General features: G+C 58.9%; 49 protein-coding genes, 1 tRNA gene and 1 pseudogene (1 of these 51 cut by a window edge). 33 read left to right on the top strand and 18 right to left on the bottom strand.

Translation table 11 applies throughout. From position 1 onward, the window contains the following. The 5 genes from BLR16_RS26150 to BLR16_RS26170 all read right to left on the bottom strand — a co-directional run. On the bottom strand, window positions 1-185 hold the 5' portion of the coding sequence (locus BLR16_RS26150; protein WP_058400059.1) for a DUF4258 domain-containing protein. It extends 133 nt beyond the left edge of the window; the window shows 185 of its 318 coding nt (coding positions 1-185); its start codon is at window positions 183-185; its stop codon lies off the left edge, out of view. 361 nt (window positions 186-546) lie between these two features. Continuing rightward, window positions 547-622: transfer RNA gene (locus tag BLR16_RS26155), tRNA-Phe, on the bottom strand. Between the two features lie 101 nt (window positions 623-723). After that, window positions 724-996: an oxidative damage protection protein gene (locus tag BLR16_RS26160; RefSeq protein ID WP_002555777.1), complete on the bottom strand. Its 273-nt coding sequence runs from the start codon at window positions 994-996 to the stop codon at window positions 724-726. After that, window positions 993-2,060 carry an A/G-specific adenine glycosylase gene (gene mutY, locus BLR16_RS26165; RefSeq protein WP_074807112.1) on the bottom strand — a complete coding sequence of 356 codons (1,068 nt, stop codon included), beginning with the start codon at window positions 2,058-2,060 and terminating at the stop codon, window positions 993-995. The genes BLR16_RS26160 and mutY overlap by 4 nt, the downstream gene beginning before the upstream one ends. Before the next feature lie 93 nt (window positions 2,061-2,153). Further along, window positions 2,154-4,379 (bottom strand): AsmA family protein, encoded by a 2,226-nt coding sequence (locus BLR16_RS26170; protein ID WP_092194610.1) that lies wholly within the window; start codon window positions 4,377-4,379, stop codon window positions 2,154-2,156. Between the two features lie 495 nt (window positions 4,380-4,874). On the opposite strand from BLR16_RS26170, the gene BLR16_RS26180 reads away from it, so the two are divergent. From BLR16_RS26180 to BLR16_RS26215, 8 genes are all read left to right on the top strand, one after another. Further along, a complete protein-coding gene (locus tag BLR16_RS26180) occupies window positions 4,875-6,536 on the top strand; it encodes an OFA family MFS transporter (protein WP_074807118.1) in 1,662 nt (553 codons plus the stop codon). 216 nt (window positions 6,537-6,752) lie between these two features. Beyond that, window positions 6,753-7,952 (top strand): amino acid aminotransferase, encoded by a 1,200-nt coding sequence (locus tag BLR16_RS26185; RefSeq protein WP_003434710.1) that lies wholly within the window; start codon window positions 6,753-6,755, stop codon window positions 7,950-7,952. Window positions 7,953-8,045: 93 nt separating this feature from the next. Further along, entirely contained in the window at window positions 8,046-8,639 is a 594-nt protein-coding gene (hisB, locus tag BLR16_RS26190) for an imidazoleglycerol-phosphate dehydratase HisB (RefSeq protein WP_002551454.1), read from the top strand. Continuing rightward, entirely contained in the window at window positions 8,639-9,277 is a 639-nt protein-coding gene (gene hisH, locus BLR16_RS26195; protein WP_003434704.1) for an imidazole glycerol phosphate synthase subunit HisH, read from the top strand. The genes hisB and hisH overlap by 1 nt, the downstream gene beginning before the upstream one ends. Window positions 9,278-9,281: 4 nt before the next feature. Continuing rightward, the gene (locus BLR16_RS26200) at window positions 9,282-9,542 is read left to right on the top strand and encodes a DUF2164 domain-containing protein (RefSeq protein WP_003342219.1); all 261 of its coding nucleotides are present in this window, start codon (window positions 9,282-9,284) and stop codon (window positions 9,540-9,542) included. Between the two features lie 87 nt (window positions 9,543-9,629). Continuing rightward, the gene (hisA, locus tag BLR16_RS26205) at window positions 9,630-10,367 is read left to right on the top strand and encodes a 1-(5-phosphoribosyl)-5-[(5-phosphoribosylamino)methylideneamino]imidazole-4-carboxamide isomerase (RefSeq protein ID WP_003372206.1); all 738 of its coding nucleotides are present in this window, start codon (window positions 9,630-9,632) and stop codon (window positions 10,365-10,367) included. Between the two features lie 19 nt (window positions 10,368-10,386). After that, window positions 10,387-11,157, top strand: a complete 771-nt coding sequence (gene hisF / locus BLR16_RS26210; RefSeq protein WP_002551458.1) for an imidazole glycerol phosphate synthase subunit HisF — start codon at window positions 10,387-10,389, stop codon at window positions 11,155-11,157. Window positions 11,158-11,342: 185 nt separating this feature from the next. Continuing rightward, complete coding sequence (locus BLR16_RS26215; RefSeq protein WP_003372204.1) at window positions 11,343-12,098, top strand: substrate-binding periplasmic protein; 756 nt, start codon at window positions 11,343-11,345, stop codon at window positions 12,096-12,098. 13 nt (window positions 12,099-12,111) lie between these two features. Here BLR16_RS26215 and BLR16_RS26220 read toward each other — a convergent pair. From BLR16_RS26220 to gpmI, 5 genes and pseudogenes are all read right to left on the bottom strand, one after another. After that, window positions 12,112-12,282 (bottom strand): annotated as a pseudogene (locus tag BLR16_RS26220) (serine protease); the annotation flags it as partial. A 173-nt stretch (window positions 12,283-12,455) separates the two neighbouring features. Further along, window positions 12,456-13,238, bottom strand: coding sequence for a divergent polysaccharide deacetylase family protein (locus tag BLR16_RS26225; protein ID WP_003434694.1), 783 nt, complete (start codon window positions 13,236-13,238; stop codon window positions 12,456-12,458). Window positions 13,239-13,241: 3 nt separating this feature from the next. Then, window positions 13,242-14,579 carry a S41 family peptidase gene (locus BLR16_RS26230; protein WP_003372196.1) on the bottom strand — a complete coding sequence of 446 codons (1,338 nt, stop codon included), beginning with the start codon at window positions 14,577-14,579 and terminating at the stop codon, window positions 13,242-13,244. 33 nt (window positions 14,580-14,612) lie between these two features. After that, on the bottom strand, window positions 14,613-15,938 hold the full coding sequence (locus BLR16_RS26235) for a murein hydrolase activator EnvC family protein (protein WP_044310203.1): 1,326 nt from the start codon (window positions 15,936-15,938) through the stop codon (window positions 14,613-14,615). A gap of 153 nt (window positions 15,939-16,091) precedes the next feature. Continuing rightward, window positions 16,092-17,624 (bottom strand): 2,3-bisphosphoglycerate-independent phosphoglycerate mutase, encoded by a 1,533-nt coding sequence (gene gpmI / locus BLR16_RS26240; RefSeq protein ID WP_060708403.1) that lies wholly within the window; start codon window positions 17,622-17,624, stop codon window positions 16,092-16,094. 156 nt (window positions 17,625-17,780) lie between these two features. Here gpmI and BLR16_RS26245 point away from each other — a divergent pair, with 156 nt between their 5' ends. The 3 genes from BLR16_RS26245 to secB are packed head-to-tail and all read left to right on the top strand — an operon-like array spanning window position 17,781 to window position 18,977. Next, window positions 17,781-18,194, top strand: coding sequence for a rhodanese-like domain-containing protein (locus tag BLR16_RS26245; RefSeq protein WP_003318290.1), 414 nt, complete (start codon window positions 17,781-17,783; stop codon window positions 18,192-18,194). 2 nt (window positions 18,195-18,196) lie between these two features. After that, window positions 18,197-18,448: a glutaredoxin 3 gene (grxC, locus tag BLR16_RS26250; RefSeq protein WP_002551467.1), complete on the top strand. Its 252-nt coding sequence runs from the start codon at window positions 18,197-18,199 to the stop codon at window positions 18,446-18,448. A gap of 40 nt (window positions 18,449-18,488) precedes the next feature. Then, window positions 18,489-18,977, top strand: coding sequence for a protein-export chaperone SecB (secB, locus tag BLR16_RS26255; RefSeq protein WP_003372189.1), 489 nt, complete (start codon window positions 18,489-18,491; stop codon window positions 18,975-18,977). Between the two features lie 190 nt (window positions 18,978-19,167). Here secB and BLR16_RS26260 read toward each other — a convergent pair whose 3' ends face one another. Continuing rightward, window positions 19,168-19,623, bottom strand: coding sequence for a tRNA (cytidine(34)-2'-O)-methyltransferase (locus BLR16_RS26260; protein WP_074807126.1), 456 nt, complete (start codon window positions 19,621-19,623; stop codon window positions 19,168-19,170). Between BLR16_RS26260 and BLR16_RS26265 the strand changes: the two genes are divergently transcribed. The 7 genes from BLR16_RS26265 to BLR16_RS26300 all read left to right on the top strand — a co-directional run bounded on the left by BLR16_RS26265 (window position 19,622) and on the right by BLR16_RS26300 (window position 26,447). After that, entirely contained in the window at window positions 19,622-20,062 is a 441-nt protein-coding gene (locus BLR16_RS26265; RefSeq protein ID WP_003372188.1) for a hypothetical protein, read from the top strand. The genes BLR16_RS26260 and BLR16_RS26265 overlap by 2 nt on opposite strands. A 1,022-nt stretch (window positions 20,063-21,084) precedes the next feature. Then, on the top strand, window positions 21,085-22,446 hold the full coding sequence (locus BLR16_RS26275; RefSeq protein ID WP_074807128.1) for an OprD family porin: 1,362 nt from the start codon (window positions 21,085-21,087) through the stop codon (window positions 22,444-22,446). A 169-nt stretch (window positions 22,447-22,615) separates the two neighbouring features. Next, window positions 22,616-23,254 carry a peroxiredoxin gene (locus BLR16_RS26280; protein WP_003318285.1) on the top strand — a complete coding sequence of 213 codons (639 nt, stop codon included), beginning with the start codon at window positions 22,616-22,618 and terminating at the stop codon, window positions 23,252-23,254. Window positions 23,255-23,604: 350 nt separating this feature from the next. After that, a complete protein-coding gene (locus BLR16_RS26285) occupies window positions 23,605-24,570 on the top strand; it encodes a sulfonate ABC transporter substrate-binding protein (protein WP_058416230.1) in 966 nt (321 codons plus the stop codon). A 28-nt stretch (window positions 24,571-24,598) separates the two neighbouring features. Then, window positions 24,599-25,396, top strand: coding sequence for an aliphatic sulfonate ABC transporter permease SsuC (ssuC, locus tag BLR16_RS26290; RefSeq protein WP_003413534.1), 798 nt, complete (start codon window positions 24,599-24,601; stop codon window positions 25,394-25,396). Beyond that, window positions 25,393-26,205, top strand: coding sequence for an aliphatic sulfonates ABC transporter ATP-binding protein (ssuB, locus tag BLR16_RS26295; protein WP_003427335.1), 813 nt, complete (start codon window positions 25,393-25,395; stop codon window positions 26,203-26,205). The genes ssuC and ssuB overlap by 4 nt, the downstream gene beginning before the upstream one ends. 26 nt (window positions 26,206-26,231) lie before the next feature. Further along, window positions 26,232-26,447: a TOBE domain-containing protein gene (locus BLR16_RS26300; protein ID WP_002555770.1), complete on the top strand. Its 216-nt coding sequence runs from the start codon at window positions 26,232-26,234 to the stop codon at window positions 26,445-26,447. 513 nt (window positions 26,448-26,960) lie between these two features. On the opposite strand, the gene BLR16_RS26305 is transcribed toward BLR16_RS26300, so the two are convergent. Both BLR16_RS26305 and BLR16_RS26310 read right to left on the bottom strand, forming a co-directional pair. Further along, complete coding sequence (locus BLR16_RS26305; protein WP_044310199.1) at window positions 26,961-27,593, bottom strand: TetR/AcrR family transcriptional regulator; 633 nt, start codon at window positions 27,591-27,593, stop codon at window positions 26,961-26,963. 162 nt (window positions 27,594-27,755) lie between these two features. Continuing rightward, a complete protein-coding gene (locus tag BLR16_RS26310; RefSeq protein WP_003413528.1) occupies window positions 27,756-29,132 on the bottom strand; it encodes a glutamine synthetase family protein in 1,377 nt (458 codons plus the stop codon). Between the two features lie 594 nt (window positions 29,133-29,726). Between BLR16_RS26310 and BLR16_RS26315 the strand changes: the two genes are divergently transcribed. From BLR16_RS26315 to BLR16_RS26345, 7 genes are all read left to right on the top strand, one after another. Further along, window positions 29,727-31,085 (top strand): glutamine synthetase family protein, encoded by a 1,359-nt coding sequence (locus BLR16_RS26315; protein WP_002555767.1) that lies wholly within the window; start codon window positions 29,727-29,729, stop codon window positions 31,083-31,085. Window positions 31,086-31,153: 68 nt separating this feature from the next. After that, complete coding sequence (locus BLR16_RS26320) at window positions 31,154-32,518, top strand: aspartate aminotransferase family protein (protein ID WP_074807131.1); 1,365 nt, start codon at window positions 31,154-31,156, stop codon at window positions 32,516-32,518. Between the two features lie 141 nt (window positions 32,519-32,659). Further along, the gene (locus BLR16_RS26325) at window positions 32,660-33,757 is read left to right on the top strand and encodes a polyamine ABC transporter substrate-binding protein (RefSeq protein WP_074807134.1); all 1,098 of its coding nucleotides are present in this window, start codon (window positions 32,660-32,662) and stop codon (window positions 33,755-33,757) included. A 171-nt stretch (window positions 33,758-33,928) separates the two neighbouring features. After that, window positions 33,929-35,023, top strand: coding sequence for a polyamine ABC transporter substrate-binding protein (locus tag BLR16_RS26330; RefSeq protein ID WP_003372164.1), 1,095 nt, complete (start codon window positions 33,929-33,931; stop codon window positions 35,021-35,023). A 55-nt stretch (window positions 35,024-35,078) separates the two neighbouring features. After that, complete coding sequence (potA, locus tag BLR16_RS26335) at window positions 35,079-36,221, top strand: polyamine ABC transporter ATP-binding protein (RefSeq protein ID WP_003372162.1); 1,143 nt, start codon at window positions 35,079-35,081, stop codon at window positions 36,219-36,221. Next, on the top strand, window positions 36,218-37,138 hold the full coding sequence (locus BLR16_RS26340) for an ABC transporter permease subunit (protein ID WP_003372160.1): 921 nt from the start codon (window positions 36,218-36,220) through the stop codon (window positions 37,136-37,138). The genes potA and BLR16_RS26340 overlap by 4 nt, the downstream gene beginning before the upstream one ends. Further along, window positions 37,135-38,016 carry an ABC transporter permease subunit gene (locus BLR16_RS26345; protein WP_003318275.1) on the top strand — a complete coding sequence of 294 codons (882 nt, stop codon included), beginning with the start codon at window positions 37,135-37,137 and terminating at the stop codon, window positions 38,014-38,016. Before BLR16_RS26340 ends, BLR16_RS26345 begins: the two co-directional genes overlap by 4 nt. A gap of 343 nt (window positions 38,017-38,359) precedes the next feature. Here BLR16_RS26345 and BLR16_RS26355 read toward each other — a convergent pair whose 3' ends face one another. Beyond that, complete coding sequence (locus tag BLR16_RS26355) at window positions 38,360-40,747, bottom strand: penicillin acylase family protein (protein WP_074807137.1); 2,388 nt, start codon at window positions 40,745-40,747, stop codon at window positions 38,360-38,362. A 270-nt stretch (window positions 40,748-41,017) separates the two neighbouring features. Here BLR16_RS26355 and BLR16_RS26360 point away from each other — a divergent pair, with 270 nt between their 5' ends. After that, complete coding sequence (locus tag BLR16_RS26360) at window positions 41,018-41,959, top strand: phospholipase BipL (protein WP_003372156.1); 942 nt, start codon at window positions 41,018-41,020, stop codon at window positions 41,957-41,959. On the opposite strand, the gene BLR16_RS26365 is transcribed toward BLR16_RS26360, so the two are convergent. Beyond that, window positions 41,956-42,147 carry a hypothetical protein gene (locus BLR16_RS26365; protein WP_003372153.1) on the bottom strand — a complete coding sequence of 64 codons (192 nt, stop codon included), beginning with the start codon at window positions 42,145-42,147 and terminating at the stop codon, window positions 41,956-41,958. The two genes, BLR16_RS26360 and BLR16_RS26365, sit on opposite strands and share 4 nt — an antisense overlap. Window positions 42,148-42,198: 51 nt before the next feature. Then, window positions 42,199-42,957 (bottom strand): DUF2059 domain-containing protein, encoded by a 759-nt coding sequence (locus BLR16_RS26370; protein ID WP_003372151.1) that lies wholly within the window; start codon window positions 42,955-42,957, stop codon window positions 42,199-42,201. Between the two features lie 141 nt (window positions 42,958-43,098). Between BLR16_RS26370 and BLR16_RS26375 the strand changes: the two genes are divergently transcribed. Together BLR16_RS26375 and BLR16_RS26380 are read left to right on the top strand one after the other, a co-directional pair. Further along, entirely contained in the window at window positions 43,099-43,734 is a 636-nt protein-coding gene (locus BLR16_RS26375; RefSeq protein WP_003372149.1) for a 2OG-Fe(II) oxygenase, read from the top strand. 137 nt (window positions 43,735-43,871) lie between these two features. After that, entirely contained in the window at window positions 43,872-44,309 is a 438-nt protein-coding gene (locus BLR16_RS26380) for a DUF4399 domain-containing protein (RefSeq protein WP_011269266.1), read from the top strand. Between the two features lie 235 nt (window positions 44,310-44,544). Here the strand turns inward: BLR16_RS26380 and serA are convergent, their stop codons facing one another. Next, window positions 44,545-45,774 (bottom strand): phosphoglycerate dehydrogenase, encoded by a 1,230-nt coding sequence (gene serA, locus BLR16_RS26385; RefSeq protein WP_002555754.1) that lies wholly within the window; start codon window positions 45,772-45,774, stop codon window positions 44,545-44,547. A 160-nt stretch (window positions 45,775-45,934) separates the two neighbouring features. Here serA and BLR16_RS26390 point away from each other — a divergent pair, with 160 nt between their 5' ends. The 4 genes from BLR16_RS26390 to BLR16_RS26405 all read left to right on the top strand — a co-directional run bounded on the left by BLR16_RS26390 (window position 45,935) and on the right by BLR16_RS26405 (window position 50,220). Next, complete coding sequence (locus tag BLR16_RS26390) at window positions 45,935-47,329, top strand: FAD-binding oxidoreductase (protein ID WP_074807141.1); 1,395 nt, start codon at window positions 45,935-45,937, stop codon at window positions 47,327-47,329. Between the two features lie 66 nt (window positions 47,330-47,395). Beyond that, window positions 47,396-48,061, top strand: coding sequence for a fumarylacetoacetate hydrolase family protein (locus BLR16_RS26395; protein ID WP_054081341.1), 666 nt, complete (start codon window positions 47,396-47,398; stop codon window positions 48,059-48,061). 182 nt (window positions 48,062-48,243) lie between these two features. Continuing rightward, window positions 48,244-49,188, top strand: a complete 945-nt coding sequence (locus BLR16_RS26400) for an SdiA-regulated domain-containing protein (RefSeq protein ID WP_003372142.1) — start codon at window positions 48,244-48,246, stop codon at window positions 49,186-49,188. Window positions 49,189-49,314: 126 nt separating this feature from the next. Then, complete coding sequence (locus BLR16_RS26405) at window positions 49,315-50,220, top strand: SdiA-regulated domain-containing protein (protein WP_161437917.1); 906 nt, start codon at window positions 49,315-49,317, stop codon at window positions 50,218-50,220. A 45-nt stretch (window positions 50,221-50,265) separates the two neighbouring features. On the opposite strand, the gene rpiA is transcribed toward BLR16_RS26405, so the two are convergent. Continuing rightward, entirely contained in the window at window positions 50,266-50,937 is a 672-nt protein-coding gene (rpiA, locus tag BLR16_RS26410; protein ID WP_003343875.1) for a ribose-5-phosphate isomerase RpiA, read from the bottom strand. A 109-nt stretch (window positions 50,938-51,046) separates the two neighbouring features. On the opposite strand from rpiA, the gene BLR16_RS29020 reads away from it, so the two are divergent. After that, window positions 51,047-51,213: hypothetical protein (locus BLR16_RS29020; RefSeq protein WP_170846050.1), on the top strand; the 167-nt coding region annotated here is incomplete at its 3' end.

A 51,213-nucleotide genomic window follows, 5' to 3' on the forward strand; every position in this document is an offset into this window, starting at 1 on the left:
TACGTAGGCCCTCGGATGATTGCTCCTCGACGCAGGCATCTCAGGGCCTCCGTGGCGGTTATGCCGCGCTCATAGAGGCGCTCCAGGCAATGCTCGCGAAAAACGACTTTGGAGGAGTCTCTTGCCAGGACATGAACAAGATCCTCAAGTTGCTGCTTGCTCCACAAGGGCTGCCTGTTTTTCATGCTGCCTATAATCCTTATAGGTGACACCATAGTAGGGTGTCGTCCTTGCGTCGTAAATAATGATTATTTTCCGCTTGAGGCGTCGCGCTTGGAGCCTTTGGAATTAGCGGGTTTTGGTTTGCCGAGGCTTGGCTACCTTGTCACGCGCCGCGAAATGCGGGCAAGCGAATAAGCCGGATGGCGGCCGACGTGCGGCGCAGGAAGAGTCGACACGTGCAGTAGTCTGATTCTACTGGTCTCTTCTGCGCGCGCAGGGTGCAGACACGTCTGTCATTCAAAAAAACCAGACAACAAAAAGCCCGCACGAGGCGGGCTTCTTGTGTGCTTTCAGGTGTGCTTGGCATCACCTGAAAACGAAAGGTGGTGCCCAGAGACGGAATCGAACCGCCGACACGGGGATTTTCAATCCCCTGCTCTACCGACTGAGCTATCTGGGCAACGGGGCGCATTAGACGTGTTTTTCAGGAGGTCGTCAAGCGTGTTTTTTAAAAAATTTGAATTATTACCGACGCTTACGACCTTCACTGCGTGAAACGCTTTATTTTTCGGGGGGAACGTAGCCTTCGGCCTGGGCGTATTCTTCGCCGGAGAGAAACTTGTCCATCTCGGTCTGGAGGAATTTACGGTCTTCGGCGTTCATCATGTTCAGGCGACGCTCGTTGATCAGCAGGGTCTGGTGTTTCTGCCAGTCGGCCCAGGCTTTCTGCGAGACGTGGTTGAAGATGTCCTCGCCCTTGGCGCCCGGATACGGGGCGCGTTCCAGGCCGGGCAGTTCTTCTTTGTATTTGCGGCACATTACGGTGCGGGTCATGACGACTCTCCTGCGTTCAATACGTCGGCTGCGCGTTTGAGCAGCTTTTTCACCGGGGCGGCAAGGCCCAGGCGTGGCGGGGTGGCGAGGTTATACCAGAGCCAGTCGGCCTCGGCCACGTGATCGGTGGACTCCTGGACCTTGACCAGCCAGGGTTCGATGCTCAACTGGAAGTGGCTGAAAGTGTGGATCAGCCCCGGCATTTCATGGTGCTCGCCCAGTTGCAGCGCGTGTTGGATGGCCAGGTGCTGAAGGTCATCGAAGTCATCCAGTTCCGGCAGGCTCCACAGGCCGCCCCACAAGCCGCTGGAAGGTCGACGATAAAGCAGGATCGCGCCGTCTTCGTTGGCGAGCATCGGCATGAGCGTGCGTTTCTGCGGCACGGTCTTGCGCGGCTTGGGGATCGGGTAGCGCGTTTCCAGGCCCAGCATGTGCGCCTCACAACTGCGCTCCAGCGGGCAGAGCAGGCAGCTCGGTTTGCTGCGGGTGCAGAGCGTGGCCCCCAGGTCCATCATCGCCTGGGTATAGTTGTTGACCCGGCGGTGCGGCGTGAAGCGTTCAGCGGTGGCCCACAGCTGTTTGGCCACCTTCGGTTCGCCAGGGTAGCCCTCTTGCGCGGTGAAGCGCGCCAGCACGCGTTTGACGTTGCCATCGAGGATCGGCGCGCGAATGCCCATGCTCAGGCTGGCAATCGCGCCTGCGGTGGACAGGCCGATGCCGGGCAGCAGAATGAGTTTTTCGACATCGCGGGGAAACTCGCCGCCATGGTCGGCGACCACGATTTTTGCCGTTTTCTGCAGGTTGCGGGCGCGGGTGTAGTAACCCAGCCCGGTCCACAGGTGCAGCACTTCGTCCTCGGGCGCGTCGGCCAGCGCCTGCACGGTCGGCAGGGCCTCCATGAAGCGGTCGAAGTAATTCAGAACGGTGCTGACCTGGGTCTGCTGCAGCATGATTTCCGACACCCAGACCCGGTACGGCGTGATGTCTTGTTGCCAGGGCAGGTCATGTCGGCCATGACGGTCGTACCAGTCCAGCACGGCGCTGGAGAATTGTTCGGGTTGCATGGCCTGGAGGGCTCTCGTCTGGATATGGGTGGTGATATGAACGGTCGTGCCAGCGGAGCGCCGCGAGGGCGCTCCTGAGCAGTTCACGTTGCCCTAGCGCTTGAACAGTCCCTTGAGGGCGTCCTTGAGCTCGGGGCTGACCTTGTCACCGAGTTTGTCGTTCAGCTTGTCCTCGAGCTTCTCGCTGATCCGGTCGCCCGCCAGTTTCGCAGCGATCTGGCCGACACCTTCCTTGTCCAGACGGCAAGCCTTGGCGCCCAGTTCCAGAGGGCCGCGGCACTGCACCGGCCACTCGATGCCGACAAAGCGCGGATTGATCTCGCAGGCCGGGTCCGGCATATCGCTCTTGTCGCCTTCGACAATGATGCCGACGCGGTAATTCATGCCCAGTACGCGCAGGTCGACGTCGCCGTTACCGTTGACGGCCATTCCCGGCGTACGAACCTTGAGGTCCGGATTGCTGGCCACGCCGTTGCGTATCACCAGATTGCCGTTGAGCTGCTGGAAAGGGGTGTCCTTGGCGCGCGGTTCGCCGCTAAGCGTCTTGCGGTTGAGGATCGAAATACCCTTGCACAGCTGCTGCTCCAGGTTGGCATTGACCAGTACGCCGTTATTGAGCGCAAAACTGGCGGTGCCGTTCAGGCTGTCGATCAGGGCTTTTTCGCTGTTGCCTGTACCGGTCAGGTTGCTGTCGAGGTTCAGCAGGCCACGCACTGGCGGCGTCTGGCCCTGGCTTTCCAGAATGCGTTCGACCGGTACTTTGGCAATGCGCGTCTGCACCGTGGCCACAGGCGTGTCCGGACGCGCATCCAGATTGCCCTTGACCTCGAAGTTGCCGTTGTACAGGTCGCCACTCAACGTATCGACCTTGATAAGGCCACCGTTGGCCTGGGTCTTGAACGCTGCGTTGTCGATGGGCAGTTTGTTCAGGGTCAGTTTGCCGAAGCTCAGGTCAGCCTCGACATCCAGCGTACGCAAGCGCTCCAGCGGCAGCAGCCTGGCAGTGCTCCAGGCGGCCTTGGTCGGTTGTTCGGGCAGCGGTGAATCACCCGCAGCAGCGGCGGCTTCACCGGACTGAACCTCGGATTTGCGCGCGGCCTTGGCACCTTTGCTTTCTTCGCTCTCAGCCGGACGATAGCGGTCGGCGTCGAAGGTATCGCCCTTGAGCTGGACACGCAGCGCCTGTTTGGCGAAGTCGTCCACGGCGATGCGACCCGTGAAGGTGCTGTCGTCGACTTTCAGGTTGAGGTTGTCCAGCGCAAGGCTGGTAGGCGTACCCGCCAGGCGCGTGACCATTTCAACCTTGCTCAGCGCGCCCTCGGACATGGCTGGCAACGGCTGACCGATGTTCTCGAAGAACGCGCGCAGATCGAGCTGGGCAATGGACAGGCCGCCGCTGATCTGTGGCGTTTTGTCCAGATCGCGGGCGCGCAGTTCGCCGAGTGCACGCAACTGGTTGGCCGAGACTTTGAGGCTGTTCCATTCAGCGATATTGGCAGCCAGGTCAACGAGCAACTGGCCCTGCGCCGAGAAGGTCACGGTCTTGCCTTGCAGCGGCTCGCCGGCGACTTCACCGGACAGGCGCATGTCTTCGAATTGATAACGCTTGAGCACGCGGTCCATGCGCAGCTCGCCGACCAGCTCGGTCTTGGCGCGCACGACGGGCTGGTTGGTGCTTAGAAAGGCCGTCAGTTTGATCGGGATATCGGACGCCTCACGAATCGGCCCGGTACTCAGCTGAATGCTCTCGGCCATGAAGGTCCTGCCTTTTCGGGCATCGCTGTAATCCACGCGGGCGTTGTTGACGGTCAGGCTGTCGATATCCAGGCGGATCGGCTGGGAAGGGCGATCCGTTTTGGGCGCGTCCGGAGCCGGGGCAGGTGTTGTCTCGCCAGATGTTTCAGTGCTTGCCACGGCAGGCTTGCCGATGTCTTCCCAGTTGCCATGACCGTTTTCATCGCGATGCAGGGTCAGGTTCAGGCCTTCGACGCGAATGTCGCTCATCTGTACCTGGCGACGAAGCAATGGCAGGACGCGTACGGACAGGCCGAGCATCTGCACATCGGCGAACGGCTGATCGGGAGCGGTCAGGGTGGCGACATGGGCGTCGTGCAATTCCAGGCCGAGCCAGGGAAACAGGCTCCAGCCGATATCGCCGTTGAGCGTCAGCTCGACGTTGGCCTTGTCGCGTGCCAGCTGGCGAATCTCGTCTTTGTAGTCGTTGGGATCAAACAGGTGGGTCAGGGCGAAGCCGAGAGCCACGATGATCAGCAACAACCCGAGAATAAACAGCCCCAGGATTTTGCCGAACGCTTTCATGGGCGAGTCCTTGTGTCGATGTTCAAAAATAGCCCACGAGTATACCGCTCTGACGAGCCTGTCGGGCTGCGGATACCGTTATTGCTGTCCGGCCTCCGGTTCAAGACGCTGGCACCGTGCGCCACTACGCCTGAGAGCAGATGAAAAATGTGCGTCGCCTCGTCTCGATATATCTTCCGAATCTTCGCGCACCGGCCGAATAGCCACACAGGTGCGCCCAACTAAGCCCAAAGCAGCTTTTCGATAATGCTTAATTGGTTGCATCTATGGCTCGATAGAGCACGTGGATTAACGTGTGAAAATAGATATTAAAAAGCATGTAGCGAGATGCTTATTTGCCATCAGACAGTGATAGTCTCCGTTTTTGCTGGCTAGGGTGCGTCTTTTTGTCACGTATCCGGATAACCTGCCGATAAAACAGACATGGCCGCTCGGCACTGAGTCTGTGGCGGACCAGCGGACCATCTGCGAGCTTCACACATTGGGGTAATTATAATGAGCACAAGCACAGCCTTGGGCGGCGCAGCCGTTCAACCTGCGTTCTTGTCCAAAGAGCGCATTATCGCCAAGCCAGGTTTCAACCGTTGGCTTGTTCCACCTGCAGCACTGGCCATCCATCTTTGTATCGGTATGGCTTACGGCTTCTCGGTATTCTGGTTGCCGCTGTCGAAGGCTATCGGTGTTACGGCACCTGTCGCTTGCACACCGGACATGGGTTTTTTCGCGCAGATGTTCGCGTCGACCTGTGACTGGCAGATCTCCATGCTGGGCTGGATCTACACACTGTTTTTCATCTTCCTGGGTTGCTCGGCTGCCATTTGGGGTGGCTGGCTGGAGCACGCAGGTCCACGCAAGGCGGGTGTGGTTTCGGCACTTTGCTGGTGTGGTGGCTTGCTGATTTCCGCACTGGGCATTTATACGCACCAGATCTGGCTGATGTGGCTGGGCTCGGGTGTGATCGGCGGTATCGGTCTGGGGTTGGGCTATATCTCCCCGGTGTCGACCCTGATCAAGTGGTTCCCGGACAAGCGCGGCATGGCGACCGGCATGGCGATCATGGGCTTTGGCGGCGGCGCGATGGTGGGTGCACCGCTGGCTACGGCTCTGATGGGTCACTTCGCTTCGGCTGAAAGCGTGGGCGTATGGCAGAGCTTCGTGGTGATGGCGGTGATTTACTTCATCTTCATGATCGGCGGTGCACTGGGCTACCGCGTTCCGCCAACCGGCTGGAAGCCTGAGGGCTGGACCGCTCCGGCTGCCAAGGCCAAGAACTCGATGATCACCAACCGTCACGTGCACGTCAGCGTGGCCTGGAAGACACCGCAGTTCCGTCTGGTCTGGCTGGTGCTGTGCCTGAACGTATCGGCCGGTATCGGCATCCTGGGCATGGCTTCGCCGCTGCTGCAGGAAGTCTTCGCTGGCAAACTGCTGGGCGTCGACCTGACCTTCAGCCAGCTCAATGCCGACCAGCTGAAAGCCATTGCTGCGATCGCAGCCGGCTTCACGGGGCTGTTGAGTCTGTTCAACATCGGCGGTCGTTTCTTCTGGGCTTCGTGCTCGGACTTCATCGGTCGCAAGGCAACCTACTTCGTATTCTTCGCACTGGGCTTCCTGCTTTATGCGTCGGTTCCGACCCTGAGCCATATGGGTAGCATCGCGCTGTTCGTGGCCGCGTTCTGCATCGTGCTGTCGATGTACGGTGGCGGTTTTGCCACAGTTCCGGCTTATCTGGCTGACCTGTTCGGTACGCAGATGGTCGGTGCGATTCACGGTCGTCTGCTGACTGCCTGGGCTGCGGCCGGTGTGCTCGGCCCGGTATTGGTCAACTACCTGCGTGAGTACCAACTCGCCCACGGTGTTGCACGTGCCGATGCCTATGACATCACCTTGTACATCCTCTCGGGTCTGCTGGTGCTGGGCTTTATCTGCAACCTGCTGATTCGTCCGGTTGCCGACAAGTACTTCATGACCGACGCCGAGCTGGCGGCTGAACAAGCCATCGGTCACGACAAGGGTGCCAACGCCACGACTTCGCTGGAGTGGAAAGCATCCGCAGGTAGCAAGCCGCTGGTCATCGCCGCCTGGCTGGCCGTAGGCATCCCGCTGGCGTGGGGCGTCTGGATTACCCTGCAAAAAACCGCAGTGCTGTTCCACTAAAAGCCTGCCGGTAACAGAAAAGCGCTTGCACCTCGGTGCAGGCGCTTTTTTTTGCCTGGGTTTTTGGTGCACTGCGCTTTTGATCATCGCGTCCGGATTTTATTCGTCGCGATAGTCATATTCAGTTGACCCTATGTACTCGATGCACTGCCCGTTCCGGTGCATACGCTGCTACATTAGTCAGCCCTGATTTTATTGCCCGAAGGAGTTGTTTGCATGCTAGCCCACGTGGAGTCATACGCCGGTGATCCGATCCTTTCGCTGATGGAGACCTTTGGCAAGGACTCGCGTGCGGACAAGGTCAATCTGAGCATCGGTCTGTATTACGACGCACAGGGTCGCATTCCGCAATTGGCCTGTGTAGCAACGGCGCAACAGCAACTGGCCGAAGGCGAGCAGGCAGCGTCCGTGTACCTGCCGATGGAAGGCCTGGCGGCGTATCGGCAGGCGGTGCAAACCCTGTTGTTCGGTGCCGATCACCCGCTGGTTCAGGCAGGCCGTGTGGCCACCATTCAAACCGTGGGCGGCTCGGGGGCACTCAAGATAGGTGCCGATTTCCTCAAGTATGCATTTCCGGACTCGCAGGTGTGGGTCAGCGACCCGACCTGGGAAAACCATAACGCGCTGTTCGGCGGAGCGGGCTTCAAGGTCAACGCGTACCCGTACTTCGATGCCCAGACGGGTGGCGTGAGGTTCGAGGCCATGCTCGACACGGTGCAGGGGCTGCCGGCGCAGAGCATCCTCCTGCTGCACCCGTGCTGCCATAACCCGACCGGTGCCGATCTGACGGTGGCGCAATGGGACCGCCTGATCGAAGTGATCAAGGATCGTCAGCTCATTGCGTTCCTGGATATCGCCTATCAGGGTTTCGGCAAAGGCATGGACGAAGACGCCTATGCCATCCGGGCGATGGCCAACGCAGGTATCACAACGCTGGTCAGTAACTCGTTCTCGAAAATCTTCTCGCTGTATGGCGAGCGGGTAGGCGGGCTGTCGGTGGTCTGTGAAGACGCGGCCTCCGCTGCCAACGTATTCGGCCAGCTCAAGGCGACCGTGCGCCGCAACTACTCCAGCCCGCCTGCACATGGCGCGTTTCTGGTGTCGAAAGTGCTCAACACACCGCACTTGCGCGAGCAGTGGCTGGGCGAAGTCGAGGCCATGCGTCTGCGTATCATCGACATGCGCACGCGTCTGGTCGAGGTGCTGGCGCAGAAGGTCTCCGGCCACGATTTCAGCTTTATCCTCAGGCAGAACGGGATGTTCAGCTACACCGGTCTGACCCCGCAGCAAGTCGATGAACTGAAAGATGTTCACGGCATTTACATGCTGCGCAGTGGTCGGGTATGCATGGCCGGTTTGAATGAAGGGAATATCGACAAGGTATGTAACGCAATCGCGAGCCTCTTCGCCCGTTAAATACCCTGCTGGTCGTCTGTTTGCTTCATGGCGGGCGCTTCTGGGCCTATAATGCTCGCCTTTTTTTCGCCCAATGATTTTGCGGAGCTGGTGATGGCCGAACGTAAGGCGTACGTCGAGCGCAATACTCTGGAAACCCAGATCAAAGCCTCGATCAACCTGGATGGTACCGGAAAGGCCCGATTCGATATCGGCGTGCCTTTTCTTGAGCACATGCTCGACCAGATCGCCCGGCACGGGCTGATCGATCTGGACATCGAATGCAAGGGTGACCTGGCAATCGACGACCACCACACGGTGGAAGACGTCGGCATCACCGTGGGCCAGGCGTTCAGCCAGGCGATCGGCGACAAGAAGGGCATTCGTCGTTACGGCCACGCCTACGTGCCGCTTGACGAAGCGCTGTCGCGCGTGGTCATCGATTTCTCCGGGCGTCCGGGCCTGCAGATGCATGTGCCGTACACCCGCGCCACTGTAGGCGGCTTCGACGTGGACCTCTTTCAGGAGTTCTTCCAGGGCTTCGTTAACCACGCGAACGTGACGCTGCACATCGACAACCTGCGTGGCACCAACACTCACCACCAGATCGAGACCGTGTTCAAGGCTTTCGGTCGTGCGCTGCGCATGGCGGTCGAGCTGGATGAGCGTATGGCCGGACAGATGCCATCGACCAAGGGTGTGCTCTGATGCAGACAGTTGCGGTCATCGATTACGGCATGGGCAACCTGCACTCTGTCGCCAAGGCGCTGGAGCATGTGGGCGCAGGCCGTGTGCTGATTACCAGTGACGCCAAGGTGATTCGCGAAGCCGACCGCATCGTTTTTCCGGGTGTGGGCGCGATTCGCGACTGCATGGCCGAGATTCGCCGTCTGGGCTTTGATTCGCTGGTCAGGGAAGTCAGCCAGGACCGTCCGTTTCTGGGGATCTGCGTCGGTATGCAGGCGTTGCTCGACAGCAGCGAGGAGAACGGCGGTGTGGACTGCATCGGCATGTTTCCTGGCCAGGTAAAGTTTTTCGGCAAGGACCTGCACGAAGAGGGCGAGCACCTGAAAGTGCCGCACATGGGCTGGAACCAGGTCGCTCAGGCGGTGGATCACCCGCTGTGGCATGACATTCCTGATCAGGCGCGTTTCTACTTCGTGCACAGTTTCTATATCGATGCCGCCAATCAGCGTCAGGTGGTCGGACGTGGTCACTACGGCCTCGATTTCGCCGCTGCGCTGGCCGACGGTTCGCGTTTTGCGGTGCAATTCCACCCTGAAAAGAGCCACACCCACGGCCTGCAGTTGCTGCAGAACTTCGCCGCCTGGGATGGTCGCTGGTAAGCGCATGAGCAAAGCCAAGGGCAAGCCACCGATTCTGACCCTCTCGCCCGAGCACGAGCAACAGGCGATCGACAAGCTCAAGCGCCTGTTCGCAGAGCGCTTCGAGCTGGACCTGGGCTCGTTCGAAGTGGCTGAAGTCCTCGAGCTGTTCACGCGCGAGATTGCCCCGCACTACTACAATCGCGCCATTTTCGATGTTCAGCAGCAGCTCAAGGAGCGCTTCGAGAGCATCGAAAGTGACTTGTGGGCACTCGAAAAAAATTAGCTAGAAAGCAGCTGCACGCATCAAGCAGCAAGAATGGGTGAGTGCGCATCGTTGCAGCTTGCCGCTCTTTTTGACCAAGGAAAAAGCATGCTGATTATCCCCGCTATCGATCTCAAGGACGGCGCCTGCGTCCGTCTGCGTCAGGGCCGGATGGAAGATTCCACGGTGTTCTCCGATGACCCGGTGGCCATGGCCGCCAAGTGGGTCGAGGGTGGTTGCCGCCGTCTGCATCTGGTCGATCTGAACGGTGCGTTCGAAGGTCAGCCGGTCAATGGTGATGTGGTCACGGCCATCGCCCGACGCTACCCGAACCTGCCGATCCAGATCGGTGGTGGCATCCGTTCGCTGGAAACCATCGAGCATTACGTCAAGGCGGGCGTGAGCTACGTCATCATCGGCACCAAGGCCGTCAAAGAGCCCGAGTTCGTGGCCGAAGCCTGCCGTGCGTTCCCCGGCAAGGTGATTGTCGGTCTGGATGCCAAGGACGGTTTCGTCGCCACCGACGGCTGGGCTGAAGTCAGCTCGGTGCAGGTCATTGATCTGGCCAAGCGTTTCGAAGCCGATGGCGTGTCGGCCATTGTCTACACCGACATCGCCAAAGACGGCATGATGCAGGGCTGTAACATCCCGTTCACCGCGGCATTGGCGGCTGCCACGCGGATCCCGGTGATCGCTTCGGGTGGTATCCATAACCTGGGCGACATCCAGGCGCTGCTGAATGCGAAGGCTCCGGGCATCATCGGCGCGATCACCGGCCGTGCGATTTACGAAGGCACGCTGGATGTGGCCGAAGCTCAGGCGCTCTGCGACCGCGAACAACGCTGAACAGCTGGAGATTGACCCTGTGGCCCTAGCCAAACGCATCATCCCTTGCCTGGACGTCGACAACGGTCGAGTGGTCAAGGGCGTCAAGTTCGAGAACATCCGGGACGCAGGCGATCCGGTGGAAATCGCTCGTCGTTACGATGAGCAGGGTGCCGACGAAATTACCTTCCTCGACATCACCGCCAGCGTCGATGGCCGCGACACTACGCTGCATACCGTCGAGCGCATGGCCAGTCAGGTGTTCATCCCGCTGACCGTTGGTGGCGGCGTGCGCACCGTGCAGGACATCCGCAACCTGCTCAACGCCGGTGCCGACAAGGTCTCGATCAACACGGCCGCGGTGTTCAACCCCGAGTTCGTCGGTGAGGCCGCCGCGCGTTTCGGGTCGCAGTGCATCGTGGTCGCTATCGACGCCAAGAAGGTCTCCGGTCCGGGCGAAACCCCGCGCTGGGAAATCTTCACCCACGGCGGGCGCAAACCCACCGGGCTGGACGCGGTGCTCTGGGCGAAAAAGATGGAAGACCTGGGCGCTGGCGAGATCCTGCTGACCAGCATGGACCAGGACGGCATGAAAAACGGCTTCGACCTGGGCGTCACGCGCGCCATCAGCGATGCGCTGGGTATTCCGGTGATTGCTTCGGGTGGCGTCGGCAACCTCGAGCACCTGGCTGCCGGTGTCATCGAGGGCCACGCCAGCGCTGTGCTGGCGGCGAGTATCTTCCACTTTGGCGAATACACGGTCCCTGAAGCCAAGGCCTACATGGCCAGCCGCGGGATTGTCGTGCGCTGAGTCACGGCGCATGAAAGCGGGCGCCGCTTGTTTCAGGCCAAGGGTTTGAAACAGCCGGCGCTCGCTTTGTTTCAGCCCTGTGGCATTCGAATATTGCCTGTAAGCGACATCGCCGGACAGCGTGCTAGACAGTGCGCCGGGTTCACGGCACTCTGCATGCGTCGTTCACGATCGAGTGCCGGAACATGTTCAAACGCCTATTGCTTGCACTGATCGGGATCGGTGTCTTGTCGAGTGAAGGTGTCCGGGCCAGCGAGTCGACGCCTTATTCCATGGTGTTGCTGACCGAGAACTTCCCGCCGTTCAACATGGCGGTCGACGGCAAGAATTTCGCCCAGGAAAACAACATTGACGGTATCGCCGCCGAAGTGGTGCGCGAGATGTTCAAGCGCGCCAATATCGGCTACAGCATGACGCTGCGCTTTCCGTGGGACCGAGTCTACAAACTGGCCCTGGAAAAGCCCGGTTACGGCGTGTTTTCCACCACCCGCCTGCCCGAACGTGAAAACCTCTTCAAATGGGTCGGCCCGGTAGGTTCCTACGACTGGATCATGTTGGCGCGCGGCGACAGCCCGATCACCTTGACGTCGCTGGAGCAGGCGAGGGATTACCGCATCGGGGCCTACAAGGGCGATGCCATTGGCGAGCGCCTTAGAACCATGGGCTTGAACCCGATCCTGATGTTGCGTGACCGCGACAACGTGAAAAAACTCGCCAACGGCCAGATCGACCTGTGGGCGGTAGGCGATCCGGTTGGCCGCTATCTGGCGAAGCTGGAAGGCGTCACCGGCTTCAAGACAGCGCTGCGGTTCAACAGCGCCGAACTTTACCTGGCGGTCAACAAGAGCACGCCTGACGAGGTCGTCAGACGCCTGCAAAAGGCCCTCGATCAGATGCGCGCTGAAGGCTGGGTCGATGCCGTCAAGGCGCGCTATCAGTAACCGCTCAGCCCGCTGCGGGCGCGTCAGGCGGGCTGTCGATGCTTCGGCTATTGATCAGCGTTGCCGTGCAGTTTGACCCTGACCTGCTGTTGATACGGCCGACGCCGCTCCAGTGGTCGCGCGAGCCGTCTGCGTTGAGCAGGGCTATCGAAGGTGCGAGAGCCATCAGCCCTTCGCCCCCGTCATCATGGTCGGTTTCATCATCAATCCATGATAAATGTGTCTTGGCCTCCGTCATTGAGGCACCTTCCTTTAAGTCGGAATTGACACGTTCATCAAGGCTAAGACGCTGGTGGACACGGAAAGCAGATTTGCCGGACCTGGCGTATGGAAAGTGCTGACGTGGAAGAGGTGCGATCAGCGATAAATCCCATTCTTGCCATGCGCCGCACTCGCCTGATTGCCGCGTTCGCCGATCATGCTGCGCAGGTCGATCCATTCGACGCCCTGAGCCTTGAGGTTGGGCAGTTCGCGCTCCAGTACATCCAGCGTGACAGGGTAGGGGTGGCCGATAACCACGGCCGAGCCATATTTGCGGGCGATTTTTATCGCAGTCTGCAATTGGCGGGTGATGGCTTCTGCGGTGCGTTCGTCGTCCAGGAATACGTCACGCGAGACGCTGGCCAGCCCGATACGCTGCGCTTCGGCGGCGGCCACGGTTTTCGCGCTGGTGCGGCTGTCGACGAAAAACAGGTGACGACGCTGTAGCTCGGCCATCAGCCAGGTCATGGCGACCGGCTCGGCGGTCATCCGGCTGCCCATGTGGTTGTTGATGCCGGCTGCATACGGCACCTTCAGCAGGGCAGCATTGAGACGGCTTTCCAGCTCAGGCAGTGGCAGTTCGGGGTGCCAGGCGTAAGGGCCGGTCGCGGGGTCCATGGGCATGTGCAGCATGACCGTTTTGCCTGCGCGATGGGCCTGGCGTGCAAACTCGGTGGCGTGCGGGGTGTCGGGCATGATCGCCAGAGTAACCGGGCCGGGAAGCGCCAGTGTGCGGCTGTCGCGCTGCGGATTCTGGCCCAGGTCGTCGATGATCAGGCTCAGGTAGGCCTTGGGCGGTTTGCCGCTGCTCTCTGCCGGCGCTGCATGGGCAGCGCCAGTGATCGAGAGGGTCAGCAGCAACAGAGCGAGAAAGCGCATCCGTCAATTGCCGCGGGTGATACTCAGCCCCTTCAGCAGGCTGAGCGCCTGGCTGAGCTGGAAGTCGTCATCCTGCGGACGCGCCTTGGCGGCTGCGCCACCCTTGACGGTCGGTTTGTCCGCGCCGCCGTTGCCATTGCCGAGGTGACCCAGCAGGTCGGCTTCCTTGTAGTTCTCGCCGTCTGCTTCGCTGGTGACCTTGGCCCGACGTACCACGATGTCCGGGTTGATGCCCTGGGCCTGGATCGAGCGGCCGTTCGGCGTGTAGTACAACGCGGTGGTGATCTTCAGGGCGCGATCGTTGTTCAGCGGCAGAACGGTCTGCACCGAGCCTTTGCCGAAGGTGTCAGTGCCCATCAGGATGCCGCGTTTCTGGTCTTGCAGGGCGCCGGCAACGATTTCCGATGCCGAGGCGCTGCCGCCGTTGATCAGTACTACCAGAGGCACGCCTTCGCTGGCGTCTGCCGGGTCTGCCGAGAAGCGCAATTCGGAGTTGGCGATGCGGCCTTTGGTGTAGACGATCAGGCCCTTGGTGAGGAAGTGATCCGCCACCTGCACCGCCGATTGCAGCACGCCGCCCGGGTTGTTGCGCAGGTCGAGAATCAGGCCGCTCATCTTCTTGCCGTTGTCCTTGCGGAATTTGGCCAGTGCCTTGCCGACTTCGTCACCAGTCTTGACCTGGAACTGGGTGATGCGGATATAGCCGTAGCCATTTTCCAGCATCTGCGCCTTGACGCTCTTGACCTGAATGGTCGCCCGCGCCAGGGTCACGTCAAACGGCGTACCGCCATCGCGGACCAGCGTCAGGGTGATCTTTTCACCGATCTTGCCGCGCATCTTGTCGACCGCTTCCTGCATGTTCTGGCCCTGGGTCGGCGTACCGTTGATCTTCACGATCAGGTCGCCTGCTTCGATGCCAGCCTTGGAAGCCGGTGTGTCGTCGATGGGCGAAACCACCTTGACGAAACCGTCCTCGACGCCGACTTCGATGCCCAGCCCACCGAACTCGCCGCTGGTGCTTTCCTGCAGCTCCTGGAAATCTTCCGGGCCAAGATAGGCGGAGTGCGGATCAAGATTGCTGAGCATGCCCTTGATGGCGTTCTCCAGCAGGGTCTTGTCGTCGACCGGCTCCACGTAGGCCGCCTTGACCCGGTCCATGACCTCGGCAAAGGTGCGCAACTCGTCGAGCGGCAGCGGTGGCTTTGCGGTGGTATTGGTTTTGGCGGGCGAGACTGCTGCAGGCGTGGCTGGCGCGGTCTTTTCGGCAGCTTGCGCCAGCGGCGCGCCGATAACGATGGCAATTGCCAGGGCCAGCGAGGTGAGGCGGGACAAATGCAGCATGTCTAACGAACTCCTACAGATATTGACGCCGACTTATCCTTGAGTGCGGCACCATTGGGCCGGATCGCTGGGGCGACCCTGCTGACGAATAGCAAAGTACAACGCTGCCGTGTCCTGACCGCCACTATTGCCGACCGTGGAAATCGCTTCACCGGCTTTTACAATGTCACCTGCCGACTTGAGCAGGCTCTGGTTGTGCCCGTAAAGGGTCAGATAACCGTTGCCATGGTCGAGAATGACCAGAAGCCCGGCACCGCGCAACCAGTCGGCGAACACCACTCGTCCGCCATGCACGGCACGTACCTGGCTTCCGGCTGCGGCGCTGATCATGACGCCGTCCCATTTGGTCCGTTCGTCATCACCGCGGGCTTCACCGAAACGCGCAAGCAGTCGACCATCGATAGGCCATGGAAGTTTTCCCCTGGCCTCTGCAAAAGGTCCGCCGTAGGAAACTCCGGCACTGGAAACGACTGCGCCGGGGGCTTTGACCGGGCGACGCGGTGCCGGTTCATCATCGCTTTTACTGCTGCTGTTGCTGCTGTTATTGCGGGCGACGGCTTCAGCTTCGCGCTGACGCTTTTCTTCCGCCTCGCGGGCTGCAACCAGCGCCTTCTGGCGAGCTTCTTCGGCTTCACGTGCCTGGCGGGCCAGGGTTTCTTCGATGGTCTTGAGGACTTTGGCCAGGTCGGCCTGATCCTGCTGACGGGCCTGCAGTTTCTGATCGCGGGCCTTGTAGTCCTGATTCAACTTGGCCAGCGCCTGTTGACGTTCCTGGCGAACCTTGGCCAGCTCTTCGCTCTGGCTGTCCAGGTTGCTTTTCTGCACCAGCAGTTGGGCCTGTTGCAGGTCGATGTCTTTTTCGACATTGGCCAGCTGGCGCAGGGTTTCGTTGAAATTGCGTAGCTGCTCCAGGCGCGCCTGGCTCAGGTAATCGTAATACGTGAGGGTTCGGGCGAACTTCTCGGGGTGTTGCTGGTTGAGCAGCAGCTTGAGGTACTCCTGGCGGCCACTCTGGTAGGCGGCGCGGGCCTGGATGGCAATCAGGCGTTGCTGTTCAACACGGGCGCTGTTCAGTTTCTTTTTTTCACTGTCGAGCTTTTGCAGCTCGGTTTCCGTCTTTTTTAGTTCCTTTTGCAGGACCTCGACCTGCTTTTCCAACTTGCCCATTTCGGTTTCAGTGGTGCGCAGGTCCTTCTGGACGCCTGCACGTTCTTCCTGAAGCTTGCCCAGGACTTTTTGCAGCTCCGCCACATCCTGACGCGCAGCATCTATCTGTTTTTGGGTTTGCACACGCTCGTCTTCGGCAAACGCCGGATTGAGCAGGCAGATCAGAGCAAGGGCAATCAAGGCGCGAAGCATGTGGGTGGGCGATACCGAGGAATTGTGAGAAAAAATGTCAGGCCTAGTATGCCCGCCATGCGCTGCAAAAAAAACGCCTCGCAACCACTGCTTTGAGGCCTGAAACATAAAAAACCGGCCTTGCCTGATGGCTAAAGGCCGGTTTTGACCGGGTTACTCGTTCACAAGAATCGAGTGACCGGTCATTTCCTGCGGTTTCTCCATGCCCAGCAGATGCAGCATGGTCGGCGCGACATCGGCCAGAACGCCGCCTTGGCGGACTTTCAGCTGACGTTTGCCCACATAAACGAACGGTACCGGCTCGGAGGTGTGCGCGGTGTGCGCCTGGCCGGTGTGGTCGTCAGTCATTTGCTCGACGTTGCCGTGGTCAGCGGTGATAAGCGCTTCACCACCGACTTTTTCCAGCGCCTCGGTGATGCGCCCGACACACACGTCCAGGCATTCCACAGCCTTGATTGCGGCTTCCATGATCCCGCTGTGGCCAACCATGTCGCCGTTGGCGTAGTTGACGACGATCACGTCATAACGCTGATGTTCGATGGCATCGACAATTTTGTCGGTCACTTCCGGTGCGCTCATCTCAGGCTGCAAGTCGTAGGTGGCGACTTTCGGCGACGGGATCAGAATGCGCTCTTCACCCGGGAACGGTTCTTCACGGCCGCCGGAGAAGAAGAACGTGACGTGGGCGTATTTCTCGGTTTCGGCGATACGCAGCTGGGTCTTGCCGTTGGCCGCCAGGTACTCGCCCAGCACGTTTTTCAGGCTGCCTGCAGCAAAAGCGGACGGCGCAGGAATGCTGGCCGCGTACTGGGTCAGCATCACGTAGTTGACCTTCGGCTGGCGGGCGCGCTCGAAGTCCTTGAAATCGTCTTCGACGAACACACGAGTCAGTTCACGGGCGCGGTCGGCGCGGAAGTTCATGAACACCACCGCATCGCCATCTTCCACGCGGGCGGCTCCGCCAATGCGCGTGGCTTTGACGAACTCGTCGTTCTCGTCGCGTGCGTAGGCGGCTTCGAGCCCGGCAACGGCGCTGTCTGCGTGGAATTCGGCGGCACTGTCGACGATCAGGTTATAGGCAGACGAAACCCGGTCCCAGCGGTTGTCACGGTCCATGGCGAAGTAGCGGCCGACGATCGTGGCGGTACGGCCCTTACCCAGGCGGGCGAAGGTTGCGTCCATTAGCTCGAGGGATTTCTTCGCGCTGCGCGGTGGCGTGTCGCGGCCATCAAGGAAGGCATGCAGGTAGATTTTTTCTGCACCGCGTTTGACCGCCAGTTCAGCCATCGCAACCAGATGATCCTGGTGGCTGTGCACGCCACCATCGGACAGCAGGCCCATGATGTGCACGGCCTTGCCGCCGCTGACGGCTTTATCCACAGCGGCGCAGATGGTCGGGTTTTCGAAGAACTCGCCATCGCGAATCGCTTTGGTCACCCGAGTGAAGTCCTGATACACCACACGCCCGGCCCCCAGGTTCATGTGCCCGACCTCGGAGTTGCCCATCTGCCCGTCCGGCAGACCGACATCCATGCCCGACCCGGAAATCAGGCCATTGGGCATGGTTTGGTAGAGACGATCCATGACCGGCATCTTCGCGGCCAGAATGGCATTGCCCTTGTGGCTTTCGCTGTGTCCGAAGCCATCCAGGATGATAAGAACCAGAGGTTTTGGCGTGGCAGTCATAGAACCCACTCGATGCTGATTGGATAAAGAGATGAACAAAGTACAAGGGAACGGCATTTTAAGGACAAGTTCAAACGGCGTCACTGCCGTACGGACTTTGGCCGACCTTGGCTGCTGTGTATACTGGCCGACATTTTAACGCCCTGGAACCTACTGATGGTTGCTCACCTGCTTGAATTCGCCACTAACCACTATTTGATCACCGGTGCCTTCGTCATTCTGCTGGGACTGCTGATTGCTTACGAAATGAGCAAGGGCGGCGCCAGCCTGAGCACTCGCGAGCTGACCGCACTGGTCAACAGCGATCAGGGCGTGGTCATCGACGTGCGCTCGAAAAAGGATTACACCGCAGGGCATATCGTCGGCTCCCTGAATTTCCCACAGGACAAGGTACTGACCCGTACCGCCGAACTGGAGAAATACAAGGACAAGACGTTGATCATAGTCGATGCAATGGGGCAGCATGCTGGCACCACCGCCCGCGAGCTGCTCAAGTCCGGCTTCAAGGCGGCCAAGCTGTCCGGCGGCATTTCCAGCTGGCGCGGCGATAACCTTCCTCTGGTGAAGTGAACATGGCTCAAGTCATCGTCTATTCCAGCGACTACTGCCCGTATTGCATACGTGCCAAACAGCTTCTGCAGAGCAAGAGCGTGGCCTTCGAGGAAATCCGCGTCGACGGCAAGCCGCAGCTGCGTGCCGAAATGACCAAGAAGGCCGGTCGTACTTCCGTACCGCAAATCTGGATCGGCTCGACCCACGTGGGCGGCTGCGATGACCTGTTTGCTCTGGAGCGTGCCGGCAAGCTCGATGCGCTGCTGGCCTGATATCCCTTAATCTTTCAGCCTAATCTGACAAGGATCCGAGATGACCGATCAACCGAACAACGACGCCGTTGCCAACGAAGAAAACGGCCCACAATTTTCCCTGCAGCGTATCTACGTTCGCGACCTGTCGTTCGAAGCGCCAAAAAGCCCGGCGATCTTCCGCCAGGAGTGGACGCCGACCGTCAGCCTGGACCTCAACACCCGTCAGAAGCAGCTGGAAGGCGATTTCTACGAAGTCGTGCTGACCCTGTCCGTGACCGTCAACAACGGCGACGAAGTTGCCTTCATCGTTGAAGTGCAACAGGCCGGTATCTTCCTGATCAAGGGCCTGGACGACGGCGCAATGAGCCACACCCTCGGCGCATTCTGCCCGAACATCCTGTTCCCTTACGCTCGCGAAGCCATCGACAACCTGGTCGTACGTGGCTCGTTCCCTGCGCTGATGCTGGCTCCGGTGAACTTCGACGCCCTGTACGCGCAAGAACTGCAACGCATGCAGGAAGCTGGCGAAACGCCGACTGTTCAGTAAGCGTTACCGCTGCAAACAAAAAGCGCCTTTCGGGGCGCTTTTTTGTGTCTGTTCAAGAATGGCGGCTGGGCCAAATGGATGCTTTTTATCGCGAAGGAACCCGACGAAGTCGAGCCTGAATCTCACTGAATCGCAGAACCGCTGTGTGATGCGGAGCATCAGTCTGATTAAGCAAATGCCACACTTAGGCCTAAGCAAATCCGTGCTGACGCCATGCCTCATAGACGGCCACGGCCACCGTGTTGGACAGATTCAAGCTACGGCAGCCTTCACGCATGTGCAGTCGCAGGCGATGCTCGCTGCTCAGCGAGTCAAGAATATCGGCGGGCAGGCCACGGCTTTCCGGACCGAACAGAAAGGCATCGCCAGGCTCAAAGCTCGCATCATGAAAAGGCCGCGAGCCTTTGGTGGTGAAGGCAAACAACCTCGGGTTGCCGATCTTCTCCAGGCAGCTTGCCAGGTCAGCATGTGTCTGCAGCGTGGCATACTCGTGATAATCGAGCCCGGCACGGCGCAGGCGCTTGTCGTCCAGCTCGAAACCCAAGGGTTCGATCAAATGCAGGGTGCAGCCACTGTTGGCGCATAGCCTGATGACATTGCCGGTATTCGGCGGAATTTCTGGTTGAAAAAGGATGACGTGAAACATGCACGGCTCCGAACGAAAGGACGGGATGCATTCTACCCTTGAAGAGGACCCGAGACCGAAGCTATGGCCGCGTGTTCTTGGTTCCATGGCGATTGTCGGGTTTACCGTGGGCACGATTATCGGCCGTCTGCAGCAACCTGACCCGGTTGAACTGGAGCAGATCGAAGAATTGCCTGCCGGTCTGGCGCTCTGGTTCAACGAAGAACCGAAGTATCGCGGCGCGACGGTGGATGGTGCCGTGGTACTCAACGTCGATGCGTCAGGACAGCCGTGGACGGGCCAACTGAGGTTCGACAATAGGGTTGCGCGCTGGAAGGTGGAACGGGGAGAGAAGGGGTTGGTGCTGACGCTCCTGGCAGCCCGTCCACTTCATGGCGACTGGCGCACTGAGAAGGTGGACGGGCGCTGGAGACTGGAGGTCAGTCTCCGGGAGGAATAAAAGAGGGGAATCCCCGGCCTGCCTGTACCAAGGTCCCCAAAACTGGTGATGTAATACCTATTGCAGGGGGCGTGCCAGTTTTCAAATCGTTTCAGAAAAAACGCATCCGCGTGTGAGACGGGTCCTCTCTGTGATGCCATGCTTTATTTGTGCGGCGCATAACTCTTTGAATTATAAATATTTATACATGTTCTTCGAGTGCCGAAGGTGATTTGGCTATAGAACAAAGTCGTAGTGCAGCGTCGCTCATCCCTCGTAACGTAGTACATGTTTCAGCCTTCCGGTTTTCAGGAGTGCACTCAATTTGCGCACCACGAGGGTGCAAAAAACCATACTGATGCACTCATTCATTCGAACTCGATGATGAACCGTCCCGGTCTCATGCATAAATGAGCCGTTTGCGCATTGGCCAATCGGCTGGCTGTTACAGCGCCCGACACCAGAATTGCCTTTTTGTTCACGTGGGCTACAGTGAAGGACGGCTCGAAAGGCCGAAAAACGCTTGAAAATGGCCCAAAAAAGCAAAGTGAAAAAAAATTTTTGTGCTTGAACGAGGTGCGCCGTCAAAGTGATGACAACTGTCACATTAACTGACTAATCTCCCCGAAGTTCCCGTAATACAAGGCTTTCGCCAGTTTTGCATCAATACTCTACTGGCGGAGATCGAGACCGGTGAAGATGCATTTTTCCGGTCGGGCGCACGAAGATGATAGATCTGACGAACGGTACCGAAATAAATTTTGGGAATTACGCAATTAGGTCGATACACTCCGTGACGTCCTGGCTGACACGAGTTGTGACATATGCCTGAATGTTCTTAGGATCTGCAAAACGGTTCCTTTGGAGCATGAAGAATTCTCACTAATTCCTGCGGCCACCGACATACGCGGTCTAGTCAAAAGTCGGGGTAGACAGAATCCATTGACCTCCAGGTCGGGACTGTCGCCTATCGCAATATCTCTGGGTCAGGGCAGCGCCCGGCACCAGAGACATAAAAAATTAGATTCACGAGGAGCGTAGTAATGAAGAAGTCCACCCTGGCCTTGGCCGTAACCGTCGGTGTATTGGCCCAGCAGGCCGGTGCAGCTGGTTTCCTTGAAGACAGCAAAGCGTCCGTTAGTTCTCGTACTCTGTATTTTGACAACGACCAGCGTGAGCCTGGCTCGGCCAACAATCGTGAGACTGCCACTGGTTTGAAGTTTGACTACCTGTCGGGCTTTACTCAGGGCACTGTTGGTTTTGGTCTTGACCTGCAAGGTCTGGTGGGCGTTCACCTTGATGGTGGCCGTGGCCATCACGCAGTGAACGGTGCAATCTCGCCTTCTGACACTGACGGTTCTTCAGTTGACGAGTGGAGCCGTCTGGGCGCCAACGGCAAGGTACGCTTCTCGAAAACCGAGCTGAAAGTCGGTAACGCATTGGCACCTAACCTGCCAATTCTGGTCAGCAACGATGGTCGTCTTCTGCCTCAGGCTTTCCAGGGCGGCATCCTGACTTCCAAGGATCTGGACAATGTCACCTTCACTGCCGGTCAGCTGAACAAATCCATCGGCCGCGCTTCGAGCAACTGGACTGACCTGTCCGTTGCTGGCGCTACCGAGACCAGCGACCAGTTCCGTTTCGCTGGTGCAGACTGGAAAGTCACCAAAGACCTGACCCTGCAGTACTACTACGCCAACCTGGAAGATTTCTACAAGCAACACTTCCTGGGTCTGGTTCATGTTTACCCGATCAGCGACAACCAGTCCTTCAAGACTGACCTGCGTTATTTCAACAGCAGCTCTGACGGTAAAAACAGCAGCGGCGCAACTGGCTACAGTTTCAACAACAATAGCGGTTATGCCAAAAAACCTGGTGAAGTAGACAACACCACTTGGTCCGCCATGTTCACCTACTCGTTGGGCGGCCATGCATTGATGGTTGGCCATCAGCAGGTTGGTGATGACGGCGGTATGGTTTATCTGGGTCAGGGTAGTGTCACCAAAAACGGCACCAGCCGCTCCAGTTCCGAAGGCAACGGCGGTTCGAGTTTCTACCTGTTCACTGACTCGATGATCAACGGCTTCAACCGTGCGGGTGAGAACACCACGTTCGGTCAGTATTCGTATGACTTCGCCAAGGTTGGCGTTCCAGGCCTTAAAGCATCCCTTGCTTACCTTTACGGTGATGACATCAAAGGCGCACGTAATACCCCTTCGTTCGGCAACGAGTATTCTGAGTGGGAACGCGATATGCGCGTTGACTACGTGGTACAGAGCGGTCCGTTGAAAGGCTTGGGTACTTCATTGCGTCGCGGGAACTACCGTGCTGATGGTGGCCTCAACAGCGCTGTTGATGCTGATCAAACCCGTCTGATCTTCAACTACACCTACAACTTCATGTAAGTGTATTGATGCTCAAAGAGACCCCGCCCCGTGCGGGGTTTCTTTTGCCTGTTTTTTGATATTCCTGACAGGTCTATAAGGCGCATTATTTATTCTTTTTAACTTTCCTCGACAGGGCGCACAGTAGTGCTATACCAAGGCCTACCTGATAAAGACAAGGAGCAACACCATGACACTGCGACTTGGCGACATCGCCCCTGACTTCGAGCAGGAATCCAGCGAGGGTCGTATCCGATTTCATGAATGGCTCGGCGACAGCTGGGGTGTGTTGTTTTCTCATCCGGCGGACTTCACGCCGGTGTGCACCACAGAACTGGGTTTCACTGCCAAACTGAAAGACGAGTTCGCCAAGCGCGGCGTGAAAGCCATTGCGCTGTCGGTGGACCCGGTCGATTCGCACATCAAGTGGATCGACGACATCAACACCACGCAAAACACCCTGGTCAATTTCCCGATTCTGGCCGATGCCGACCGCAAGGTCTCCGACCTGTACGACCTGATTCATCCCAATGCCAACGACACACTGACTGTGCGCTCGCTGTTCGTGATCGATCCGAACAAGAAGGTGCGTCTGACGATCACCTATCCGGCCAGCACCGGGCGTAACTTCCACGAGATTCTGCGCGTTATCGACTCTCTGCAATTGACCGACAACTACAAGGTCGCCACGCCCGCCAACTGGGTGGACGGTGATGACGTAGTGATCGTGCCGTCGATCAAGGATGAAGCCGAGATCAAGCAACGCTTTCCCAAGGGCTATAAGGCAGTCACGCCCTATCTGCGCCTGACACCACAGCCAAACCGCTGATTTTCGATCTACCAAGCGTGGGGTTATTCGGGCCGATTTATCGGCCCTTTTTTATTGTTCCCTGCCGCTGGCTGCGTCGCTGGATCAACCGCGGACGCAGAGCATGGGCACGATAGTTGAGATTATCGTTCCTCACGCTCCAGCCTGGGAATGCAGGTCGTGACGCTCTGCGTCACAGGTCCGCAACGTGCAGGCAACGGCACTTCCCTTATATTCATTTATGGAATAACTAAATGAATAAATAAGATTTATAGATATAAAAAAGGGCTGTTAATGTCGTGCCTATTCCCACCTTGCTCGTCCCTCACCGGTCGAGCAGGGGATCACCCCAAATAGGTAAAGGAGCGCATATGCGCACTGTCATTTTGCGTCGAAGCCTTGTCGCGCTGTTTGCTGCTGCGGTCGCTCTTGGTGCGGTCACTCAGGCCCAGGCGGAAGATCTGCGCATCGGTTACCAGAAGTACGGCACGCTGGTGCTGCTCAAGGTCAAGGGCTCGCTGGAAAAGCGTCTGGCCGAGCAGGGCGTTAAAGTCCAGTGGACCGAGTTCCCTGGTGGCCCTCAACTGCTTGAAGGCCTGAATGTCGGTTCCATCGACTTCGGCGTCACCGGCGAAACGCCGCCAGTCTTCGCTCAGGCCGCAGGCGCGGACCTGCTGTATGTCGCCTACGAGCCGCCAGCGCCGACCAGCGAAGCCATCCTGGTCCCCAAAGACTCCCCGATCACCTCGGTCAAAGACCTGAAGGGCAAGAAAGTCGTCCTCAATAAAGGCTCGAACGTCCATTATCTGCTGGTCAAGGCACTGGAAGATGCCGGCCTGAAATACACCGATATCCAGACCGTCTTTCTGCCTCCGGCCGATGCGCGTGCCGCTTTCGAGCGCGGCAGTGTGGATGCCTGGGTCATCTGGGACCCTTACCAGGCCGCAGCTGAAAAGCAATTGCAGGCGCGGACCTTGAAAGACGGCACCGGCATTGTCGACAACCATCAGTTCTATCTCGCCACCAAGCCATACGCGCAGAAAAACCCCAAGGTCATTCAGGCCCTGATCGAGGAGGTCCGTGCGGTGGGCGAATGGTCCAAGGCCAATCCCGATGAAGTGACCCAACAGGTCGCACCGTTGCTGGGGCTGCCGGCCGACATCACCCTGACTTCAGTGAAGCGTCAGGGCTACGGCGCGCAGTTCCTGACCCCGCCGGTGGTGGCGGCACAGCAGAAAATCGCTGACACCTTCTACCAGCTCAAGCTGATTCCGAAGCCGCTCAGCATTGCTGATGTGGTCTGGACACCTCCTGCTGCTGTTGCTCAAGCACAGTGATCGTCAGGCCCTTCGAGGAGACAACTCCATGAGCCTCAGTGCTTCGCAACGCATCGTTCATCGACTGGCGCCTTGGGCACTTCCAGTGCTGTTGTTGGCAGTCTGGCAGTTGTCAGTCAGCGCCGGCTGGTTATCCACACGCATTCTGCCCGCACCCAGCGCTGTCATCGAAGCGGGCATAAACCTGGTCGCCAGCGGCGAAATCTGGACGCATCTGGCGATCAGCGGCTGGCGCGCCGGGATCGGATTCGCCATTGGCGGCGGCATCGGTCTGGCGCTGGGCTTCATTACCGGCCTGAGCAAATGGGGCGAGCGTCTGCTGGACAGCTCGGTGCAGATGATCCGTAACGTGCCGCACCTGGCGCTGATTCCGCTGGTCATTCTGTGGTTCGGCATTGATGAGACCGCCAAGATATTCCTTGTCGCGCTGGGCACCCTGTTCCCGATTTATCTGAACACCTACCACGGCATCCGCAACATCGATCCGGCACTGGTAGAAATGTCCCGCAGCTATGGCCTGTCAGGTTTCAGCCTGTTCCGTCATGTGATCCTGCCGGGCGCCATGCCTTCGATTCTGGTCGGCGTGCGCTTTGCGCTGGGCTTCATGTGGCTGACGCTGATCGTGGCGGAAACCATTTCTGCCAGCTCCGGCATCGGCTACCTGGCGATGAATGCGCGGGAGTTTCTGCAAACCGACGTCGTGGTGCTGGCCATCGTGTTGTACGCCGTACTCGGCAAGCTGGCCGATCTGGCGGCGCGAGGCCTGGAACGTGTCTGCCTGCGCTGGCACCCGGCCTATCAAGTGAGCAAAGGCGGTGCCGCATGACCAGTCTGAAACAGCAACCTCCACACTTGCTGCGTGGCATCCCGCTGGCAGTACGCAAGCTGAAAAAAGCGTTCGGTGCCCGTGAAGTGCTCAAGGACATCGACCTGCACATCCCTGCCGGTCAGTTCGTCGCCATCGTCGGCCGCAGCGGTTGTGGCAAAAGCACACTGTTGCGTCTGCTCGCCGGGCTCGACAAACCAACGCAAGGCCAGCTGCTTGCCGGCTCTGCACCATTGGACGATGCCCGCGAAGACACGCGATTGATGTTTCAGGAAGCGCGCTTGCTGCCCTGGAAAAAGATCATCGACAACGTCGGCCTCGGGTTGAGCGGCGACTGGCGGGCGCAGGCCCTTGAAGCGCTTGAGGCCGTCGGCCTCGCCGAGCGCGCCAATGAATGGCCTGCCGCATTGTCCGGCGGTCAGAAGCAGCGCGTTGCCTTGGCTCGTGCACTGATTCACAAGCCGCGTCTGCTGTTGCTCGACGAGCCGTTGGGCGCGCTGGATGCGCTGACCCGGATCGAAATGCAGCAACTGATCGAAAAGCTGTGGGGCCAGTATGGTTTCACGGTGCTGCTGGTAACCCACGACGTCAGCGAGGCCGTGGCCATTGCCGACCGGGTGATCCTGATCGAAGAGGGGCAGATCGGTCTCGATCTGCTGGTCGACCTGCCACGCCCGCGTGTTCGTGGTTCGCATCGCCTTGCGGCGCTGGAGGCTGAAGTGCTCAACCGTGTGCTGGCCCTGCCGGGTTCGCCACCTGACCCGGAACCGTTTTCGCCACTGCCTACGCAATTGCGCTGGGCAAATTAACCCTGATCCCCAAAGGAAGACATGCCATGACTATCAAAGCCATCAACGTTCGCAATCAGTTCAAAGGCACCATCAAGGAAATCGTCCACGGCGACGTACTGTCTGAAATCGACGTACAGACCGCGTCGGGTGTCGTGACCTCGGTCATCACCACCCGCTCGGTCAAGGAGCTGGAGCTGGTCGTCGGCAGCGAAGTCATCGCCTTCGTGAAGTCGACAGAAGTCTCCATCGCCAAGCTGTAAACGATGGGCAAAAAACACCCTGGACGGTCCTGACCCTCCGGGGTTTTTTGCTTTTTACCTAGCAGTTATGTGAGGTAGCGACGTAGCGGTTTTGCCGGATGCTGACAGCTGGCTCTATTTGAAGAAACTGCCATGACCTCTTCAACCCAGTAAAGCAGCTTCATCGAGGCCGAGTAAAAGACGAGGAGGGCATCAAATAGGCTTTGCCAGAAGAGATCCTGTCGTGAGGAGTGCACGCCAAAAATATTATGCTGCACTTAAAGCTGCCGGTATTAAAAAGCCTAAGCCTGACAGTCCTATTTATATTAATGGCACGCTAGAAACTGAAGCTTTCGCTGCAAGAATTAAATATTTTCAAGAGAAGATAAATTATAGGTCCAGGATTGAAGGTACTGATAATTAGAATTCAACCACCTATGCTGATCAGGTCGCGGCATTGAAGCGAGAAAAAAGGGACCAGGCTAAGTATCTACAGAACCCGAGAGAAAAAATAAATCCCCTCGGTCGTAATTCTCAATCTGCCCTCTTCACCAAAAACACCGGCAAATACAACCCCAGATAAGCATCAAATACCCGCATCCCTTCCTCAGCCATGCGCGGTGTGATCTCGTCATGCAACTGCACCGACCGCGCATACACGCGATCCCCCAGTTCCATGGCCAGCGCAAACACGTCTACATCGTCCGGCAGTGCGGGCAACTGGAAGTGGCGGTCAAACACTTCAAGCATCAAGTGCCCCAGCTCAATATCGTGCTGGCGGTCGGCCTGGTTGATTTCGGTCAGGCCGTGCTGGGCAAGGATCAATTGGCGGGCGGCGGCGTCGGCGTTGTAGATGGCCAGCATGCGCAGTTCGACGATGCGTGACAGGTCGCGCCAGGTGGTGAGCTGGTCGTGATCAATGGGGGCCTGCAGCGACGCGCGAAAGGCGGCGTGGATGTCGGCGGTCAGTGCTTCAAGCAGTGCAGGGACGCTGGCGAAGAAGTGGTACACCGACGAGGGCGGAATGCCGGCGCGCTCGGCAACGCTGTAAATCGATAGGCTGGCCACTCCTTGTTCGGCAAGCAGCGTGCGCGCGGCGTCGAGAATCGAATCGATTCTGGCCTGGCTGCGTGCTTGAGGTTTGCGAGGCGTGGCGGCGCGTGTCATGGGCGTGGCTCTTGGTTGGGCTGCGGGCATTGTAAGGGATTCTGACGGGATGAATCGCTGTCGTCGCCAAACGATCATCGCTCCCAGGCTGGAAGGGGAGCGCACCAAACAAAAACGCCGCAAGGCTCAAAGCCTGCGGCGTTTTGTGTTACTCGGCCTCAATCAGACCGTATGCAGATACCAGTTGTACTCGAGGTCGGAGATGGAGTGTTCGAACTCTTCCAGCTCGCTCTCCTTACAGGCCACGAAGATGTCGATGTATTTTGGGTCGATGTACTTGGCCATGACCGGGTTGTCGTCCAGCTCGCGCAGTGCATCACGCAGGTTGTTCGGCAGGCTTTGTTCATGCTGCTCGTAGGAGTTGCCTTCTACCGGGGCGCCAGGCTCGACCTTGTTGACCAGGCCGTGGTGCACGCCCGCCAGGACCGAAGCCATCACCAGATACGGGTTGGCATCGGCACCGGCAACCCGGTGTTCGATACGTACCGCGTCGGCGGTGCCGGTCGGTACGCGAACGGCGACGGTACGGTTGTCCAGACCCCAGGTCGGCGAGTTGGGCACATAGAACTGCGCACCGAACCGGCGATACGAGTTGACGTTCGGGCACAGGAAAGCCATTTGTGCCGGCAGGGTCTCGAGCACACCGCCGATTGCATGACGCAATGCGGCGTTCTGCTCGGGATCCTCGCTGGTGAAGATGTTCTTGCCATCGCGATCCAGGATCGAGATGTGAACGTGCAGACCATTACCCGCCTGACCCGGATAGGGCTTGGCCATGAAGGTCGTGTCCATCTCGTGATCGTAGGCGATGTTCTTGATCAGGCGCTTGAGCAGTACGGCGTAATCGCACGCCTTGATCGCGTCGGCGACGTGGTGCAGGTTGACTTCGAACTGGGCCGGGGCGCTTTCCTTGACAATGGCGTCGGCAGGAATGCCTTGTTCCTTCGCACCTTCGAGGATGTCCTGAAGGCAGTCGACGTATTCGTCGAGGTCGTCGATCAGGTAGACCTGTGTCGAGTGCGGGCGTTTGCCGGAGATCGGCGAGCGGGGCGGTTGTGGGCGACCGTTCACGTTCTCCTGATCGATCAGGTAGAACTCCAGCTCGAACGCTGCGCAGATGGTCAGGCCCATTTCGTCGAATTTGGCGACGACCTGGCGCAATACCTCACGCGGGTCGGCGAAAAACGGGTCGCCTTCGAGTTCGTGCATGGTCATCAGCAACTGCGCGGTAGGGCGCTTTTGCCATGGCTCGTTGCACAGGGTGTCAGGGATGGGATAACAGATTCGGTCAGCATCACCGATGTCCAGGCCCAGGCCGGTGCTTTCCACCGTGGAGCCATTGATATCCAGAGCAAATAAAGAGGCAGGCAGGTTGATGCCCTTCTCGTAAACCTTATGGAGGCTGGTGCGTTCGATGCGTTTGCCACGCACCACACCATTCATATCTGCAATCAGAAGGTCAACGTACAGAACCTCAGGATGTTCCTTAAGGAACGCGTTCGCTTCGTTAAGCTGAACGGCACGCGGGGGTACCGACATGATGCAACACCTTTGTTGTTAAAAATATCAATCATCAATGATTGCGGATCTCAGTCAATCCGAAAGCCATGATGAAGTCAATAGAGCCTTTTTTTGCCCTAAAACTGCGCCATATGGCCTTTTTTGCCGCTATTTAGGGCGTTTTATTCCGTTTCTGACCGCTGTTAAATACGAGCTAGAGCGGCCTGTCTTCTATTTTTAACGGGTTGTTGTATAAAAAAATGAACGAGGCTAAGCTCGATCGCAACCCAGTAGAGCAACAATAGCGGGGGTCCTATGCTTCACCTTTCCCTGGTCGACACGCGACTATCAAGTCCGTACAGCGCTCATCATGCCTGTGATATCGGTGCTCGTGGTGGGTTGCCACACTTTGCGACACCCCTGAACGGCTATCGAAGCCAGTCTGCTCTACTCTCAGCGCTGGACATTACCACTATAACGGCGTCGTCAGTGTGACCGCTGCCGTCTGGAAATCCGGCCCCGCAGCTGTCACCTTACCCCTAATCGGCGTCTGCCGAAACGAGTTGTACATCATGACGCCGATGCGTCTGGAACGCCTGATCACGATCAGGACAATAAAACCCTGAGGTATTTATGAGTACCAACCTCGACCAGCTCACCGATTGGTTGAAAGAACACAAGATTACCGAAGTCGAATGCATGATGTCCGACCTCACCGGGATTACGCGCGGCAAGATCTCACCGACCAACAAGTTCATCGCTGAAAAAGGCATGCGCCTGCCTGAAAGCGTGCTGTTGCAGACGGTGACCGGCGACTACGTAGAAGACGATATCTACTACGAGCTGCTGGACCCGGCTGACATCGACATGATCTGCCGTCCCGACCAGAACGCGGTGTATCTGGTGCCTTGGGCGGTCGAGCCCACTGCGCAGGTGATTCACGACACCTACGACAAGCAGGGCAACCCCATCGAGCTGTCGCCGCGCAACGTGTTGAAGAAGGTCCTCAAGCTTTACGCCGATCAGGGCTGGCAGCCAATCGTGGCGCCGGAGATGGAGTTCTACCTGACCAAGCGTAGCGACGACCCGGACTATCCGCTACAGCCACCGATCGGGCGCTCCGGGCGACCGGAAACCGGGCGTCAGTCGTTCTCGATCGAGGCGGCCAACGAATTCGATCCGCTGTTCGAAGACGTCTATGACTGGTGCGAACTGCAGAACCTGGATCTGGACACGCTGATCCACGAAGACGGCACGGCGCAGATGGAAATCAACTTCCGTCACGGTGATGCCTTGTCGCTGGCCGACCAGATTCTGGTGTTCAAGCGCACCATGCGCGAAGCCGCCCTCAAGCACGACGTCGCGGCGACCTTCATGGCCAAGCCGATGACCGGCGAGCCAGGCAGTGCCATGCACTTGCACCAGAGCATCATCGACATCGAGACCGGCAAGAATATCTTCTCCAACGAAGACGGGACCATGAGCGAGCTGTTTCTGAACCACGTCGGTGGTCTGCAGAAGTTCATCCCCGAGCTGTTGCCGCTGTTCGCACCCAACGTCAACTCGTTCCGGCGCTTTCTGCCCGACACTTCGGCGCCAGTGAACGTCGAGTGGGGCGAAGAGAATCGCACCGTCGGCCTGCGTGTGCCGGACGCCGTACCGCAGAACCGTCGCGTGGAAAACCGTTTGCCGGGTGCCGATGCCAACCCTTATCTGGCCATCGCCGCCAGTCTGCTGTGCGGCTTCATCGGCATGGTCGAAGGCATCAACCCGAGCGCACCGGTGGTCGGGCGGGGTTACGAGCGGCGTAATCTGCGTCTGCCGTTGACCATCGAAGACGCGCTGGAGCGTATGGAAAACAGCAAGACCATCGAAAAATACCTGGGCAAGAAATTCATCATCGGTTACGTCGCGGTCAAGCGCGCCGAGCATGAAAACTTCAAGCGCGTGATCAGTTCGTGGGAGCGGGAATTCCTGCTTTTCGCCGTCTGATCACGCAGAGCGCCGCTGCGATTGATGCGCGGCGCTCTGCCAACTGACCTGATCAAAGGAAGTGCTGCATGAGTGCCAACAACCCGCAAACCCTCGAATGGCAGGCCCTGAGCAGCGAGCATCACCTGGCACCGTTCAGCGACTACAAACAATTGAAAGAGAAAGGCCCGCGCATCATCACCCGTGCCGAAGGCGTTTATCTGTGGGACAGCGAGGGCCACAAGATCCTCGATGGCATGTCCGGCCTATGGTGTGTGGCCATCGGTTATGGCCGCGAAGAACTGGCCGACGCAGCCAGCAAACAAATGCGCGAGCTGCCGTACTACAACCTGTTTTTCCAGACCGCCCACCCGCCCGTGCTGGAGTTGGCCAAGGCCATTTCCGAGATTGCACCGCAGGGCATGAACCATGTGTTCTTCACCGGTTCTGGCTCTGAAGGCAATGACACGATGCTGCGCATGGTTCGTCATTACTGGGCGCTGAAAGGCCAGCCGAACAAGAAAACCATCATCAGCCGCGTCAATGGCTACCACGGCTCCACCGTCGCCGGTGCCAGCCTGGGAGGCATGACGTACATGCACGAGCAGGGCGACCTGCCGATTCCGGGGGTGGTGCACATTCCCCAGCCATACTGGTTCGGCGAAGGCGGCGACATGACGCCGGACGAGTTCGGTATCTGGGCTGCCGAGCAACTGGAAAAGAAAATTCTCGAACTGGGCGTCGAGAACGTCGGTGCGTTCATTGCCGAGCCGATCCAGGGCGCGGGCGGTGTGATCGTCCCGCCCGATTCCTACTGGCCGAAGATCAGGGAAATCCTTTCCCGCTACGACATCCTGTTCGCCGCCGATGAGGTGATTTGTGGTTTCGGGCGTACCAGTGAGTGGTTCGGTAGCGATTTCTACGGCCTCAAGCCGGACATGATGACCATCGCCAAAGGCCTGACCTCCGGTTATGTACCGATGGGCGGCCTGATCGTGCGCGATGAAATCGTCGCGGTGCTCAATGAGGGCGGCGATTTCAATCATGGCTTTACCTACTCCGGGCACCCGGTGGCTGCGGCGGTGGCGCTGGAGAACATCCGTATCCTGCGCGAAGAAAAGATCGTCGAACGGGTCAGGTCGGAAACGGCACCGTATTTGCAAAAGCGTTTGCGTGAGTTGAGCGATCATCCGCTGGTGGGCGAAGTCCGGGGTGTCGGTTTGCTGGGGGCCATCGAGCTGGTGAAGGACAAGACCACCCGCGAGCGCTATACCGACAAGGGCGCGGGAATGATCTGTCGAACCTTCTGCTTCGACAATGGCCTGATCATGCGGGCTGTGGGCGATACCATGATCATTGCGCCACCGCTGGTGATCAGTTTTGCGCAAATCGATGAGCTGGTCGAGAAGGCGCGCAAATGCCTGGATCTGACGCTGGCGGTGTTGCAGGGCTGAAAACGCAAAAAAAGCGTCGATTCAAGCGCAATGTGCATTGTTTGAGGGGCTTCGGCTTGAAAGCCTGCCCAGGAAGTTGCCAGACTAATGGCTACACGCCGCTAACTGACGGTCAGTGATAAAAATACATTGGAGCTACGCATGAAAAAATTTGGCAAGACCCTTCTCGCGCTGTCCCTGATGGGCGTTGTGGCCACTGCTGCGCAGGCCGATGACAAAGTGCTGCACGTCTATAACTGGTCCGATTACATCGCGCCGGACACCGTTGCCAAATTCGAGAAAGAATCGGGCATCAAGGTGGTCTACGACGTTTTCGACAGCAACGAGACGCTTGAAGCCAAATTGCTTGCTGGCAAATCCGGCTATGACATCGTCGTGCCGTCCAACAACTTCCTGGCCAAGCAAATCAAGGCCGGCGTTTATCAGGAGCTGGACAAGTCCAAGCTGCCGAACTGGAAGAACCTCAACGAATCGCTGCTCAAGGCCGTGTCGGTCAGCGACCCGGACAACAAGCACGCATTCCCGTACATGTGGGGTTCGATCGGTATCGGCATCAACCCGGACAAGGTCGAGGCTGCGCTGGGCGCCGATGCGCCGGTCAATTCCTGGGACCTGCTGTTCAAGCCGGAGAACGCTGCCAAGCTGAAGTCGTGCGGCATCAGCTTCCTCGATTCGCCGACCGAAATGCTGCCGATTGCCTTGCATTACCTGGGCTACCCGACCGATTCTCAGGACAAGAAGCAGCTCGCCGAAGCTGAAGCGCTGTTCATGAAGATTCGTCCATCGATTGGCTATTTCCACTCGTCCAAGTACATCTCGGACCTGGCCAATGGCAACATCTGCGTCGCAGTCGGCTATTCGGGTGATATCTACCAGGCCAAATCCCGCGCTGCCGAAGCCGGTGGCAAGGTGAAGGTTGCCTACAACATTCCGAAAGAAGGCGCCGGCAGCTTCTATGACATGGTCGCCATTCCCAAGGATGCCGAAAACGTCGAGGGTGCCTACAAGTTCATGACCTTCCTGATGAAGCCGGAAATCATGGCCGAGATCACCAACGCCGTACGCTTCCCGAACGGTAACGCGGCGGCTACGGCGCTGGTCGACAAGGAAATCACCAGTGACCCTGGCGTTTATCCACCTGCCGACGTACAGGCCAAACTGTATGCAATCGCTGACCTGCCTGCAGCTACGCAGCGGATCATGACCCGCAGCTGGACCAAGATAAAATCAGGTAAATAAGCCTGTCATCAAACCTGTGGATGCTGCGTAGCCTCGGCCGCGCAGCAGCCAGCAGACAGGAATATTGCCTAAACCTTTGCTGGTTGGGCTCATAGACGGTAAGTTGCGCGCCGGTTTGGTTTTCCGGACGCCCTCCGGCGCTCAGGCCCCTCTGTTAAAAGGACTCATTCTTTGTCTATTTCTATTCTTTCCAAAGCCTTGCTGGCGGCTGCCGGGCTGACACTGTCGATCAGTGCCCAGGCTGAGTCCACCGTGCATATTTATAACTGGTCCGATTACATCGGCAAGACCACCCTGGCGGACTTCGAAGCCGCTACCGGCGTCAAGCCGATGTATGACGTGTTCGACTCCAACGAAACCCTGGAAGCCAAGCTGCTCGCCGGACGCACAGGTTATGACGTGGTGGTGCCGTCCAATCACTTCCTCGGCAAGCAGATCAAGGCCGGTGCGTTCCAGAAGCTCGACAAGTCGCTGCTGCCCAATTACAAGAATCTCGACCCGGCGCTGCTCAAGCGCCTGGAGAAGAACGATCCGGGTAACCAGTACGCCGTGCCGTACCTGTGGGGTACCAACGGCATCGGTTACAACGTCGAAAAGGTCAAGGCCGTGTTGGGCGTCGACAAGATCGACTCCTGGGCCGTGCTGTTTGAGCCGGAAAACATCAAGAAGCTCTCCAGCTGTGGCGTAGCGTTTCTCGACTCCGCCGATGAGATGTTGCCAGCGGTGCTCAACTACATGGGGCTGGACCCCAACAGCACCAAGGAAGCTGATTACAAGAAGGCCGAAGCCAAGCTGCTGGCGATTCGTCCTTACGTGACCTATTTCCACTCGTCCAAATACATCACCGACCTGGCTAACGGCGACATCTGCGTCGCCGCAGGTTTTTCGGGGGATGTGTTCCAGGCCAAATCCCGGGCTGAAGAAGCGGGCAAGGGCGTGAAGATCGCCTACAGCATCCCGAAAGAGGGCGGTAACCTGTGGTTCGACATGCTGGCGATCCCGGCGGACTCGAAAAACATCAAGGAAGCCAGTGCCTTCATCAACTACATGCTCGACCCCAAGGTGATCGCCAAGGTCAGCGATGAAGTCGGTTATGCCAACCCCAATCCCGCCTCCGGCGAGTTCATGGACCAGAGCATCCGTACCGATGAAGCGGTTTATCCGCCTCAGGAAGTGCTGGACCGCCTGTTCGTGAACAGCGAGTTGCCACCCAAGGTGCAACGTCTGATGACCCGCAGCTGGACCAAGGTCAAGTCGGGCAAATAAAAATCCAGCACCCGGCCATATGGGCCGGGTTGCCTACCTGTTGGGAGTTTCACCCATGGCAGTTGCCTCCGGCGCCTACAAGAAAGCCATCGAAGGCGGTCAGCAACCCAAAGAGGTGCTGGTCAGGATCGATCGGGTCACGAAGAAGTTCGACGAGACGGTCGCGGTGGACGATGTGTCCCTGCAGATCAACAAGGGCGAGATCTTCGCCCTGCTTGGCGGCTCTGGCTCCGGCAAATCGACACTGCTGCGCATGCTGGCCGGGTTCGAACGGCCAACCGAAGGCCGTATCTACCTCGACGGTGTCGACATCACCGACATGCCGCCGTACGAACGCCCGATCAACATGATGTTCCAGTCCTATGCGCTGTTCCCGCACATGACCGTGGCGGACAACATCGCCTTCGGCCTGAAGCAGGACAAGCTGGGCAAGCCGGAAATCGAAGCCCGCGTGGCGGAGATGCTCAAGCTGGTACAGATGACCCAGTACGCCAAGCGCAAGCCGCATCAGCTGTCCGGCGGTCAGCGTCAGCGTGTGGCCCTGGCCCGTTCGCTGGCCAAAAAGCCCAAGCTTTTGCTGCTCGACGAGCCGATGGGCGCACTGGACAAGAAACTGCGTTCGCAGATGCAACTGGAACTGGTAGAGATCATCGAGCGCGTCGGCGTGACTTGTGTAATGGTGACTCACGATCAGGAAGAGGCCATGACCATGGCCGAGCGCATCGCGATCATGCACCTGGGCTGGATCGCGCAGATCGGCAGCCCGATCGACATCTACGAAACCCCGACCAGCCGTCTGGTCTGCGAATTCATCGGCAGCGTCAACCTGTTCGAAGGTGACGTGATCGAAGACATGGAAGCCCACGCGCTGATCCGCAGTCCCGAGCTGGAGCGCAATATCTATGTCGGCCACGGCGTCAGTACGTCGGTGGAAGACAAGCACATCACCTACGCCCTGCGCCCTGAGAAGCTGCTGATCACCACCGAGCAGCCAGGCTTCGAATACAACTGGTCGCGCGGCAAGGTCCACGACATCGCCTATCTGGGCGGTCATTCGGTGTTCTACGTCGAGCTGCCGGGCGGCAAACTGGTGCAGTCGTTCGTCGCCAACGCCGAGCGTCAGGGCGCACGGCCTACCTGGGGCGATGAAGTCTACGTGTGGTGGGAAGACGACAGCGGCGTGGTACTGCGCTCATGAAAATCCGCAAGATCAAGCGCGCGTTCGAGCGCATAAAGCCCAACGGGCGGCAGATGGTCATCGGCGTGCCGTTTCTATGGCTGTTCCTGTTCTTTGCCCTGCCGTTTCTGATCGTGCTCAAGATCAGCTTCGCCGAGGCCGACGTCGCGATCCCGCCGTACACCGAAATCTTCAGCTACGCCGACGAAAAGCTGCAGATGGTCCTCAACTTCGCCAACTACACCTTGCTCAGTGGCGATGACCTGTACGTTTCGGCCTATCTGGGCTCGCTGAAGATGGCCTTCATCAGCACCTTGCTGTGCCTGCTGATCGGCTATCCGATGGCCTATGCCATCGCCAGCGCGCGCAAGGACCTGCAAACCGTGCTGTTGCTGCTGATCATGATGCCGACCTGGACGGCGATCCTGATCCGCGTCTACGCCTGGATGGGCATCCTCAGCAACAACGGGCTGCTCAATGCATTCCTGATGTGGCTCGGGCTGATCGACGCGCCGTTGCAGATCCTCAACACCAACCTGGCGGTGTACATCGGCGTGGTCTATTCCTACCTGCCGTTCATGATCCTGCCGCTGTACGCCAACCTTGTGAAGCACGACACCAGCCTGCTGGAAGCCGCGTCCGACCTGGGTTCGAGCACCTTCAACAGTTTCTGGAAAATCACCGTACCGCTGTCCAAGAACGGTGTGATCGCCGGCTGCATGCTGGTATTCATTCCGGTGGTCGGCGAGTTCGTGATTCCCGAGCTGCTCGGCGGCCCGGAAACCCTGATGATCGGCCGCGTGCTGTGGCAGGAATTCTTCAACAACCGTGACTGGCCGGTGGCTTCGGCGCTGGCGGTCATCATGCTGCTGGTGCTGATCGTGCCCATTATCCTGTTCAACCGCAGTCAGGCCAAAGAACTGGAGGGCAAGGCATGAACCGCTTTCGATTCTCGAACCTGATGCTGGTTCTGGGTTTGCTGTTCATCTATGCGCCGATGGTGATTCTGGTCATCTACTCGTTCAACGCCTCGCAGCTGGTGACGGTCTGGGGCGGCTGGTCGGTGAAGTGGTACGTCGGCCTGCTGGACAACTCGCAACTGATGGGCTCGGTGATGCGCTCGTTGGAAATCGCCTGCTACACCGCCGTTGCTGCGGTGGCGCTGGGAACGATGGCTGCGTTTGTGCTGACCCGCATCAGCCGCTTCAAGGGCCGCACGTTCTTTGGCGGGCTGGTTACAGCTCCCCTGGTCATGCCGGAAGTGATCACCGGTCTGTCGCTGTTGCTGCTATTCGTGGCCATGGCGCAATTGATCGGCTGGCCGCAGGAACGCGGCATCATGACCATCTGGATCGCGCACACGACGTTCTGTGCGGCCTATGTGGCGGTGGTGGTGTCGGCGCGCCTGCGTGAGCTGGACCTGTCGATCGAAGAAGCTGCAATGGACCTGGGTGCCCGTCCGTGGAAAGTGTTCTTGCTGATCACCATCCCGATGATCGCGCCATCGCTGGCAGCCGGGGGCATGATGTCCTTCGCGCTGTCGCTGGACGACCTGGTGCTCGCCAGCTTCGTCTCCGGGCCCGGCTCGACGACCTTGCCAATGGAAGTGTTCTCTGCCGTGCGTCTGGGCGTGAAGCCTGAAATCAACGCCGTGGCGAGCCTGATCCTGCTGGCCGTGTCACTGGCAACCTTTCTGGTCTGGTTCTTCACCCGCCGCGCCGAAAACAACCGCAAGCGTGCGATCCAGCAGGCTATTGAGGAAAGCGCGGCAGATGCCTGGAAGCAGCCTGATCCGAGGCGTGCTCCGGCGGCCTGAAAACCTGATCGTGCCGGGAGGGCGTGGGAGCGAGCTTGCTCGCGAACTGCCAGGTACCGGCAGCAACTAGCTATCTCGGTTTATCGCTCCCACGCTCCAGCGTGGGAGCGCAGCTCTGGACGCTCTGCGTCCGATCTTGATAGCGCGGTGCTACGCAGACTTGTGACGCGGAGCGTCACGAAAGGCATGCCAACGCAGAGCATTGGCACGATAGTCAAACCCGGTTGTGCCTGATGTACCGTACGTGAAGGTTTCACTGTCGGTTCCGACAGCTCGCGAGCAAGCTCGCTCCCATGCCCTCCGGGCATAAGCCCCGTTTCCGGACTCGGCGCAAAGCGTGTCGCTAGGCCCCCGGCACCAGCCGCAAAACCCCTTCCGTATGCTCGGCCACGTCCTTCTCGCTGAAGCGCTGCGGCAGGTACTCGCCGTTCACGAAAGCCTTGGCCTGATCCGAGTAGTGCTTGTCGAACGGCACGCCGCTTTGTCCCACCGGATTTATCCCCAGGCTGTGCGCCGGGTCGGCGAAGTCGATCAGGCGGCGGGTCGAGGGGCCGTAGCCGACTGGCCACGGGGCAGGACGGATGCTCGATGACAGGTTGTTCGGCACCTCATGCGTGCCCGGCGCGGCATACGGGCCGACGTTAAAGATCATGTCCAGCGGCTTCTGCGAACCCAGCGGGTGGCCTTGAGTCAAGGTATGCGCCTTGCCCCACACCCATTCATCCGGGTTGGTGCCGTACAGCGACCTCAAGTGCGAAACAGTGGCGCGCCAGGCCACCTTCACGGTGTTGGCACGGCTTTCTTCGTGGGGTGAATTGCGATTGTTCCACCACGGCGAGTCGGCATCGGTGGCCAGGCGCGGCAGCGCGGCGTCCAGGACGCGGGTCGACAGCAGTGTTTCAAACATCGCGTCGCCCAGTTCGTCGTGAAAGGTCTCTTCGGTCAGGTCGAACAGGAACTGATTGAACAGTGTGGCACCCACCGAATTGACCGGGTAATCACCTTTCCAACTGGCCAGTCGCTCCACGAGTGCCAGTTCGTCCGGGTCGCTGACAGCGCTGCGCAGTACCGGAATCAATGGCCTGAGAATGCTCGGTGCATAGTCGGTCTGCGTGCCCAGTTGCAGCGCCTTGCTGGCGGCCAAGTCCCATTTGATGCTGGAGTCACTGAGTTGCCGGTTCAGCGCCTGGCCGCGTTCGGCCGGGTTGTAGTAGCCGGGAATCGGCATGCCGTTCGGCGACTGCGGCTGGAAGTTGGCCGACACGATGTAGCCACGCGCCGGGTTTTCTTCGTGCGGGTTGGCGCTGAACGGGTAAAAGCCGAGCTTATCGGCCTGTGCCGTGCTGCCGTCCAGAATGAAAGTGGGGTTGACGCCCTGCGGACGGATCGGCAGTTGCGCCGCCGCCCACCAGCCGATATCGCCTTTGGCGTTGGCCCAGACGATATTGAGGCCCGGCGACTGAATCTTCTCGGCCGCGCTACGCATCTTGTCCAGCGTATCGGCGCGGTTGGTCTCATAGAAACCGTCCAGCACCGGGTTGGCGGATGCCAGAAACGACCACCACATCGCGATTGGCGTCTGGCCGGCGTTCTTGCCCATCACATTGTTGACGATCGGTCCGTGCGGCGATTCGAGCAGCGTCAGTGTGACCGGGGCCTGGCCCTTGACGGTAATTTGCTGCTCGGTGCGTTTCATGTCTACCCATTGCCCGTGGTACCAGACCTGATTCGGGTTGTCCGGGTTGGTCTTCTCGGCGATCAGATCCACGTCGTCGTTCTGAAACATGGTCAGGCTCCAGCCGAAATCCATGTTATGGCCCAGCAGCGCGAACGGGTTGAGCGCCGGAAAGTGTCCGTACAGTTCGAAACCCGGCGCCGATAGCTGCGCTTCGTACCATATCGAAGGCACCGAGAAGCGGATGTGCGGGTCGCCCGCGAGAATCGGCTTGCCGCTTTGCGTGCGGCTGCCGGAAATCACCCAGGCGTTGCTACCCTCGAATTGCGGCAGGCCAGCATCTTCAAGCGTCTTGTGACTCAACTGCGCCAGTTGATTCAGACCCTTCCAGTCGGCGTCGGCCAGTGCCGGTTTCGAGTCGAGCATGCCGTCCGGGTGCCAGTCCAGGTCGAAGACTTTCAAGTACTCCGGGCCGAGCTGGTCGCGGACGTAGGTCAGCAGTGGCTCGGTTCTGAACGCCGCAGCAAAACTGTAAGCCAGATAGCCGGCGATGCTGACCGTGTCTTCTGTGGTGAACGGCCGTCTGGGAATGCCCAGCGCGTCGAACTCCATCGGCCTTGCGTGGGTATCCTGATACTGGTTGATGCCGTCGATGTAGGCTTCCAGCGCTTTCCAGGTGGGGGTGTTCTTGTCTTGGTGTGCGACATACGCATCCGCATGTTCACGAATGCGCAGGCTGCGAAACAGCTTGTCGGTCTCGAGCAGATTCGGCCCCAGTACTTCTGCCAGCTCACCGCGTGCCAGGCGACGCAGCATTTCCATCTGGAACAGCCGGTCCTGAGCATGGGCATAGCCGAGCGCGCGGTAAAGGTCGGCTTCGTTCTCGGCGCGGATGTGCGGCACGCCACGCTCGTCGTAGCGCAGGGTGACGGGGGCCTGAAGACGGCTCATGGCGATCTCGCCGTCACGTACCGGCAGTTTGCTATTTACGTACCAGCCCGCGCCACCCGCAAGCAGGGCGAAGATGATGGCTAGAATGAAGAGGCTGCGTTTCATCCGGTTTCTCTGTAAATGGCGTAGGCGGGAATTAAGACTATCGTTGTGACGCAGTTGATTCGATGAAACCCGATACAAGAGCCCGTTCGAAACGGCTTCAGGGCGAATTCGGGCAGGTGAGCTCGCGAGCATCGCCCAGTGTGCAGACAGCAATGTGCACGTTCAATGACAGATGTCTGCGATTACAGCCGCTTAGCTTGCCATGCCGGGGCAGACAGAAGAATATCGTTACACAACTTTACGAGTCATTTGTTGAAATCTGGAAACCACATGTCCGTCACGTTCGACCCCGATAACCTGCGTGCCAGCCTGCTGCCGCTGAGCGTTATTGATCCGCTTTCCATGGAGGGACTGGCCTATCAGCGCTTCTACGGTCTTGCCGGACTGTGTGGCGAAAACGTCATACGCAGCTGGCTGGGGCGCCTCGATGTGGCGGGCTATGAGGTGGTCGGGCAGGTCTGGCTGCCTGACAATCCGGTCGCCACGCTGTTTCTGTTTCACGGCTTCTATGACCACATGGGCCTGTACCGGCATGTGATCGAGTGGGCTCTGGAGCAAGGCTTTGCCGTGATCGCCTGCGACCTGCCGGGGCATGGGCTGTCGAGCGGCAGTCGCGCCTGTATCAATGACTTCGCCGAGTACCAGTTGGTGTTGCAACGCCTGCTGCTCGAAGCTGAAGGTCTTGGGCTGCCACATCCCTGGCACCTGTGCGGACAAAGCATGGGCGGTGCCATCGTAACGGATCACCTGCTTCATCAGGGGGCAGACTCGCCCGCGCAGGGTGAGGTGATCCTGCTGGCACCGCTGGTCAGGCCGCGTGCGTGGGGCTGGTCGCGTCTGAGTTATCACCTGCTCAAACCGTTCGTGAAGGGCATTGCCCGCCGTTTCACCGAAAACTCCAATGCACCCGCGTTCCTGCCTTTTCTGATGGCCGATCCGTTACAGCCGCTGCGACTGCCCACGGCCTGGGTCGGCGCGCTGGCGCAATGGATCGTGCGTGTTGAAAGCGCGCCGCGCAGCCTGCGCAGCCCGCTGATCATTCAGGGTGAGGCGGACATGACGGTCGACTGGTCGCACAATCTGGCGATTCTGAAAGACAAATTCAGCCAACCGCAGATTCTGATGCTCGGGCATGCCCGGCATCATCTGGCCAACGAAACGCCAGAGCTGCGGGCTCGGTATTTTGATTTTCTGAAAGGGCGACTTCGTTAGACTTTTTCAGCCTTGCCGGCCTGCAGCGCCTTGACCTGTCGGCGCAGGCGATAGTTTTCAAGGGCCAGTACGACGAGCATCAGCGCCCCAAACACGGCAAAGGCGTCCTGCCCCAGAGAACTCCAGAACAGCCAGGAGAAAAAGGCCATTACGATACCGGTGGCGAGCAAAGCCAATGAGTCTTTCATACGCTGGTGTCCATTCCTTTGGCCTCGGGCGCTTGAAGGCCTGAACGGTTTTTACTGTCCGGGATTCAGGCTCGACGCACTCTGTCCGACCGCCAGACCGGCACGAATCGCGGCAAGAGCGGCCTGGTAATAGGCTTTGCCTTCCGGCGACTCGGCGAAGGTCGAGAATTCTTCGAGCTCAGGGTCCGACAGGTCGCGATAGACGTATAGCAGCGTGTTGTTCAGGTCAGCACTCATCTGCGCCATCAGGCGCTCGCGCTGGCCTTCGAGCATGCCCTGCGCCTGTCCTCCGCCCAGCAGGCCGGGGATCATCTGGCTCAGGCTGTCGGCGGCAACGCCTGCGATGGCAAGACTGACTTCCGCGCCGGCCTCTCTGGCAGGCAGTGCCTGGGCCAGATGGCCGATCAACAACTGACGGGTCGCGTCCGCTTCGATATGCGGCAGCCCCTGGGCATGTTTGGCCAACTGATCGGCGCGGGTGGCGGTCAGCTCGGCATTGACGATCTTGCGGCCCAGCGGTGACTGGAAAAACTGCAGCGACGGGGCAGGGTCCTTGAGGCTTTCACGCAGGCGCTTCGACGCGCGCTGGTCCATGGCCTGGGGGGCGAAACGCTGATTGCTGTTGTTGACCAGCGCTTGATAAACCGCAGGCGGCAGGTTGTTGCTGTAACGCTGTTGGGCAGCCTTGAGGGCATCGTTGAAATGCGCGCGCTGTTCCGGCCAGCCTGCAGACTTGTACAACTGATCGTAGCTGTCTGCCCAGGCAGGTGAGGTGCAGAACATCAACAGCAAAACAAACAAACGACGCATTGGGGACTCCTGTCGGCAGGCCGCTATTCTCCCGGTGTTAGCGTGGATTTGTCGAGTTATGAGTGCCTTCGGTGAATGAAATCTCATGCGTTTGATACCGCATGTATAAGCCTCTGTCCGATTTCAGGGCTTATGGATACTATGCACGCCATGCGCATACCCTCTGACCACCCACTGCTGTTACGAATCGTCGACGATCTGGCCGCCAACGGCTGGTCGCAGCAGAATATTTTCCTGCCCGAAGCTCTGACTCTGGAACTTGAGCAAGAGTGCCGCAAACGTGCAGCCGAAGGCGAGCTTGAGCCTGCCGCGATTGGCAAGGGAACTGCGCTGGAAATACGCGAGGGTATTCGTGGCGACCGCATTCAGTGGCTCGAGCCGGGGCAGGTGCAGTGCTGCGACCACTATCTTGAGCTGATGGACAGTTTGCGTCAGGCGCTCAATCGCGGCCTTTTCCTCGGCCTGGAAGATTACGAAAGCCATTTTGCGCTGTATCCGCCGGGTGCCCGCTACCTCAGGCATGTGGACCGATTCCGCGATGACGACAGGCGCATGGTGTCGGCGGTGCTCTACCTCAACAACGCCTGGCTGCCCGAGCACGGCGGTCAGTTGCGCATGTACCTCAAGGACGAGGTGGCTTACGACGTTCAGCCTACGGGCGGCTGTCTGGTGGTCTTTCTGTCCGGCGAAATTCCCCATGAAGTCATGCCCGCCAGTCGTGATCGTCTGTCACTGACGGGGTGGTTCAGACGCCGGGGCAACGAGCTGTTCCAGTGACCTGCGGCTGCGTTCATGAAAACAGTTTCATCAATGCGATGAGCCATTGGGCCTGACTGCGGTCTATCGTGAGCACTCCTGAACCGACGGATTCGTCGTGTGAGGGTCGACTTACGTCAACTGCAGCCGGAGCAATCATGAAATCCTTATTTTCTGGAACGATGGTCGCCGGACTGTTGCTCAGCGCATCCATGCTGGCCAGCGCCGCCGATATACCCCGCACCGCAGCCCCTGAAGGCGCCGAGGTGTACATCATCTCGCCCAAGGACGGTGAAACGGTCACCTCACCGTTCAAGGTGCAATTCGGCCTCAAGGGCATGGGCGTCGCGCCTGCGGGTGTCGATGTGCCCGAGACCGGTCACCATCACCTGCTGATCGACGTGAAGGACCAGCCGGCGATGAATGCACCCCTGCCGGTCAGCGACAACATCCGCCACTTCGGCAAGGGCCAGACCGAAACCGAAATCAACCTGCCGCCGGGCCAGCACACCCTGCAATTGCTGATGGGCGACAAAGGCCACATGCCGCTGAACCCTTCGGTCGAGTCGAAGAAGATCACCATCAATGTGAAGTAGGACTGTCAGTGCTTGTGTGACGCAGAGCGTCACGAACGGCATTCCCACGCTGGAGCGTGAGGAGCGATTATCGCAACTATCGTGCGACGCTCTGCGTCGCATGCCTTTCTGGACGCTCTGCGTCCTCTTGCGACGCGGAGCGTCGTGAACTGCATTCCCACGCTGGAGCGTGAGGAACGATAGGTGCCCGGAAGAACACTGATCGTGCCCACACGGGGTGGGCACGGCGCTCGGATCAGAACAAAACGCGGCTGCGGATGGTGCCTTTGATCTGTTGCAGCTTGGCCTGGGCGAGGTCGGAGTATTCGGCGTCGACGTCGATGACCACGTAGCCGACTTTCTCGTTGGTCTGCAGGAACTGACCGGAGATATTGATACCGTTTTCGGCGAAGACCTTGTTGATCTCGCTGAGCACGCCCGGGATGTTTTCGTGGATGTGCAGCAGGCGGTGCTTGCCAGGGTGCGCAGGCAGGGCCACTTCCGGGAAGTTGACCGAGGATACCGACGTACCGTTGTCGCTGTACTTGACCAGCTTTTCCGCCACCTCGAGACCGATGTTGGCCTGCGCTTCGGCTGTGGAACCACCGATGTGCGGCGTCAGGATCACGTTGTCCAGACCGCGCAGCGGGCTTTCGAAGATGTCGTCGTTCGAGCGCGGCTCGACCGGGAACACGTCGATGGCGGCGCCGATCAGGTGCTTGTCCTTTATGGCGTCAGCCAGTGCGTCCAGCTCGACCACCGTGCCACGCGCGGCGTTGATCAGGATGCTGCCCTTCTTCATCGCGCGGATTTCTTTTTCGCCGATCATCCACTGGGTTTCCGAGGTTTCCGGAACGTGCAGGGTGACGATATCGGACATGCCCAGCAGCTCGTTCAGGCTCGACACCTGAGTGGCGTTGCCCAGCGGCAGTTTGGTCAGCGTGTCGTAGAAGTACACCTGCATGCCCAGACCTTCAGCCAGCACCGACAGCTGCGTACCGATCGAGCCGTAACCGATGATGCCCAGCTTCTTGCCACGGATCTCGAAAGAGTTGGCCGCGCTCTTGATCCAGCCGCCACGGTGGCAGGAAGCGTTCTTCTCGGGGATACCGCGCAGCAGCAGGATGGCTTCGGCCAATACCAGTTCGGCGACCGAACGGGTATTGGAGTAGGGCGCATTGAATACTGCGATACCGCGCTCGCGCGCCGCGTTCAGGTCAACCTGGTTGGTACCGATGCAGAAGCAGCCGACCGCAACCAGTTTCTTGGCGCAATCGAACAGCTCTTCGGTCAACTGAGTACGGGAGCGGATACCGATGAAATGGGCGTCGGCGATCTTTTCTTTCAGTTCGGCTTCCGGCAGAGACTTGGTGTGGTACTCGATGCTGGTGTAACCGGCTGCCTTGAGGACGTCGACAGCGGATTGGTGGACGCCTTCGAGAAGAAGGAACTTGATCTTGCTCTTGTCGAGGGAAGTCTTGCTCATCTGCGTAAACCTGTGTCCCGAAGAAAATTGGCAGGGGGTGGCCGGATCGGCTCTGGGCACGACTCGCGGGGGGCGTATGCTAGCATATGAGCCCCGCGAAACCTCATCCCGAACGTGAACCGTTCTCAGGATGCCCATGAATCGTTCGAGAGTTGATTCAATGACCGATCGCGTTTTGATTGATGAGCTGCAGACCCTGGTTGACCCCGGCAAGGTACTCACCGATGCCGGTTCTCTGGAAACTTACGGCAAGGACTGGACCAAGCAGTTCACCCCTGCGCCACTGGCCATCGTATTCCCCAAGACCACCGAACAGGTGCAAGCCATCGTACGCTGGGCCAATGAGCGGCTCGTGGCGCTGGTGCCTTCGGGTGGACGCACCGGGCTTTCGGCGGCCGCGGTGGCGGCCAACGGTGAAGTGGTTGTCTCGTTCGATTACATGAACCAGGTGCTGGATCTGAATCTCACCGACCGCACGGCGGTCTGTCAGCCTGGCGTGATCACCCGGCAATTACAGGCGCTGGCTGAAGAGAGCGGCCTTTATTATCCGGTCGACTTCGCTTCTTCGGGCTCCAGCCAGATCGGCGGCAATATCGGCACCAATGCGGGCGGTATCAAGGTCATTCGCTACGGCATGACGCGCAATTGGGTCGCGGGCCTCAAGGTGGTCACCGGCAAGGGCGACCTGCTGGAGCTGAACAAGGACCTGATCAAGAACGCCACCGGCTACGATTTGCGCCAGTTGTTCATCGGTGCCGAAGGTACGCTGGGCTTTGTCGTCGAAGCGACCATGCGCCTCGACCGTGCGCCGAAGAACCTCACAGCGATGGTGCTGGGCACCTCGGACTTCAAATCGATCATGCCGGTGCTGCATGCCTTTCACGGCAAGCTCGACCTGACCGCCTTCGAATTCTTCTCGGACAAATCCTTCGCCCGGGTCATGGCGCGCGGTGATGTGCCGTCGCCTTTCGACACGCCATGCCCGTTCTATGTGTTGCTGGAGTTCGAAGCGACCACCGACGACCTGGCCGATCAGGCCCTGGCGACCTTCGAGCACTGCGTCGAGCAGGGTTGGGTGCTGGACGGCGTGATGAGCCAGAGCGAACAGCAATTACGCAACCTGTGGAAGCTACGCGAGTACATCTCCGAAACCATCTCGCACTTCACACCTTACAAAAACGATATCTCGGTCACTGTCTCGAAAGTGCCAGAGTTTCTGGCTGAAATCGACGCGATCGTTGCCGAACACTACCCAGACTTCGAAGTGCTCTGGTACGGCCACATTGGCGACGGCAACCTGCACCTGAACATCCTCAAGCCCGAGGGCCTCGACAAGGACGAGTTCTTCGTCAAATGTGCCCGGGTCAACAAGTGGGTATTCGAGACCGTCGAAAAGTACAACGGCTCGATTTCGGCCGAGCATGGCGTCGGGATGACCAAACGTGACTATTTAACGTACAGTCGCTCGCCGGTCGAAATCGAATACATGAAGGCGTTGAAAGCGGTGTTCGATCCCAACGGGATCATGAATCCCGGCAAAATCTTCGCCGTTTGATCCGTCGCAACCATTTGATCCGTCGCAACAATAAGCAGGCTGCCTCTTACAGCCTCAGGAGACGTCATGAGCTACCAGCACAAATATGTCGATGGCACCAACATTCACTTCCCGCTGGGTAAAGTGGTCTGCATCGGGCGTAACTACGCCGAACACGCCAAGGAACTGGGCAACGCGGTGCCTACCGAGCCGCTGCTGTTCATGAAACCCGGCAGCGCGGTGGTTGCGCTGGAGGGTGGCTTCACTATCCCGGCAGACCGCGGTTCGGTGCATTACGAAGCCGAGATCGTGGTGTTGATCGGCAAGCCCCTGAGCAAGAACCCTTCGCGCGAAGAAGTGCTGGACGCGATCAGCGGCTTTGCGCCCGGTCTGGACCTGACGTTGCGTGATGTCCAGTCGCGTCTGCGTGAGAAAGGCCTGCCGTGGGAGCTGGCCAAGTGTTTCGACGGCGCTGCGGTGATTCCGCCGTTCGTGCCCGCCGAGACCTTCCCTGACCTGGAGGACATCGGTATCCGCCTGACCCTCAATGGCAAGGTGGTTCAAGACGGCAACAGCAACATGATGCTCAACCCGATCGTGCCGATGATCCAGCACATGGCAGCCAACTTCTCGCTGCAGGCCGGCGACCTGATCATGACCGGCACGCCTGCCGGTGTCGGGCCGTTCGAAGCCGGCGACCAGGTCGCGCTGGAACTGGTCGGGCAGACGCCGTTCGAGAGCGTCGTCAGGTAATCCGACAGCATCTTCAAGCTGCACCCAAAGCCACGCGGGATCACTCCCGGGTGGCTTTTGTTTGTGGAGTGACTGATAGTTCAGCCGATTTTGCGTTTTTTTCACACCTGTTCCGGATAATCCGGCCGTCCCTGCAAGGGCACCACGTCGTCATGAAGTCTCATTTGCTCAGGAACACATGAATGGCCAGTACTGCCGCAACGCCGCCTCGTAACAAAAAACGCTTCGCTTACTTACGCAACATGCGCTGGTATTCGTGGTTGTTAGTGGTTGCCTTGCTGGGCTATGGGCTGGCCTTCATCATGCATTGGGATGATCGCGCGCTGCTCTGGTTTCAGGAGCGGTTCGAGAGCAAGGCAGGTCGTCACGCCAGTATCTGGCTGCCGGACTACCATGTGGATATCGACGCAAAGGTGCTGCCGGGCATGGAAAAGGACGAGGCGTCCGACCTGTCCTATAACCCGGTCACCAAAACGCTGTTTGCGGTCATGGGCAAAAATGCGTTTCTGGTGGAGCTGACGCTCACGGGCGATGTACTGCGCAAGATCCCGCTGGTGGGCTGGAGCAATCCGGAAGGTGTTGCCGTCATGAACGATGGCCTGATTGCGATCACTGACGAGCGCCAGCACAAGCTGACCATCGTTAAAGTGAACGCCGACACCACCACCCTGAACATCGCGGATTTCCCCCAGTACGAACTGGGCAAGTCTGCCAACCAGAACAAGGGCTTCGAAGGTATCGCCTGGGACCCACAGCGTCAGCAGCTGATACTGGGCGAGGAGCGACCTCCCGCGCTGTACACCTGGAAAAGTGATGGCAGTGACGTGCTGAAAGGCGACAAGCAACCGCTGTCGAGTCGCTCGCTGGACATGCGCAATCTGTCGTCATTGAGCATCGACCCGCGCACCGGCCACATGCTCGCGCTGTCTGCCGATTCGCACTTGTTGCTGGAAGTCGACGAGCAAGGCGAGCAGGTAAGCTTCATGACCCTGCTGGGCGGCATGAACGGTTTGAAGGACACAATTCCGCGCGCAGAAGGCGTGGCCCTTGATGAGGCCGGTACGCTGTACATGGTCAGCGAACCGAACCTGTTCTATTCGTTTCACCGGGCGCTTCACAAGCACTGAGCCAGGACGGCAACTACACAGGTCGCCGATACACATTCGGCAAAAATATAGCACCATGCCATTAAGCTTGCTTTCAGGATGGCATGGTATCAATCCCGTCCGCTCAATCTGTCCGAGTCACCCTTCATGCGTCGCTCTACTCGCTCTTTAGTCCTGCTTCTGGCCCTTGTACCCCTGATCGTTGTGTTCGTGATCGCCAATCAGCGATACCGCTATGTTGAAAGTGCCCTGTTCGACTGGCAGGTGTTCTGGCAGTCTGACTCGCTTCAGTCCATTGGCCTGGATCAGTACCGCGTCGTCACCGAAGCACAGGTGATCGACGGGCTGCAGGATGATGTCTCGGGCCTGAGCTACGACCCGGACCGCAAGAGCCTGTTTACGGTGACCAACCAGAACCCCGAACTGGTCGAGCTGAGCCTGGAAGGTCGTGTGCTGCGGCGCATTCCGCTGGTCGGGTTCGGTGATGCCGAGGCTGTCGAATACATCAGCCCGGGCACTTATGTGATCAGCGATGAGCGCCGGCTCCGGCTGATTCAGATTCACGTCGATGACAACACCAAAAGTCTGGACGCTGCCCAGGCAGAACAATTGACGCTGGGCATCACCGCCAGTGGCAACAAGGGCTATGAAGGGCTGGCCTATGATTCGGTCGGCAAGCGCCTGTTTGTCGCCCGCGAGCGTGATCCGGTGCAGATCATCGAAGTGCGCGGCTTTCCCAGGACCAACTCCGAGGCTCCCGGCAATCTGCAGGTCATCTCCAACAGCAAGCGCGACGGCCGACTGTCGGTTCGTGACCTCTCCAGCCTGCAATTCGATGAAACCAGCGGCCATTTGCTGGCGTTGTCCGATGAGTCGAAGCGCATTCTTGAACTCGACACCAGCGGTCATCCGATTGGCAGCGGCTCGCTGGCAAAAGGGGCGATGGGGCTGAGCAAGGACGTGCCGCAGGCTGAAGGGATGGCTATGGATGCAGAGGGGGCGTTGTATCTGGTGAGCGAGCCGAACCTGTTTTACGTGTTCCGCAAGCCTTGAGCCTGTGAGGGTCATGCCCACCTTGCGTGGGCACGACCGGTTTTATCAGCGCGTCAGGGTTTTCACGCCTTCGGTGGTGCCCAGCAGCAACAGGTCGGCCGGACGGGCGGCGAACAGGCCATTGGTGACCACGCCGACGATGGCGTTGATCTGTGCTTCCAGCTCCACCGGATTGGTGATGCTCATGTTGTGCACATCAATGATGATATTGCCGTTGTCGGTTAGAACACCTTCGCGATAAACCGGGTCGCCGCCCAGTTTCACCAGTTGTCGCGCAACGTGGCTGCGGGCCATCGGAATGACTTCGACCGGCAGCGGGAACGCGCCCAGTACCGGCACCAGCTTGCTGCCGTCGGCGATGCAGATGAAGGTCTTGGCCACGGCCGCGACGATTTTCTCGCGAGTCAGTGCCGCGCCGCCGCCCTTGATCAGGTTCAGGTGCTCGTCGCTTTCGTCGGCTCCGTCGACATAGAACTCCAGGTCGCTGACCGTGTTCAGCTCATAGACCGGAATGCCATGCGCCTTCAGGCGCGCCGCAGTGGCTTGCGAGCTGGCGACGGCGCCGTCAAAGGCGGCCTTGTGCTTTGCCAGTGCGTCGATGAAGCAATTGGCCGTGGAGCCGGTGCCGACGCCCACAATGCTTTTGTCATCGAGCTTCGGAAGGATGAAGTCGACAGCTGCCTGGGCGACTGCCTGTTTGAGTTGATCCTGGGTCATGCGGGCTCCACGGTGCCTGATGTAGGTAGAAGAGGGGGATGCAAAAAGGCCCGCATTATAGCGGCGACTGCGCCGCAAAGCCCTGTCATTCGTATGGTCGTCTTTCGGTGTGCAGAGTAGACTTCCCGACCTTGCCCGCTTCGTCAGTGATGCCACCCCGATGCTTGAACAGTACGTCAAGAAAATCCTCACCTCCCGCGTCTACGACGTTGCCATCGAAACGCCGCTGCAAGGCGCTCGCCAGCTGTCCGAACGGCTGGGCAATCAGGTGCTGCT

It is taken from the genome of Pseudomonas sp. BS3767 (assembly GCF_900099665.1).
In the GTDB taxonomy this organism is placed as follows: domain Bacteria; phylum Pseudomonadota; class Gammaproteobacteria; order Pseudomonadales; family Pseudomonadaceae; genus Aquipseudomonas; species Aquipseudomonas cerasi.

Coding starts and splice junctions, on each gene's coding strand:
- BLR16_RS26160 (WP_002555777.1), bottom strand. CDS start 996: ATGACCCGCACCGTAATGTGCCGCAAATACAAAGAAGAACTGCCCGGC.
- mutY (WP_074807112.1), bottom strand. CDS start 2,060: ATGCAACCCGAACAATTCTCCAGCGCCGTGCTGGACTGGTACGACCGT.
- BLR16_RS26170 (WP_092194610.1), bottom strand. CDS start 4,379: ATGAAAGCGTTCGGCAAAATCCTGGGGCTGTTTATTCTCGGGTTGTTG.
- BLR16_RS26180 (WP_074807118.1), top strand. CDS start 4,875: ATGAGCACAAGCACAGCCTTGGGCGGCGCAGCCGTTCAACCTGCGTTC.
- BLR16_RS26185 (WP_003434710.1), top strand. CDS start 6,753: ATGCTAGCCCACGTGGAGTCATACGCCGGTGATCCGATCCTTTCGCTG.
- hisB (WP_002551454.1), top strand. CDS start 8,046: ATGGCCGAACGTAAGGCGTACGTCGAGCGCAATACTCTGGAAACCCAG.
- hisH (WP_003434704.1), top strand. CDS start 8,639: ATGCAGACAGTTGCGGTCATCGATTACGGCATGGGCAACCTGCACTCT.
- BLR16_RS26200 (WP_003342219.1), top strand. CDS start 9,282: ATGAGCAAAGCCAAGGGCAAGCCACCGATTCTGACCCTCTCGCCCGAG.
- hisA (WP_003372206.1), top strand. CDS start 9,630: ATGCTGATTATCCCCGCTATCGATCTCAAGGACGGCGCCTGCGTCCGT.
- BLR16_RS26215 (WP_003372204.1), top strand. CDS start 11,343: ATGTTCAAACGCCTATTGCTTGCACTGATCGGGATCGGTGTCTTGTCG.
- BLR16_RS26225 (WP_003434694.1), bottom strand. CDS start 13,238: ATGCGCTTTCTCGCTCTGTTGCTGCTGACCCTCTCGATCACTGGCGCT.
- BLR16_RS26230 (WP_003372196.1), bottom strand. CDS start 14,579: ATGCTGCATTTGTCCCGCCTCACCTCGCTGGCCCTGGCAATTGCCATC.
- BLR16_RS26235 (WP_044310203.1), bottom strand. CDS start 15,938: ATGCTTCGCGCCTTGATTGCCCTTGCTCTGATCTGCCTGCTCAATCCG.
- gpmI (WP_060708403.1), bottom strand. CDS start 17,624: ATGACTGCCACGCCAAAACCTCTGGTTCTTATCATCCTGGATGGCTTC.
- BLR16_RS26245 (WP_003318290.1), top strand. CDS start 17,781: ATGGTTGCTCACCTGCTTGAATTCGCCACTAACCACTATTTGATCACC.
- grxC (WP_002551467.1), top strand. CDS start 18,197: ATGGCTCAAGTCATCGTCTATTCCAGCGACTACTGCCCGTATTGCATA.
- secB (WP_003372189.1), top strand. CDS start 18,489: ATGACCGATCAACCGAACAACGACGCCGTTGCCAACGAAGAAAACGGC.
- BLR16_RS26265 (WP_003372188.1), top strand. CDS start 19,622: ATGCACGGCTCCGAACGAAAGGACGGGATGCATTCTACCCTTGAAGAG.
- BLR16_RS26260 (WP_074807126.1), bottom strand. CDS start 19,623: ATGTTTCACGTCATCCTTTTTCAACCAGAAATTCCGCCGAATACCGGC.
- BLR16_RS26275 (WP_074807128.1), top strand. CDS start 21,085: ATGAAGAAGTCCACCCTGGCCTTGGCCGTAACCGTCGGTGTATTGGCC.
- BLR16_RS26280 (WP_003318285.1), top strand. CDS start 22,616: ATGACACTGCGACTTGGCGACATCGCCCCTGACTTCGAGCAGGAATCC.
- BLR16_RS26285 (WP_058416230.1), top strand. CDS start 23,605: ATGCGCACTGTCATTTTGCGTCGAAGCCTTGTCGCGCTGTTTGCTGCT.
- ssuC (WP_003413534.1), top strand. CDS start 24,599: ATGAGCCTCAGTGCTTCGCAACGCATCGTTCATCGACTGGCGCCTTGG.
- ssuB (WP_003427335.1), top strand. CDS start 25,393: ATGACCAGTCTGAAACAGCAACCTCCACACTTGCTGCGTGGCATCCCG.
- BLR16_RS26300 (WP_002555770.1), top strand. CDS start 26,232: ATGACTATCAAAGCCATCAACGTTCGCAATCAGTTCAAAGGCACCATC.
- BLR16_RS26305 (WP_044310199.1), bottom strand. CDS start 27,593: ATGACACGCGCCGCCACGCCTCGCAAACCTCAAGCACGCAGCCAGGCC.
- BLR16_RS26310 (WP_003413528.1), bottom strand. CDS start 29,132: ATGTCGGTACCCCCGCGTGCCGTTCAGCTTAACGAAGCGAACGCGTTC.
- BLR16_RS26315 (WP_002555767.1), top strand. CDS start 29,727: ATGAGTACCAACCTCGACCAGCTCACCGATTGGTTGAAAGAACACAAG.
- BLR16_RS26320 (WP_074807131.1), top strand. CDS start 31,154: ATGAGTGCCAACAACCCGCAAACCCTCGAATGGCAGGCCCTGAGCAGC.
- BLR16_RS26325 (WP_074807134.1), top strand. CDS start 32,660: ATGAAAAAATTTGGCAAGACCCTTCTCGCGCTGTCCCTGATGGGCGTT.
- potA (WP_003372162.1), top strand. CDS start 35,079: ATGGCAGTTGCCTCCGGCGCCTACAAGAAAGCCATCGAAGGCGGTCAG.
- BLR16_RS26340 (WP_003372160.1), top strand. CDS start 36,218: ATGAAAATCCGCAAGATCAAGCGCGCGTTCGAGCGCATAAAGCCCAAC.
- BLR16_RS26345 (WP_003318275.1), top strand. CDS start 37,135: ATGAACCGCTTTCGATTCTCGAACCTGATGCTGGTTCTGGGTTTGCTG.
- BLR16_RS26355 (WP_074807137.1), bottom strand. CDS start 40,747: ATGAAACGCAGCCTCTTCATTCTAGCCATCATCTTCGCCCTGCTTGCG.
- BLR16_RS26360 (WP_003372156.1), top strand. CDS start 41,018: ATGTCCGTCACGTTCGACCCCGATAACCTGCGTGCCAGCCTGCTGCCG.
- BLR16_RS26365 (WP_003372153.1), bottom strand. CDS start 42,147: ATGAAAGACTCATTGGCTTTGCTCGCCACCGGTATCGTAATGGCCTTT.
- BLR16_RS26370 (WP_003372151.1), bottom strand. CDS start 42,957: ATGCGTCGTTTGTTTGTTTTGCTGTTGATGTTCTGCACCTCACCTGCC.
- BLR16_RS26375 (WP_003372149.1), top strand. CDS start 43,099: ATGCACGCCATGCGCATACCCTCTGACCACCCACTGCTGTTACGAATC.
- BLR16_RS26380 (WP_011269266.1), top strand. CDS start 43,872: ATGAAATCCTTATTTTCTGGAACGATGGTCGCCGGACTGTTGCTCAGC.
- serA (WP_002555754.1), bottom strand. CDS start 45,774: ATGAGCAAGACTTCCCTCGACAAGAGCAAGATCAAGTTCCTTCTTCTC.
- BLR16_RS26390 (WP_074807141.1), top strand. CDS start 45,935: ATGACCGATCGCGTTTTGATTGATGAGCTGCAGACCCTGGTTGACCCC.
- BLR16_RS26395 (WP_054081341.1), top strand. CDS start 47,396: ATGAGCTACCAGCACAAATATGTCGATGGCACCAACATTCACTTCCCG.
- BLR16_RS26400 (WP_003372142.1), top strand. CDS start 48,244: ATGGCCAGTACTGCCGCAACGCCGCCTCGTAACAAAAAACGCTTCGCT.
- BLR16_RS26405 (WP_161437917.1), top strand. CDS start 49,315: ATGCGTCGCTCTACTCGCTCTTTAGTCCTGCTTCTGGCCCTTGTACCC.
- rpiA (WP_003343875.1), bottom strand. CDS start 50,937: ATGACCCAGGATCAACTCAAACAGGCAGTCGCCCAGGCAGCTGTCGAC.